Annotated in this window: 48 protein-coding genes (1 of these 48 cut by a window edge); 20 read left to right on the forward strand and 28 right to left on the reverse strand. The window is 60.5% G+C overall.

All coding sequences use genetic code 11. The features are described 5' to 3' along the window. Positions 1-59: 59 nt before the first annotated feature. From AC1P02_RS11660 to AC1P02_RS11695, 8 genes are all read right to left on the reverse strand, one after another. Positions 60-737: a Crp/Fnr family transcriptional regulator gene (locus tag AC1P02_RS11660; protein ID WP_485182266.1), complete on the reverse strand. Its 678-nt coding sequence runs from the start codon at positions 735-737 to the stop codon at positions 60-62. A gap of 150 nt (positions 738-887) precedes the next feature. Further along, the gene (locus AC1P02_RS11665; RefSeq protein ID WP_485182267.1) at positions 888-1,655 is read right to left on the reverse strand and encodes a DODA-type extradiol aromatic ring-opening family dioxygenase; all 768 of its coding nucleotides are present in this window, start codon (positions 1,653-1,655) and stop codon (positions 888-890) included. 254 nt (positions 1,656-1,909) lie between these two features. Next, entirely contained in the window at positions 1,910-2,380 is a 471-nt protein-coding gene (bamJ, locus tag AC1P02_RS11670) for a BamJ family beta-barrel-assembly machinery protein (protein WP_265462176.1), read from the reverse strand. Between the two features lie 139 nt (positions 2,381-2,519). Continuing rightward, positions 2,520-3,674, reverse strand: a complete 1,155-nt coding sequence (locus tag AC1P02_RS11675) for a Na/Pi cotransporter family protein (RefSeq protein WP_485182268.1) — start codon at positions 3,672-3,674, stop codon at positions 2,520-2,522. 190 nt (positions 3,675-3,864) lie between these two features. Further along, on the reverse strand, positions 3,865-5,214 hold the full coding sequence (locus AC1P02_RS11680; RefSeq protein ID WP_058394310.1) for an APC family permease: 1,350 nt from the start codon (positions 5,212-5,214) through the stop codon (positions 3,865-3,867). 448 nt (positions 5,215-5,662) lie between these two features. Next, complete coding sequence (locus AC1P02_RS11685; RefSeq protein WP_265433401.1) at positions 5,663-6,988, reverse strand: APC family permease; 1,326 nt, start codon at positions 6,986-6,988, stop codon at positions 5,663-5,665. 207 nt (positions 6,989-7,195) lie between these two features. Next, positions 7,196-8,500, reverse strand: a complete 1,305-nt coding sequence (gene gabT, locus AC1P02_RS11690; protein WP_485182269.1) for a 4-aminobutyrate--2-oxoglutarate transaminase — start codon at positions 8,498-8,500, stop codon at positions 7,196-7,198. Between the two features lie 209 nt (positions 8,501-8,709). Further along, on the reverse strand, positions 8,710-10,173 hold the full coding sequence (locus AC1P02_RS11695) for an NAD-dependent succinate-semialdehyde dehydrogenase (RefSeq protein ID WP_265421287.1): 1,464 nt from the start codon (positions 10,171-10,173) through the stop codon (positions 8,710-8,712). A 356-nt stretch (positions 10,174-10,529) separates the two neighbouring features. Here AC1P02_RS11695 and puuR point away from each other — a divergent pair, with 356 nt between their 5' ends. Together puuR and AC1P02_RS11705 are read left to right on the forward strand one after the other, a co-directional pair. Further along, positions 10,530-11,129 carry an HTH-type transcriptional regulator PuuR gene (puuR, locus tag AC1P02_RS11700; protein WP_005312499.1) on the forward strand — a complete coding sequence of 200 codons (600 nt, stop codon included), beginning with the start codon at positions 10,530-10,532 and terminating at the stop codon, positions 11,127-11,129. A 51-nt stretch (positions 11,130-11,180) separates the two neighbouring features. Further along, the gene (locus AC1P02_RS11705) at positions 11,181-12,458 is read left to right on the forward strand and encodes an NAD(P)/FAD-dependent oxidoreductase (RefSeq protein ID WP_485182270.1); all 1,278 of its coding nucleotides are present in this window, start codon (positions 11,181-11,183) and stop codon (positions 12,456-12,458) included. 136 nt (positions 12,459-12,594) lie between these two features. Here the strand turns inward: AC1P02_RS11705 and AC1P02_RS11710 are convergent, their stop codons facing one another. Together AC1P02_RS11710 and AC1P02_RS11715 are read right to left on the reverse strand one after the other, a co-directional pair. After that, positions 12,595-12,852, reverse strand: a complete 258-nt coding sequence (locus AC1P02_RS11710) for a DUF3297 family protein (protein WP_005312504.1) — start codon at positions 12,850-12,852, stop codon at positions 12,595-12,597. Between the two features lie 201 nt (positions 12,853-13,053). Next, a complete protein-coding gene (locus AC1P02_RS11715) occupies positions 13,054-14,097 on the reverse strand; it encodes a helix-turn-helix domain-containing protein (protein ID WP_485182271.1) in 1,044 nt (347 codons plus the stop codon). A gap of 187 nt (positions 14,098-14,284) precedes the next feature. On the opposite strand from AC1P02_RS11715, the gene AC1P02_RS11720 reads away from it, so the two are divergent. Together AC1P02_RS11720 and AC1P02_RS11725 are read left to right on the forward strand one after the other, a co-directional pair. Further along, positions 14,285-14,623, forward strand: a complete 339-nt coding sequence (locus AC1P02_RS11720) for a DUF805 domain-containing protein (RefSeq protein ID WP_430643588.1) — start codon at positions 14,285-14,287, stop codon at positions 14,621-14,623. Then, a complete protein-coding gene (locus AC1P02_RS11725) occupies positions 14,623-15,105 on the forward strand; it encodes a hypothetical protein (RefSeq protein ID WP_485182272.1) in 483 nt (160 codons plus the stop codon). Before AC1P02_RS11720 ends, AC1P02_RS11725 begins: the two co-directional genes overlap by 1 nt. Before the next feature lie 47 nt (positions 15,106-15,152). Here the strand turns inward: AC1P02_RS11725 and AC1P02_RS11730 are convergent, their stop codons facing one another. Further along, a complete protein-coding gene (locus AC1P02_RS11730; RefSeq protein WP_021138069.1) occupies positions 15,153-15,653 on the reverse strand; it encodes an SRPBCC family protein in 501 nt (166 codons plus the stop codon). Between the two features lie 187 nt (positions 15,654-15,840). On the opposite strand from AC1P02_RS11730, the gene AC1P02_RS11735 reads away from it, so the two are divergent. Beyond that, positions 15,841-16,263, forward strand: coding sequence for a GNAT family N-acetyltransferase (locus AC1P02_RS11735; protein ID WP_021138068.1), 423 nt, complete (start codon positions 15,841-15,843; stop codon positions 16,261-16,263). A 400-nt stretch (positions 16,264-16,663) separates the two neighbouring features. Continuing rightward, positions 16,664-17,074: an H-NS family histone-like protein gene (locus AC1P02_RS11740; protein WP_005312526.1), complete on the forward strand. Its 411-nt coding sequence runs from the start codon at positions 16,664-16,666 to the stop codon at positions 17,072-17,074. Between the two features lie 611 nt (positions 17,075-17,685). Here the strand turns inward: AC1P02_RS11740 and AC1P02_RS11745 are convergent. The 9 genes from AC1P02_RS11745 to nadK all read right to left on the reverse strand — a co-directional run bounded on the left by AC1P02_RS11745 (position 17,686) and on the right by nadK (position 29,695). Continuing rightward, positions 17,686-18,792: a 3-deoxy-7-phosphoheptulonate synthase gene (locus AC1P02_RS11745; protein WP_017411906.1), complete on the reverse strand. Its 1,107-nt coding sequence runs from the start codon at positions 18,790-18,792 to the stop codon at positions 17,686-17,688. A gap of 264 nt (positions 18,793-19,056) precedes the next feature. Beyond that, complete coding sequence (locus AC1P02_RS11750) at positions 19,057-19,863, reverse strand: siderophore-interacting protein (protein ID WP_485182273.1); 807 nt, start codon at positions 19,861-19,863, stop codon at positions 19,057-19,059. Positions 19,864-20,015: 152 nt separating this feature from the next. Continuing rightward, positions 20,016-21,389, reverse strand: coding sequence for an efflux transporter outer membrane subunit (locus AC1P02_RS11755; protein WP_429180299.1), 1,374 nt, complete (start codon positions 21,387-21,389; stop codon positions 20,016-20,018). Continuing rightward, complete coding sequence (locus AC1P02_RS11760; RefSeq protein ID WP_429181032.1) at positions 21,386-23,326, reverse strand: MacB family efflux pump subunit; 1,941 nt, start codon at positions 23,324-23,326, stop codon at positions 21,386-21,388. The genes AC1P02_RS11755 and AC1P02_RS11760 overlap by 4 nt, the downstream gene beginning before the upstream one ends. Continuing rightward, positions 23,323-24,486: an efflux RND transporter periplasmic adaptor subunit gene (locus AC1P02_RS11765; RefSeq protein WP_485182274.1), complete on the reverse strand. Its 1,164-nt coding sequence runs from the start codon at positions 24,484-24,486 to the stop codon at positions 23,323-23,325. The genes AC1P02_RS11760 and AC1P02_RS11765 overlap by 4 nt, the downstream gene beginning before the upstream one ends. Before the next feature lie 252 nt (positions 24,487-24,738). Continuing rightward, positions 24,739-25,179, reverse strand: coding sequence for a universal stress protein (locus AC1P02_RS11770; RefSeq protein WP_058394299.1), 441 nt, complete (start codon positions 25,177-25,179; stop codon positions 24,739-24,741). A 469-nt stretch (positions 25,180-25,648) separates the two neighbouring features. Next, positions 25,649-26,542, reverse strand: a complete 894-nt coding sequence (locus AC1P02_RS11775) for a DHHA2 domain-containing protein (RefSeq protein WP_408136991.1) — start codon at positions 26,540-26,542, stop codon at positions 25,649-25,651. A gap of 491 nt (positions 26,543-27,033) precedes the next feature. Continuing rightward, a complete protein-coding gene (recN, locus tag AC1P02_RS11780; protein WP_485182275.1) occupies positions 27,034-28,698 on the reverse strand; it encodes a DNA repair protein RecN in 1,665 nt (554 codons plus the stop codon). 112 nt (positions 28,699-28,810) lie between these two features. Next, positions 28,811-29,695, reverse strand: a complete 885-nt coding sequence (gene nadK, locus AC1P02_RS11785) for an NAD(+) kinase (RefSeq protein ID WP_005312583.1) — start codon at positions 29,693-29,695, stop codon at positions 28,811-28,813. Positions 29,696-29,962: 267 nt separating this feature from the next. Between nadK and grpE the strand changes: the two genes are divergently transcribed. The 8 genes from grpE to AC1P02_RS11825 all read left to right on the forward strand — a co-directional run bounded on the left by grpE (position 29,963) and on the right by AC1P02_RS11825 (position 40,742). Next, positions 29,963-30,538: a nucleotide exchange factor GrpE gene (gene grpE / locus AC1P02_RS11790; RefSeq protein WP_005312586.1), complete on the forward strand. Its 576-nt coding sequence runs from the start codon at positions 29,963-29,965 to the stop codon at positions 30,536-30,538. A 297-nt stretch (positions 30,539-30,835) separates the two neighbouring features. Next, positions 30,836-32,758, forward strand: a complete 1,923-nt coding sequence (gene dnaK, locus AC1P02_RS11795; RefSeq protein ID WP_125606494.1) for a molecular chaperone DnaK — start codon at positions 30,836-30,838, stop codon at positions 32,756-32,758. A 113-nt stretch (positions 32,759-32,871) separates the two neighbouring features. Then, positions 32,872-34,014, forward strand: coding sequence for a molecular chaperone DnaJ (dnaJ, locus tag AC1P02_RS11800; protein ID WP_005312592.1), 1,143 nt, complete (start codon positions 32,872-32,874; stop codon positions 34,012-34,014). A gap of 262 nt (positions 34,015-34,276) precedes the next feature. Continuing rightward, positions 34,277-35,767: a carbohydrate porin gene (locus tag AC1P02_RS11805; RefSeq protein WP_485182276.1), complete on the forward strand. Its 1,491-nt coding sequence runs from the start codon at positions 34,277-34,279 to the stop codon at positions 35,765-35,767. A gap of 159 nt (positions 35,768-35,926) precedes the next feature. Beyond that, positions 35,927-36,841, forward strand: coding sequence for an aminoimidazole riboside kinase (locus AC1P02_RS11810; RefSeq protein ID WP_485185449.1), 915 nt, complete (start codon positions 35,927-35,929; stop codon positions 36,839-36,841). Between the two features lie 83 nt (positions 36,842-36,924). After that, positions 36,925-38,289, forward strand: a complete 1,365-nt coding sequence (locus AC1P02_RS11815) for a sucrose-specific PTS transporter subunit IIBC (protein ID WP_125606500.1) — start codon at positions 36,925-36,927, stop codon at positions 38,287-38,289. After that, positions 38,289-39,704 (forward strand): glycoside hydrolase family 32 protein, encoded by a 1,416-nt coding sequence (locus tag AC1P02_RS11820; RefSeq protein WP_485182277.1) that lies wholly within the window; start codon positions 38,289-38,291, stop codon positions 39,702-39,704. Before AC1P02_RS11815 ends, AC1P02_RS11820 begins: the two co-directional genes overlap by 1 nt. A gap of 27 nt (positions 39,705-39,731) precedes the next feature. Beyond that, positions 39,732-40,742 (forward strand): substrate-binding domain-containing protein, encoded by a 1,011-nt coding sequence (locus tag AC1P02_RS11825; protein WP_058394293.1) that lies wholly within the window; start codon positions 39,732-39,734, stop codon positions 40,740-40,742. Positions 40,743-40,825: 83 nt separating this feature from the next. On the opposite strand, the gene AC1P02_RS11830 is transcribed toward AC1P02_RS11825, so the two are convergent. From AC1P02_RS11830 to AC1P02_RS11840, 3 genes are all read right to left on the reverse strand, one after another. Next, the gene (locus AC1P02_RS11830; protein WP_011898955.1) at positions 40,826-41,554 is read right to left on the reverse strand and encodes an MgtC/SapB family protein; all 729 of its coding nucleotides are present in this window, start codon (positions 41,552-41,554) and stop codon (positions 40,826-40,828) included. A 230-nt stretch (positions 41,555-41,784) separates the two neighbouring features. Continuing rightward, the gene (locus tag AC1P02_RS11835) at positions 41,785-42,159 is read right to left on the reverse strand and encodes a hypothetical protein (RefSeq protein ID WP_005312618.1); all 375 of its coding nucleotides are present in this window, start codon (positions 42,157-42,159) and stop codon (positions 41,785-41,787) included. A gap of 343 nt (positions 42,160-42,502) precedes the next feature. Beyond that, entirely contained in the window at positions 42,503-42,688 is a 186-nt protein-coding gene (locus AC1P02_RS11840; RefSeq protein ID WP_021138049.1) for a YgaP family membrane protein, read from the reverse strand. A gap of 115 nt (positions 42,689-42,803) precedes the next feature. Between AC1P02_RS11840 and AC1P02_RS11845 the strand changes: the two genes are divergently transcribed. The 5 genes from AC1P02_RS11845 to AC1P02_RS11865 are packed head-to-tail and all read left to right on the forward strand — an operon-like array spanning position 42,804 to position 48,232. Further along, positions 42,804-43,121, forward strand: coding sequence for an ArsR/SmtB family transcription factor (locus AC1P02_RS11845; RefSeq protein ID WP_034523348.1), 318 nt, complete (start codon positions 42,804-42,806; stop codon positions 43,119-43,121). After that, positions 43,121-43,534 (forward strand): YeeE/YedE family protein, encoded by a 414-nt coding sequence (locus tag AC1P02_RS11850; protein WP_021138047.1) that lies wholly within the window; start codon positions 43,121-43,123, stop codon positions 43,532-43,534. The genes AC1P02_RS11845 and AC1P02_RS11850 overlap by 1 nt, the downstream gene beginning before the upstream one ends. A 12-nt stretch (positions 43,535-43,546) precedes the next feature. After that, positions 43,547-43,993, forward strand: coding sequence for a YeeE/YedE family protein (locus AC1P02_RS11855; protein ID WP_021138046.1), 447 nt, complete (start codon positions 43,547-43,549; stop codon positions 43,991-43,993). Between the two features lie 56 nt (positions 43,994-44,049). Beyond that, positions 44,050-45,075 carry an efflux RND transporter periplasmic adaptor subunit gene (locus AC1P02_RS11860; RefSeq protein WP_099994003.1) on the forward strand — a complete coding sequence of 342 codons (1,026 nt, stop codon included), beginning with the start codon at positions 44,050-44,052 and terminating at the stop codon, positions 45,073-45,075. Further along, positions 45,068-48,232, forward strand: coding sequence for an efflux RND transporter permease subunit (locus AC1P02_RS11865; RefSeq protein WP_485182278.1), 3,165 nt, complete (start codon positions 45,068-45,070; stop codon positions 48,230-48,232). Before AC1P02_RS11860 ends, AC1P02_RS11865 begins: the two co-directional genes overlap by 8 nt. 42 nt (positions 48,233-48,274) lie before the next feature. On the opposite strand, the gene AC1P02_RS11870 is transcribed toward AC1P02_RS11865, so the two are convergent. After that, positions 48,275-50,767: a diguanylate cyclase domain-containing protein gene (locus AC1P02_RS11870; protein ID WP_485182279.1), complete on the reverse strand. Its 2,493-nt coding sequence runs from the start codon at positions 50,765-50,767 to the stop codon at positions 48,275-48,277. Positions 50,768-51,058: 291 nt separating this feature from the next. Here AC1P02_RS11870 and lplA point away from each other — a divergent pair, with 291 nt between their 5' ends. Beyond that, the gene (lplA, locus tag AC1P02_RS11875; RefSeq protein WP_485182280.1) at positions 51,059-52,075 is read left to right on the forward strand and encodes a lipoate--protein ligase; all 1,017 of its coding nucleotides are present in this window, start codon (positions 51,059-51,061) and stop codon (positions 52,073-52,075) included. A 99-nt stretch (positions 52,076-52,174) separates the two neighbouring features. Here lplA and AC1P02_RS11880 read toward each other — a convergent pair whose 3' ends face one another. From AC1P02_RS11880 to AC1P02_RS11895, 4 genes are all read right to left on the reverse strand, one after another. Then, positions 52,175-52,531, reverse strand: a complete 357-nt coding sequence (locus AC1P02_RS11880; protein WP_125597812.1) for a copper-binding protein — start codon at positions 52,529-52,531, stop codon at positions 52,175-52,177. A gap of 48 nt (positions 52,532-52,579) precedes the next feature. Then, positions 52,580-55,708 (reverse strand): efflux RND transporter permease subunit, encoded by a 3,129-nt coding sequence (locus AC1P02_RS11885; RefSeq protein WP_485182281.1) that lies wholly within the window; start codon positions 55,706-55,708, stop codon positions 52,580-52,582. Then, positions 55,705-57,234 (reverse strand): efflux RND transporter periplasmic adaptor subunit, encoded by a 1,530-nt coding sequence (locus tag AC1P02_RS11890; protein WP_485182282.1) that lies wholly within the window; start codon positions 57,232-57,234, stop codon positions 55,705-55,707. The genes AC1P02_RS11885 and AC1P02_RS11890 overlap by 4 nt, the downstream gene beginning before the upstream one ends. Before the next feature lie 323 nt (positions 57,235-57,557). Beyond that, positions 57,558-57,671 carry the end of a hypothetical protein gene (locus AC1P02_RS11895; RefSeq protein ID WP_485182283.1) on the reverse strand. It continues 342 nt past the right edge of the window, so 114 of the gene's 456 nt are visible here — the last part of the coding sequence; the start codon falls outside the window, past its right edge; it ends in the stop codon at positions 57,558-57,560.

Here is a 57,671-nt window from a genome sequence, read left to right on the forward strand (position 1 = left end):
TTGTGTTGGGCTGGGTGGTTATGGCTGTGCTCTTTTGCCCAAGGCTGCGCCTGCTTTGCTTACGGTTGTTCGAGAAACCCCTTGAGCCCCGCCAGATCCCGGATCTGCAACCCTTGCTCGCCGCGCGCCACCAGCCCCTTGTCCATCAGCTCTTTCACCGCCCGCCGGTAGACGCGGTCCGTGGTGCCGAAGCGCTCCGCTTCCTGATACCCCTTGCTGAAACCACTCACCGGATTGTCATGGCTGTGGCTGTGATAGAGGTCGAGGGCAATGTTGTAGCTGATGGGGTAGAGCATGCGGCAGGTGAAGATATCCACCGTGTCCTGATAGTCGATGGCAATCGCAGTGGCGAAGAAGAGCGCCACCTTGGGATGGGCGACCAGCGCCTGCTCCAGCCGTTCGCCGTCGATGCGAGCTACTTCGAGCGGCTCCTCGGCCATGATGTCGAGCTGGCAGCGATAGCCGGTAAAGAACTCCATCTCGCCAAACAGCTGGTTGTCGCACTCCAGGGTGCCGAGCTGAAAGCGGCGGCCGTTCATGGCGGTGTGGCCCATGGCAATGCGGCCGTTTGGCACCAGCACCAGATCCCGCAACGGCTCCCCCTGACGCATCAGGGGCTCCCCCTCGGAAATAAGGCGCCGCTCCGTGATGCAGGATTCGACCACCTGTTTGATCAGATCGTGGCTGGCCTGCCAGTGGGGCTGAAAGCGGCCCTTGAGAAGGGGTTTGAGTTGCATGAAGTGCGCGCGCCTGCTGAAAACAAGCGGCTATTACACACGCTTGTGCCCTGATACTCCAGCCCTTGATGCCACTGCACTTGCGTGCTGAGCTCCCACGCTGTCGAGCTTGCATTCGATGCTGCGTTTAGCCAACGGCTTAGGTGCAGCTCAACCGAACCGGTAGGAGCCCATGTAGAGGCTGCCGCCATCCCAGCTGTCGTGCAGCTTGTGGGGCTTGTCCTTGCCGGCGGCCCCCAGCGCCACAAACAGCGGGCGCAGGTGATCGTCATGGGGGTGTGCTTCCACCGCTCCCGGGGCTCGCGTTCTGTACTCTTCCAGCGCCGGTCGATCGGCGTTAGCCATGGTCTGCTCCAGCCAGTTCACAAAATCGCTGGCCCAGCCGGGGACGGGCGAGTTGTCCGGCCCGAGAGCCCGCAGGTTGTGGGTAATGGCGCCGGAGGCCAGTATGCCTATCCCCTGTTCGCGCAGGCTCTGCAGTGCTTCCCCCAGTTGCCAGAGCTGGGCCGGGCTGAAACTGGCCGGAATGGAGATCTGCACCAGGGGGATCTCGCTGGCCGGATCCATCAGGGAGAGCGGCGACCAGACGCCGTGATCCAGCTCGCGGCGCACCTGTGTGGCCGGCAAGCCCGCCAGCATCAGCTGATCGCCCACCGCCTCCTGCAACCACAGCGGACTCGTTGCCGGCCAGCGAATATGGTAGAGCGGCTCCGGAAAACCGTAGAAGTCATACATGAGCGCCGGATTGGGCTCGACGTTGATCTGCAGGTCCGTGCGGCTGAACCAGTGTGCCGAGATCAGCACCAGTCCATTTATATCGCCAAGGCGCAATGTTTTCAGGAAGTCGGTGGCCGGCTGGTCGCGCAGAACCAGATCCGGAGCGCCGTGAGAGATAAACCAGACGGGGGCGATAGACATGACAAGACTCCATATAAGCTGTGTCGGTACGCATTGCGTACCCGAAACTGGGGTCAGTGCGTCGGGCCACTGACGATGGGGTCATTATCTGCCTGGGATGCAAGGTTAACAATCTAGCATCATGTATAAGCACTGTTCACTATTGGTTGATAGTAACAGTGGTTAGCGTGACAGGGCAGGGCTGCAGATAAGCAGAAACAACAAGGCCAGCGCAGTGCGCTGGCCTTGTCATAAGGCGCTGTCGAGGGACGGACTTACTGGATGCCCAGCAGCTCAACGTCAAAGATCAGCACGGATCCTGGCGGTATTTTGCCAGCGGCACGGTCGCCATAGGCCAGACTGGCAGGGATGTAGAAGCGGGTCTTCTCACCTTCCACCATCAGCTGTACCCCTTCGGTCCAGCCAGCTATCACCTGATTGAGGCCAAATTCGATGGGCTCGCCGCGGGCGACCGAGCTGTCGAAGACGGTGCCGTCCAGCAGCTTGCCCTCGTAGTGCACCTTCACTTTGCTGGTAGCTGTGGGGTGAACCGTGCCAGTGCCCGGGGTCAGTACCTCGTATTGCAGACCGGAGGCCGTGGTGGTCACCAGAGGTTTGTCTTTGTTGCTGGCGAGGAACTCGGCGCCCTTGCGCACATTTTCCACCGCTTGTTTTTTGTTGTTGCTGCTGGAGTAGAAGTAGTAGGCGACACCGGCAATCAGCAGCGCGATCAGAATGAATTTCATCAGTTTTTCCTTAAAGGCAATGAAGGCGGCATCTTATCCCAGTCGGGGAGGGAGGGCGAGCCGGGACGCAGGAGGATGTGATGGGGCAGACAGACGACGAGGGGGCCAAGATCCAGCCCCCTCGCCTCATCAGGGCGGATTACTTAGCCGCCACCATCATGAGGGCGGGCAGGGCGAAGAAGAGCCCGGCCACATAACCCAGTGCCAGCAGCTTGTTCTCGCTACCGACCCGGGCCAGCCCCTCGGCCGCCTTGATGGGCAATTCCCGCAGGAAGGGCACGCCATAGATGAGCGCCACGGCAAACAGGTTGAACAGCACATGCACCAGGGCTATGGTCAGCGCCAGCTTGGCACCGGCACCACTGATGGCGGTGGCCGCCAGCAGGGCCGTGATGGTGGTGCCGATATTTGCCCCCAGGGTGAAGGGGTAGAGCTGGCGGGTGGTGAACAGGCCGCTGCCAGCCAGGGGTATCATCAGGCTGGTGGTGGTGGAGGAGGACTGCACCATGACGGTGACCATGGTACCGGAGGCGATGCCGGTCAGCGGACCACGACCCAGCGCCTTGTGTAGCAGATCCCTGGCACGCCCTACCAGCACTCGTTGCAGTACCTTGCCGAGCCAGGTGACGCAGCCGAGGATCAGCAGTATGCCGATGACGATGGTGGCGATGGCGGCGCCCTTGCCCGGCAAGAAGGCGACCGCGCTGTCGATAAGGTTGAGGGCAGGGGAGATAAGGGGCTTCATAAAGTCCATCCCCTGCATCGACATGTCAGCGGAGCCTACCAGCAGCGTGGCCAGCCACTCGGCGCTCTTTTGCAGCAGGCCAAACATCAGCTCCAGTGGCATGAAGATAAACACAGCCAGCAGGTTGAAGAAGTCGTGCACGGTGGCGGCGGCAAAGGCACGGCGAAACTCGGCCCTGTCCCTGATATGGCCCATGGAGACTATGGTGTTGGTGATGGTGGTGCCGAGGTTGGCCCCCATCACCATGGGGATGGCCATGCCGATGGGCAGGCCGCCCGCCACCAGACCGACGATCACCGAGGTGACAGTGCTGGAGGATTGCACCAGGGCCGTCGCCAGTATGCCGAGCAGCAGGGCGACAAAGGGATTGTTTGCGAAGGCGAAGATCTGGGCTGCGCCCTCGGCGCCGCCGGAGAAGCCCTTGAAGCCGTGGGAAACGGCGCCAACGGCAACCAGAATGATGTAGACCAGTGCGATAACCGTGACCCAGTTGAACAGCGATCTGAAGTGGGATGCTCGCTGTTGTGGCAAGGATTGCGTCTGTTGCATGTAGCCTCTTGAGGACGGTGATACCGTTCGGGGTTGAAGTAGACCCGCGCATTTAATCAAGGCTCTATGACAGAAATATTACAAAGTGACACTTTTATGATGGTTTGATGACAGGACTGCGCAGAGGGCCGGATAGCAAGAAGGGGAGCCATGGCTCCCCTTCTGCTTTTTTGCTGTGTGGCGCGCTCCCTTATTGGGAGTCGGCAGTCTCTTCGTACTGACGGAAGGGAATGCGGAACACCGCCAGACGCAGGAACAGATAGGTGACCCCGAGACCCGCCCAGATCAGGCCCAGCTCCAGGGAACTCTGTTCCAGGTTGATCCAGAGCGCACCGATAGTGGCGGCGCCGAGCAGCGGCAGCAGCAGGTAGAGCAGGTGATCCTTGATGCTCTTGTTGCGCTTCTCGCGTACCCAGAACTGGCCTATGACCGACAGGTTGACGAAGGTGAAGGCCACCAGGGCACCGAAGTTCACCAGCGCCAGCGCTGTGTCGAGATCAAACGACACGGCGGAGAGAGCGAGACAGCCCACCATCAGCACGTTGATGGCCGGCGTCCGGTATTTTGGATGGATGTAGCCAAATACCCGCTCCGGGATCATGCGATCGCGCCCCATGACGTAGAGGATGCGGGACACGCCTGCGTGCGCCGCCATGCCGGAGGCCAGTACCGCCACTGTGGTGCACACCAGCACCACGCTCTGGAAGAAGGCGCCGCCGACGTAGAGGGCGATCTCGGGCAACACGGCATCGGGCTCCTTGAAGCGGGCCAGATCCGGGAAGTAGAGCTGCAGGCAGTAGGAGACCACCACGAAGATGACGCCGCCAATGAGGGCTGTCAGCACTATGGCACGCGGTATCACCTTGCCGGCGTTCGGGGTCTCTTCACTGAGCGAACTCAGGCCGTCGAAGCCGAGGAAGGAGAAGCAGAGGATGGTCGCACCGGTAAAGAGCGGCACCACGCTGGCGGATTCGAAGTGGAACGGCCGGCTGCTTATCAGGGTCGCTGCGCCCTCACCCTGGTAGATGCCCCAGCCCATCAGACCGATGAAGAGGGTGATGATGGCCAGCTGGATCACCACTATCAGGCCATTGAAGTTGGCTACCAGGTTGATGCCGCGCAGGTTGAGGAAGGTCATCACAGTCACCAGACCGAAGATGAAAATCCAGGGATCAACTCCGGGGAACATGGCGGTCAGGTAGATCTTGGCCAGCAGGATATTGATCATCGGCATGAACATATAGTCGAGCAGGGAAGACCAGCCCACCATGAAACCGATGTAGGGGTTGAACACCTTCTGGGCATAGGTATAGGCAGAGCCCGCAGAGGGGAACTTGCGCACCAGATGGCCGTAGCTGAACGCGGTCAGCAGTATGCCGCCCAGCGCCAGCAGATAGGCAGTGGCGACCCGACCTTCGGTAATGTCACCGACGATGGCGAAGGTATCGAACACGGCCATGGGGGTCAGATAGGCGAGGCCCATCACCACCACCTGCCACATGCTGAGGGTTTTTTTCAGACGAACGGGTTGCTGGCTCATTCAGGCTTCCTCCTTGCACGGGTGGCAGGAAGTGGAATGGCTTGAGGCCATGGGACCGGGTTCTCGCGTACTCACAACATCGGTATGCAAACCACAGACGTTGGTCGCGCGGCGACCAAAGCAGGTTCCGGTGGCGACCGGAGACAAAGCAAACAAGAGCCCCATGTTTTTCCTCATTGCGGCATTAGGTTCATCTGAACCTTGATATCATTTCCGGAAGTTGTCCGGCCTCGAGTGGTAATAAAATTTTTCAAAATGAAAAATAACCGATGTGGGATCACATCGGTTATGAAAGCGGCGGGATTTTGCCCCAGATGGGGGGGGAAGACAAGCCACTAAAGGCATTCCGGGCAAGAGAATTATCAATGACCTGTTTTATATCAATAAATGGCGTCGTCACCCGTTCGGGGGAGAGCGGCGCCAGCCCAGTGTTGGCAAGGCTTGCAGCTCAATAGGTTGGCAAGGATACGCGCCAGAAGGTGGTACGCAAAAACAGATAAATTCCCCCTATGGCAGCCCAGATAATGCCGAGGATAAGGGAGGTTAGTTCGAGATTGAGCCAGAGAATCGCGACAGTCCCTGCCCCGCACAGGGGCAGCACCAGATATTGCAGGTGATCCTTAAGGGTTTTGTTGCGCCCCTGACGCACGTAATAGCAGGCGATCACTGACAGATTGACCACGGTAAAGGCCACCAGGGCACCGAAGTTGATCAGGGCCAGGGCGATTTCCAGATCGAAGCTGATGGCCGACAGCGCCAGTATGCCCACCAGCAGGATATTGAACACGGGTGTCTGCCACTTGGGGTGGATATAGCCGAAGGTGCGCTGGGGCAGCACCTTGTCCCGCCCCATCACGTAGAGGATGCGGGAGACACCAGCGTGGGAGGAGAGTCCCGACGCCAGCACGGCCACGCAGGCACAGACCAGCACCACGCTCTGGAACAGCTTGCCGCCCACATAGAGGGCAATCTCGGGCAGCACGGCATCCGGCTCCTTGAAGCGGGAGGCATCCGGGAAGTAGAGCTGCAGGGCATAGGCCACCACCACGAAGATGAGGCCGCCCAGCAAGGCCGTCAGGAAGATGGCCTTGGGGATCACCTTGCCGGCGTTGGGGGTCTCTTCACTGAGGGCGCTCAGGCTGTCAAATCCCAGAAAGGAGAAACAGAGGATGGTGGCGCCGGTCAGCAGTGGCAACACTTCTGTGTTGACGCTGTAGATGGGCTGCAGGCTGACGGTGCCGACCCCTTCACCCTGGGCGATGCCGTATCCGATCAGGGCCAGAAACACCACCATGATGGCGATCTGGATCAAGATGATGACGCCGTTGAGGTTGGCCACCAGATCGATGCCGCGCAGGTTGATGAGGGTCATCAGCGCCGTCATGGCGCAGATGAAGATCCAGGGTTCGATGCCGGGAAACAGGGCGGTCAGGTAGATCTTGGCCAGCAGCATGTTGATCATCGGCAGGAACATGTAGTCGAGCAGGGATGACCAGCCCACCATGAAGCCCACCACGGGGGAGAACTCCTTCTGGGCATAGGTATAGGCGGAGCCGGCAACCGGATAGTGGCGCACCATCTGGCTATAGCTGGTGGCTGTGAACAGCACGCCCACCAGGGCCAGCAGGTAGGCGGTAGTCACATGGCCCTGAGTGATGTCGGTGACGATGCCAAAGGTATCGAACACCACCATGGGGGTCATATAGGCCAATCCCATCACTACCACTTGCCACAGGGTCAGGGTTTGCTTCAATCGAGCCGGGCGTTGAGCCATTGGCCTCTCTCCTCGAATTTGGGGCGTATGTCCCGCGCCGCAGGCAGGCGAAGGACGCGTGACAGTGTGGCTGGCCTTGGAGGGAGCCCAGCGCGCCTGTCATCATTTTTGGGGCGGGGATAATACCGTATGAGCAGGCCGTCCGCGATGGGCGGCCTGCGGTTATCTCACGGTATTTTTCGCCATGACCGATGAAACCGGGTGGATCTAGCTCTGACTAGCGGCGGTGAGCGCCTGTTCCAGCAGAGCCAGCCCTTCCTCGATCAAAGCCGGAGTGGCGGTAAGGGGCGCCAGGAAGCGGATGACGTTGGCCCGCACGCCGCAGGAGAGCAGCACAAGCCCGCGTTTGCCGGCCTCGGCCACCAGCCGTTTGGTGAGGTCCGGGTCAGGCTGGCTGGCATCCCGACCCTTGACCAGCTCCATGGCCACCATGGCGCCGGGGCCGCGAATGTCGCCGATGCAGTCAAAACCCTCGGCCAGCTGATGCAGGCGAGCCTTGATCTGCGCCCCCTGAGCCAGGGCTTTCTGGTTGAGTTGCTCCTCTTCGATCACCTCCAGCACCGCCAGGGCGGCGGCGCAGGCGATGGGGGAACCCGCATAAGTGCCCCCCAGACCGCCCGGCTTGGCAGCGTTCATGATGGCCGCCTTGCCCACCACGGCCGAGAGAGGGAAGCCACCGGCCAGACTCTTGGCGAGTGTCATTATGTCTGGTTCTATGCCGCTGTATTCAGTGGCAAAGGTTTTGCCGGTGCGACAGAAACCGCTCTGGATCTCGTCACAGATGAGCACTATGCCGTGCTGATCGCACAGCTTGCGCAGGCTCTGCATAAAGCTGGGAGAAGCGGAGTAGAAACCCCCTTCACCCTGCACGGGTTCAAGAATGATGGCTGCCACCCGGGCCGGTTCTATATCCGAGCTGAAGCAGAGATCCAGTGCGGCAAGGGCATCGGCCTCGCTCACCCCCAGGTAATCGCTCGGGAAGGGCAGGTGATAGACCTCTCCCGGGAAGGGGCCGAAACCCGTTTTGTAGGGCACTACCTTGCCGGTGAGTGCCATCCCCATCATGGTGCGACCGTGGAAGCCCCCCTTGAAGGCGATGGTGCCGCTGCGGCCCGTGTGGGCGCGGGCTATCTTGATGGCGTTCTCCACCGCCTCGGCGCCGGTGGAGAGAAACAGGGTGCGCTTTGGCGTAGAGCCGGGCACCAGGGCGTTGAGCTTCTCGGCAAGCTCGATATAGCCGGGGTAGGGGGTGACCTGAAAGCAGGTGTGGCTGAATTTTTCGAGCTGTTCACGCACTGCCGCCACCACTTTGGGGTGGTTGTGGCCCGTGTTGAGCACGGCGATGCCGGAGGCAAAGTCGATGTAGCGGTTGCCCTCCACATCCCACAGCTCGGCGTTCTTCGCCCGCTCAATAAACACCGGCAGCAGGGTGCCGACGCCGTTGACCACGGCCGCTTCACGGCGGGCCTGCCAGGCCTGGTTGTTGTCTGCATGGCTATCTGAATGACTCATCTTTCCTCCCTGAGAGGCCTTGGCCCCTGTCTCAATGTGGCGAGCCTCCCAACCGGGAGCGCTCACTTGGTCCTTTTCATGACGGTATGCCTGCAAAGGCACGCTGCAGCTTGATAGCCGGACCCCATCCCGCCCCTCCCTTGGCAGGTCGGGCAGTTTGCTCCTCCTTCTTGAGAAGGGAGAAGCCGGGGTCTGGTATAAATCCGCTCCTAGCGAATGCCCCCAAAGCAGAGATATTTGGTTTCCAGATACTCTTCCAGCCCCTCTGCCGCCCCTTCGCGGCCCAGACCCGACTCCTTGATGCCGCCAAAGGGGGCCAGCTCGGTGGAGATGATCCCCTCGTTGATGCCCACCATGCCGTATTCGAGCTGCTCGGCTACCCGCCACACCCGGGCTATGTCGCGGCCATAGAAGTAGGCGGCCAGCCCGTAGGGGGTGTCGTTGGCGATGGCGATTGCCTCGGCTTCGGTGTCGAAACGTACCAGCGGAGCGACCGGGCCGAAGATCTCCTCCTGCAAAATGGGGTTGGTTTTATCGACATTGCCCAAAATGGTGGGCTGGTAGAACAGCGGGCCGGCGGGATGCGGCTCGCCGCCCACCAGCACCTTGGCGCCGGCGGCTTCGGCCTGCTTGACCAGCTCGGCCACCTTGCTGGCCGCGGCGGGGTTGATCAGCGGGCCTATCTGGGTGCCCTCGCTCATGCCATCCCCCACCTTGAAGCCCTGCACGGCGGCAGTCAGCCTCTCGGCGAAGGCATCGTAGACACCGGCCTGCACCAGGATACGGTTGGCACAGACGCAAGTCTGGCCCGCGTTGCGGTACTTGGAAGCGAGCGCCCCGGCGATGGCGGCGTCGAGATCGGCATCGTCAAACACGATGAAGGGGGCGTTGCCACCCAGCTCCAGCGACAGCTTCTTCATGGTGTCGGCGCACTGGCGCATCAGCAGCTTGCCGATGCGGGTCGAGCCGGTGAAGGAGAGCTTGCGCACAGCCTTGTTGTTGCACAGCTCGTTGCCCACCGCTGACGAGTGATGGGTAGTAACGATATTGATAACGCCAGCCGGAATGCCGGCCGCTTCCGCCAGCGCAGCCAGCGCCAGCGCGCACAGCGGAGTCTCGGCGGCAGGTTTGATGACGATGGTGCAACCGGCTGCCAGTGCCGGTCCCGCCTTGCGGGTGATCATGGCGATGGGGAAGTTCCATGGCGTGATGGCGGCGACCACCCCCACCGGCTGCTTGATGGTGGCCAGACGCCTGTCGCTGGAAAAACCCGGAATGGTGCGGCCATAGGCGCGCTTGCCCTCTTCTGCGAACCACTGGATAAAGCTGGCGCCGTAAGCCACTTCCCCCTTGGCCTCGGCCAGCGGCTTGCCCTGCTCGCAGGTCATGATGCGAGCCAGCTCGTCCTGATTGGCCATGATGAGTTCAAACCAGGCGTAGAGTTTGTTGCTGCGCTCCTTGGCCGTGAGGGCGGCCCAGGGCGCTTGCGCCGCACTGGCGGCCTCGATGGCGCGGCGGGTGTCCACCTCGTCCATGTCGGGTACCTGGGTGATGATCTGGCCATTGGCCGGATTGAGTACCTCGAAGTGGCGTCCGCTATGCGCCTCGCACCAGCGACCATCTATATAGGCAAGGGACTTGATCAAGGAGAGAGCGGGTTGTGATGCTGACATAGAAGGAAGCCTCGATTGTGGGTCAGGGTGGCCAAGGGATCCTGTGCTGCCACCGTATAGAATAATAAGCACAGAAAGACCATAAATTGAGCTTAAATGTTTTTCAAGTGTTAAATATATTTGAGTAAACGGGGCGCTGCATGCTAGAAATGGAGCTGTTAGGGCGATTTTACCGGTTTTTGTGGGATTGAGTGTGCAAAATAATGAACGGCACGTGCCGTGCAGGATAACGAACAGGTCCGGCAATGTGACTCGCTATTTTAACCGGTTGCGCCCTCGAACCGATCCGCAAGCACACTCGACAGGCACACAAGCAGATAAATACGCAAGTCGGCAGGCACACAAGGAGGTGGGCGATGCAGCAACCACAAGCAGAGGCAAAGCGGCAGACCATGACAGCTAACCCGCTGATGGACAAGAGTATGGGGGAGCGCCTCGCCGCCACACGCCGCCGTCTCGGGCTCTCCCAGCGACGGGTCGCCGAGCTGAGCGGGCTGACCCACGGCGCCATCTGCATGATAGAGCAGGACAAGGTGAGCCCGTCGGTGGCCTCCTTGCAGAAGCTGCTTAACGTCTATGAGTTGCCGCTGTCGCGTTTCTTTGCCGAGGAGGAGGGGCGTGCGCCAAGCGTAGTGATCAAGGCCGAGCAGCTGATCGAGCTGGGCAGTCAGGGGGTTTCCATGAAGCTGGTGCACAACGGCAATAATCGTCGCCAGCTTGGCTTCATGCTGGAGACCTATGCCCCCGGCACCGACACTGGCGGTCAGGTCAAGCATCTGGGGGAGGAGGTCGGTACCGTGCTGGAAGGGTCTGTGATCCTGACGGTGGCCGGGCAGACCTATCCACTCAGCGCCGGGGACAGCTATGTGATCGACACAGGCGAGCCCCACAGTTTCAGCAATCCGTCGGGGCAGACTTGTCGCATCGTCAGCGCCCATACCCCGGCCAACTTCTAGTGTCGAGACTACGTCTCGTTTGGGAAAAGAACCGGTAAGGAAACAGGGATCATGACCGAGCATGTAAACAGTTACTACGCAGCCAGTGCCAATCAACACGCATCCTATCCGACATTGACCGAGCAGCTTGAGTGCGATGTCTGCATCATAGGGGCAGGTTACACCGGCCTTTCCAGTGCGCTGCATCTGGTAGAAAAGGGCTATTCGGTGGTGGTGCTGGAGGCGGCCCGGGTAGGCTTTGGCGCCAGCGGTCGCAACGGCGGCCAGATCGTCAACTCCTACAGCCGCGATATCGACACCATAGAAGCGAACTGCCCGCCGGATCAGGCAAAGCTGCTCGGCTCCATGTTGTTTGAAGGGGGGCAGATCATCCGCGAGCGGATCAAACGCTACAACATTCAGTGCGACCTGCAGGAGGGGGGCGTCTTTGCCGCCGAGACGGAGCGCCAGCTCCATGAGCTCAAGGCCCAGCAGGCCCGTTGGCAGAAGTGGGGCAACGACAAGCTGGAGCTGCTCGACGGGGACGGGATCCGCGAGGTGGTAGCGAGTGATCGCTACGTCGGCGGCCTGCTCGACAAGAGCGGCGGCCATATTCACCCCCTCAACCTGGCGCTGGGGGAGGCCGAAGCCATCCGCATGCAGGGGGGGCGGATTTTTGAGCAATCCGCCGTCACCAGCATTACCCCGGGCCAACCGGCACTGGTGAAGACCGCCAAGGGGGTGGTGAAGGCGCGCTTCGTGGTAGTGGCCGGCAACGCCTATCTCGGCAACCTGGTGCCCGAGCTCGCTGGCAAGAGTATGCCCTGCGGTACCCAGGTGATCGCCACCGAGGTACTGGGGGAGGAGCGGGCTCGTTCCCTGTTGCCGCAAAATTACTGCCTGGAAGATTGTAACTACCTGCTCGACTACTACCGCACCTCCGGCGATCACCGTCTGCTCTACGGCGGTGGCGTTGTGTATGGCGCGCGGGATCCGGCGGATATCGAACGGCTGATCATCCCCAAGATGCTCAAGACCTTCCCGCAGCTGGCTGGCGTCAAGGTGGAGTACACCTGGACCGGCAACTTCCTGCTGACCCTGTCGCGCCTGCCGCAGTTTGGCCGCATCGGCCCCAACATCTATTACATGCAGGGTTACAGCGGCCATGGTGTCACCTGTACCCATCTGGCGGGCAAGCTGCTCTCCGAGGTATTGAGCGGTCAGGCTGAACGCTTCGATGCCTTCGCCAAGCTGCCGCACTATCCCTTCCCCGGTGGCCGCCTGTTCCGTATCCCCTTTACCGCCGCCGGCGCGGCCTGGTATACCCTGCGCGACCGTTTGGGGGTGTAAGCGCCGCTGATTCTGCCCGCAAGTCGTTCACCTTGGCAGATGCCAGAAACAACAAGGCCACCGTTATGGTGGCCTTGTTGTTGACTGCAGTGACAGACCCGCTGGCCAGGTAAGCCGAAGAGGCAGGCCGCAGCAGTTAAACGGACTCGATATAGTAGGCCTCAACGGTGCCTTTCAGGGTGATCAGGATCGGCTGACCGCGACGATCCAGCGCCTTGGGGGAGGGGATCTTCACCCAGCCTTCACTGATGCAATACTCCTCGACATCGGTGCGCTCTTTACCATTGAGTCGAATACCGATCGGGTGTTCGAAACAGGCTGCGACATGGTGCGGGCTGCGCGGGTTGCCCGCAAGGTGATCCGGCAGTGCCGGTTTGGTGTTGGTATCGCTCATCAATATGACCTGAAATGGGTAAAAAGTGCGTCATTGTAGAGAATGCCGTCATGGCATTCAAGGTGGTCATAAAGCCCATAAGCAGCACCCGCCGCCAATTTTTGGGGCTGCATTATCGCTCGTTGGTGTTCAGGATGCTTATTGGCTTTTTCGGTCAGTGTCGGGCTTGGCTGACCGTTTGACATGACGGTGCGCAACATATTAACAGGACTGCGTTTCGCTTTGTTTTCTGAATGCACTGGGTGTCAGGCCCGTTAGGCGAGAAAATTCGCGATTAAAGTTGGATTTGGTCTGGAAGCCCGCATTCATCAATATCTGGGTGACGGTTTCATCTGTCGTCAGTAGCGCTTTTTTTGCATGCTCGATACGATATTCATTGATCACTCTGGATATGCTTTTTTTATGTACCTGATTGACCGCCGTCGAGATCTGTTTGGCGGGAATGCCCAGCTTGCGCGACAGCATTGCCAATGTCAGATCCGGATCTAGATAGCTTGCTTTTTCTTGCATCAGCTTATCCAGCATGACGGTAATCTCGCTGGCACGCTCTTCTGTCAGCAATGGTTCCGCGCTTGGCACCTTGGATATATGCGGTTTCTCTGGTTTACCAACCTCATCAAATGATGGCGTATTGACACCCACCATGATTACGGCAAGTGCCAGTGCTGGCAGCAGTATCAAGTGACCTAGCGTTAGAATATAAAGGGAAAACTTGCCCTGATTAACTGCAAAGTCGATGGATATGGCGGTATCGATCACCGCAGAGAATAATAGCATCCAACCCGCTGCGTTTTCGGCCCTTTTTACTCCTTCCCAATGACTTAACGAGACATGGATGAGGAGCGGCTCCTTCGCAGAATAACGTACCAGAGCAATACCATAAAACAGATAAATTGCAGTGAGGATCTCATCCAGAGGTAGTGCAAAAAAGGAGTGAGTAAAGAGGCTGACTGCCACCAATATAGGCCCGATGGCATGTTTATAAGCAATTCTGCCTGTGTCGGTGCTGGTACGGGTAAAGATGTGCCAGGCCGCGACCGGGATGAGTGATGCAAGTATTGGCTGGGCAAAACTGAAGAGAGCAATATCGAAAGTCCAGCGAAGCCCTACAAGTCCGGTGGTAGCCGCACAGAGCGCCAAAAACAGGCAAGCCGTTTTTGCTTGTTCGGCCAATCGCACATACAGGGTCACTGCCAGCAAGGCCAGCATTAGAGAGACAACGAAGGGTACGGGAATTGCGAGCATAACTGATCCTGATCCCAGCCATGGTAGTGAAAAGATAACGTCATGCCAGCATAACGGTTCGCATCCACGTAAAGAAGAATGTCACGGACAAAGACAGGTTTTAGCACGTCCTCAAACCGGTTTCAGGACGTCTCACGCCGCGTTCGCCACCAAGATGGGTGACCAAATAACGCTGGAGATATCCTGAATGTTCTCTTTTTATTTACTTGCGTGGCGCCGTTACTTTGATTTTTCCGGTTTCTCCTCCAGAAAGGAGTTCTGGATGTTCATGTGGGTGCATTTGTTGGTCACTCTTATGTGTATCGCACTGGATGTACGTCTGGATGATATGACCTGGCTGGATATGGGCTATGGCGTGGCAAGTGCCATTCCCGTGGTTGCACTTGTCGTCCGCCGTCTGCACGATATTGATCGTTCGGGATGGTGGGGCTGTGTCTTTTTTGTCCCTGTCATCGGCCCCTTTGTGTTGATCTATTTTCTCTCGCAGCCTGGCGATTCATACGCTCAATCAGCGAGGAGGACATAATGAAACATTATCTATGGTTGCTCATGCTGGCGTGTCCGGTCCTGCTCGCCGAGACTGTTGATATTCATGATTTCCCCAAGGGGGCGCTGGGTATATTGTCGGTAGAGCGTTTGACTCAGGGAAGTCTTTTATGGATGCAGGGGCGAGTTGGTGAAGGGAGCTATACCACAGCTGATAGCGAAGGTCGCCACTGTACAGTCAAGGTACCGGTTGTGGTTGGGCGGGTAGTAAATACCGGGCTGGGAATAGATTCAGTGACGGGACTGTCGATCATTGTGATGAATCAACAGCTAAGTGACGCCTTGATGAAGGGCGAGCGTATTAATAGTAACGAATGGCATTTTGCCGGGGTGGCAGAACAGTTGTCAGCAGATGGCTACATAGTAAAAGGCATTGAGGCAGATGAAGGGTTTGTTCTAAATTCAAAACGGCGCTGGATTTCCTGGCTGCTGGATGACAAACCCGCGTTGAACTGCCGCTAATTGAATATAAAAAACACCGCCAGCTGGCGGTGTTTTGATATGTCGGCTTATTGGGCCAGTGATTTCAGTTGCTGCTTGTCCGGCGGGTTATTCCAGTCGATGGGGCCGTGGGTGAAGCGATACTGCAGGCGGGGCAGGCTGGTTTCCAGCCACTCTTCCCGAAAATAGGCGTAGCCCTGATCCCAGTCGGGATCGTTTGCCCAGCCGCTTTGCAGGAAGTAGAGGCGAGTACCCTGACCTTCAGGCACAAAACGCAGGCTGACCTGAGTTTTTTGCAGACGAATATGGGGCAGGGAGGGCGGAAAGTTCCAGCTGAAGCTGAGCAGGTCGTGGGGCATGACAGCCATCACCCGACAGCCTTCGCTACCACGTTCACCCAGCGGGGCATCGGGCCTGAAATAGATCTCGAAGGGACCATTCGGTTCGGGCACCATCAGGCATTCCGGCGCCAGGAAGCTGCGCAGGCCGCTCTCGGTTGTCCAGGCACGCCAGACATCGTCGATATGGGCCGGAACAAAGATGTTACCTTCTATCTGCTTGTTATCCATAAATCAGCGAGCCTCAAACCATCCATACATGGGACTCAGGCAGTATAGTCCCATGGGCGATAAAATGGACAGAGGTGTGTCACACCCGTGCCATCGGTCGGCCGTTATCCTAACCATGATATTTGACACTGTGTGGCGATCCATCCGACAGTGTTGCCAAGTGATAATAGTGACGAAGGAAGGCCTGATGATCAGAGTCATGCGAGAGACGGATATTCCCCAATTGGCGCAGCTGTACCTGAAGGGGCGGCGTCAGACCTTTCACTGGGTCGACCCTTCCCACTTTCGGCTGGAGGATTTCGACGAGCATACCCGGGGCGAGCAGCTCTGGGTGGCTGAACAGGGTGGCACCCCTTGCGGGTTTGTTTCCATCTGGGGAGATGAGAGCTTCGTGCATCATCTCTACGTGTCGGCCGACTGGCATGGTCAGGGGCTGGGGCGGGCACTGCTGACCCAGGGGTTGGCGGCTTGTCGGAAGCCGGCCTCACTCAAGGTGGCGACCCACAATACCTCTGCTCTGGCCTTTTATCATCGCCTCGGCTGGCAGAATACGGAGGAAACGGGTCACTGCGAGATCACAGGCCCCTGGCGTCGCTTGATCCTCAAATAACATGATGTGAAGCGCGAGGGTGAGAATATAGGGATGGCAGGCATGGGGCGCTATGGGGCAGTAATATATAGCGCCATTCGTCTACCTTGAGCCTCGTCTGAGTGGTACAGGTTTTAACCACAATGGCCAATTGTGAAAATAGCTGACATAAGTGTGATGAGAAATATGCCAGGGTGTGTCCGTCTATTTGTCAGGCACGCCGGGGAGAATTGTGTGGTGAGCGATCACGGCGGTTACGACAATGAGCAACGAGTGAATAAAGTCGCTGGCATATTCAGCCAATCGTTTTTGTTAAGAAAGTGACAGGAACTATAAAAACAGTATGTTGTTATCAAACAGGCATGCTATTCTCAAGCTGTGTTATCCCTGTGACAAACAAAAATAATTTTGTGAGGAAGTAATGAACGAATTTCTGAAAGTTCTGCTGAACATTCGCAGCCTGCGTGCTGCCATCCGTGAATTGCCGTTTGAACAGCTGCAAGAAGCGAAAGAAAAGTTTGAGCTGGTATATAACGAGCGTGCCGAGTCTGTCGAGCAAGAGCGTGCCGAGCAGGAAGAGCGTCAGCGCAAGCTGAGCGAGTTCACCGAAATGCTGCAGCAAGCCGGTATTGATCCCCGTGAGCTGATCAACAGTGCCGCTGCCCCAGCCGCCACTGCTGGCGCCGCCAAGAGCAAGCGCGCACCACGTCCTGCCAAGTACAAGTATCAGGAAGATGGCCAGGAGAAGACCTGGACCGGCCAGGGCCGTATGCCGAAAGCCATTGCCGAGCAAGTTGCGCTGGGCAAGGATCTGAATGATTTCCTGATCTGATCCACCGGATCGATCATGAATGATGCCGCCCGCGAGGCGGCATTATTATTTGTATTCACCGAAGTATTCTCCTGTCAATTCCCTCCTCACTTTGTGCCGTCCCTGTTTGTCGCAGTGCGACAGCATACTGTCAGCCGTGATGCTTGCCTCCCTTATTGGACGATTAATTGTCATGTGTGCATCGGCTTGTGGTTTCCCCATCTTGTATTGCCAGCAGTTCACCGACGACCAATAGAAACGAGTCACTGGACTCATACAGCCCATTGTATATTCGCCTCTACCATTCCCCAGAAAATTAGGGGGCATTAAGCTGCCCGCAAGCAAGCTACGATTCTTTTTACTCATCGAAGGGCTTTTTCCATTAACTGGCATGTTTTTCAGTTTTATCTGACATGGTGTAAAGGGGAGCCTGTATGCCGGTTGCTGGTCATCGAGTGAAGAAAGAAGAGAGGTAGCTCGGATATTTTCTTTATCCCATCCAAAGCCCGCACCCTATGGTCTTTATCCTGAACGGATAAGTCTGGGCCATTTTATTTGGCGACCTGGCGGACTAAATGGTAATGACGGGACTTGCAGATAATAAGGCTCCCGCTGGGGGAGCCTTCTCTTGTTCAGCTGGCCAATTGGGCATCCCAGTGTACCGTTCCGGGCTGGCGTCGGGTCCGGCTCTGGCGACGTAACTCGACAGCCTCGGCCAGCATGGCGAGCAGGGTCTGGGTATCGTCCCAGCACAGGCAGGCGTCGGTGACCGACTGGCCATAGGCGAGTTCGTTCAATGGCGCAGGCTTCTGGCTGCCCCCTTGCAAGAAGCTCTCGACCATGACGGCGGCGATGGCGTCGCTGCCTTCCCCCAGCTGACGGCAGAGCTCACCTGCCACCCGGATCTGGTTTTTGTGCAGTTTCTGGCTGTTGCCGTGGCTGCAATCCACCATCAGGCGGTGGCTGAGCCCCTGCCGCGTCAGGCGTTCGGCGGCATCCTCCACGTCGCTCTGGTGATAATTGGGGCGGGTGCCGCCACGCAATATGATGTGGCCTGCGGGATTGCCTTCGCTCTTGATCACCACAATGCCGCCCTGACTGCCCGGTGCGGTGAACAGATGAGAGGCTTCACTGGCCTGGATGGCATCGATGGCGACCCGGATATTGCCGTCCGTGCCGTTCTTGAAGCCGACAGGGCAGGGCAGCGCCGAGGCCAGCTGACGGTGCACCTGGGATTCGGTGGTGCGGGCGCCGATGGCTCCCCAGCTGATGAGGTCGGCAAGATAGAGGAAGCTGGTGGTATCGAGAAACTCGGTGGCGGTGGCCAGCCCCAGCCGGTTGATGTCGAGCAGCAACTGACGTGCCAGCCGCAGGCCGTGACCTATGTCGTTGCTGCCATCCAGATGGGGGTCGAATACCAGCCCCTTCCAGCCCACTGTGGTGCGTGGCTTCTCGAAATAGGTGCGCATCACTATCTGCAACCTGTCTTGATAGGCGTCGGCCAGCCGTACCAGCCGCTGTGCGTAATCGAGGGCGGCGAGGGGATCGTGGATGGAGCAGGGACCTATCACCACCAGCAGGCGATCGTCTTCTCCTGTCAGGATCTGGCGAACCTGCTGGCGATGGTGATCGATCTGCGCTGCAACCTCGCTGGGACAGGGATGAAGTGCCAACAGGTCGGCAGGAGTGGGAAGAGCCTCCACCGCGAAGGCGCGCATTACTGAGTTCAAAACTGCCATCTGGATTACCTTGCTGTGCAAACGGGAGTGAATGACGTGCGCTCCACATCCAAACCCAGGGCATGGAGAGAGGCTGCAATGGGGCGTCATCACTGTTTATTGTTGAGAGTGATTATCATTATCTGGTTGTTTGCATCAAATCAAGCACAACCGCTCGGATCACCACAATGGGGGGCAAGGAGCAAATCAGGGGAGTGCACATAGCAATCAAGCCCATGACAGGCAGGCCATGAGCTTGATATTCAAAGGAAAAAAATGGGCAGATCAGCTGTCCATCACATCGTGACGGGCGTGGTGATAGGCCTCTTCATCCTTGCCGTGGCGCCAGTAGGGGACTGCGTAGACCCGAGTGCGATCCACTTCCAGGGTGCGCCTGACGTGACGGCGCAATGGCACCACCAGCCCCTCTTCACCGCCGAACCAGAAGTAGCTCGCCTGCTCCTGCATCGGCAGGGCGGTGAAATACGCCACCAATGGCTCAGTCTGCTCGGGGGTGCCGATAAACCAGCGCAAGGTCACGCCCGCGGGTAGCGACAGATCCTGCACATCTTCCTGATAGGGTACCAGCAGGGCGATATGGCCCTGGGCGTCGGCGGGCATTACCTCGGCCATGGCACTGATGGCGGGCAGGGAGGTGAGGTCACCCACCATGTAGTAGTGCCTGGCGGGCTGCAGCATGGGATCCGGGCCACCCAGGCCCGAGATAGCAAGCAGATCGCCGGGTTTGACCTGCATGGCAAAGCGGCTGGCGGGGCCGGCATCGTCGTGCAGCGCGAAGTCGATGTCCAGCTCCAGTGCCTCGCGACGAAATGCCCGTATGGTGAAGGTGCGCATGATGGGGCGCTGGCTCGGGTCTTCCCAGCGCGGCCCCTGCGGGGTGGGCGTGGGCAGTACGGCGTGGGTCTGGCCCGGCTGTGGCAGCATGATCTTGATATGGGCGCCGCCGCAGGTGAAGGGGTAGTCAGCGAGTTCCGGGCTGGTCAGGCAGACTCGGCGCAGGTGCGGGCTCACATCCCGGACGTGTTTGACCGTGAGCAGACGAGGGCGATTGACCGGGGTGGGCTGAGACATATGAATACTCCTGACTGACAATGGCGCCCATTTTTCATGAAATGAAAACTATTATCAATTGCTTTGTGTGACAGGCAATCAGGAAGGGGACATCAAGAGGGGAAAAAGCACCGCCTCTCATGGCATGAGAGGCGGTGTTGAGCGGCGCTGGCTTAGCTGTGATCACTGCCCCCCAGCGCCTTGTAGATCCTGGCCATGGTATTGAGCTGCTCCTTTTGCTGGCTGAGCAAGGAAAGCTCGGCCTCCCACAGGCGGTTCTGCTCATCCAGCCAGGGTTGTACCCCGGTGGCACCGGCCTGGAAGCGAGCCCGAGCAAGCCGTTCCGCCTCTTTGGCAAACGTCAGCTGCTCGGCCAGATAATTCAGGCGCTGCTCGCCGTGATGGCGGGCGGCCAGGCCGTCTTCCACCTCGACCAGGGCGGTATAAAGCTGCTTGCGAAATTCGGTTTCGGCAATCTGGTAATCAAGCTCTGAGCTCGCAATGGAGATCCGGGTCTTGTTGTATTCGAGGAAAGGCAGCGCCAGGCTGGCACCCAGAGTACCCACCGGATTTTGCAATACCTGTGTCAGGGTGTCCGAGGTGCTGCTGGCACCGCCGGTGAGACTCAATGAGGGATAGAAACCGGTGCGGATCTCATCCCCTTTTGCCAGTGTTTTGCGCAGGCGCAACTCGGCGGCGCGCACGTCGGGGCGCCGTGCCAGCACATCCGCTGGAATGCCGACCGCCAGTGATGGCACCGGGGTCGTCGTCAGCGCGGTTGGGGCAAATTCCAGCGGTCCGCTGCTGCGCCCAAGCAAGAGGCGCAGCCCGTTGCGGGCCTGTTCCTGCTGCATCAAGAGCGAAGTGAGTTCAGCTTGTTTGTTGGCCTTCTGCTGGCTGGCCTGCACCAGATCGAGCCGGGTAATGGCGCCGGCCTGGTACTTGGCCTGGGTCAGCTGTTCGGCGCGGGTGTAATTTGCCAGTTGCCGCTCGCCCAGTGTGATGGCCGAGCCGAGATAGGCCAGCTGCCAGTACTGCTCCAGCGCCTTGCCGATCAGCATCAGGCGGGTGGCCGCCAGATCCTGGGCGGAAGCCTGGGCTTCCCAGCTCGCCTGATCCCGCGCCGAGGCGAGCCGACCCCAGAGATCCACCTCATAACTGAGGGTGAGAGAGGGGCCCATGCTGCTGCTGGCACTGCCATCTTTCAGATTTTTGGTGCCGTTGGCCCCCAGGCTGGCACTGACCGAGGGGGTCTGGTTGGTATCGGCATAATCTGCGCCCAGCAGTGCGCTTCTGAGCCTCAGTCCGGCGACCTGCATGTCCGGGTTGGCGGCCAGCACGGCTTCCACCAGTTGATCCAGCGCCGGATCATGGAACCCTTGCCACCAGAAGCCGGCCTGCTGCCGGGTGAGACCGTCATCCGGCTGTTGCCAGCTCGGAGCCAGTGCCAGAGCTTGTCTGTGATAGGTGCTCTGCTGGCTGCAGGCGCTCACGCCAGTAGCAAGGGCCAGGCAGAGCGCCAGTTTGGATAAGTTGTACATCGTCATTCCCTCGCCAGCGCCTCGACCGGATCGAGCCGGGCGGCATTGCGGGCGGGTAGGTAACCAAACAGGATCCCGATGAGCGAGGAGCAACCAAACGCCATCAGGATGGAAAAGAGCGAGAACTGCATCTGAATGCTCTCCACGAACAGGGAGAAGAGCAGGCCTATGAACAGGGAGACGCCGACCCCGAGCATGCCCCCGAGCAGGCTGACCATCACCGCCTCGATCAGAAACTGCTGCAAAATGTCGGACTGGCGAGCGCCGACCGCGATGCGGATCCCGATTTCGCGGGTACGCTCCACCACCGAGACCAGCATGATGTTCATCACCCCGACCCCGCCGACGATGAGGGATATCACCGCGATGGCGGAGACCAGCAGCGTCATGGTGGCTGTGGTTTTCTCCACTGATTTTATGATGCTGTCGCTGCTGAAGGTGAAGAAGTCCTTCACCCCGTGGCGCTGGGTCAGCAGCTCGATGGCAGCCTGTTCGGCAAGGGCGGGTTGCACCCCGTCCTTGACCCGAATGGTGAGCTGGCTGAAGTGGTTCTGGGAGATGAGGCGGCTCATCACGGCGCTGTAGGGCAGCCAGACGTTCACTGACTGGCTGCTGCGGCCAAACCCCGTCTCCTCTTCCACCACACCAATGATGCGCACCGGCAGGGTGCCGACCAGTACCACCTGACCGACCGGATCTTCCTTGCCAAGCAGGCTCTCTATGGTTTTGCCATCCACCACTGCCACCGCGGCCCGGTTCTGGATGTCGCGCTCGTCAAACAGGCGGCCACTGGTGAGCTTCATCCCCTTGACCCGGAAGAAGTCGCTGCCGACTCCCACTATGCTGCCACTGCTGGTTTTGTTGCGATAACGCAGCTGACCCGACGAGGCAATCTGGGGGCTGGCCCCTTCCAGATAAGGTTGGCCGAGCAGCGCATCGAGATCCCGCTTGTTGAGGGTCTGGATACTGGCAGCCTTCTCGTCTCCCCAATCCTTGCCCGGGAAGATGTCGATGGTGTTGGTGCCCATGGCGTTGATCTGGTCGACCACCTTGGCACGGGCCCCCTGACCGAGCGCGACCACGCTCACCACGGCGGCTATGCCTATGATGATGCCGAGCATGGTGAGGAAGGTGCGCATCCGGTGTGCCAGCATGGCGTGCAGCGCCATGCGTCCCGCCTCGCGATAGCGATCCCAGTCGTTGCCGCTCGCTCTGGCGGCGGGGGAGGCGGCCGGGAGGCGGGCTGTGGTCGTAGCCGGTTTGCCGCTGTCTTCCAGCACCCGGCCATCGCGCAGCGTGATGATGCGATCCGCATGGCTGGCCACTGCCATGTCGTGGGTCACCAGAATAATGGTGTGGCCCTGGACGTGCAGCTCCTTGAGGATGGCCATCACTTCCTTGCCGCTCTGGCTGTCGAGGGCACCCGTGGGTTCGTCCGCCAGGATCACTTCGCCGCCATTGGCCAGCGCCCGGGCAATGCTGACCCTCTGCTGCTGGCCGCCGGAGAGCTGACCCGGAGTGTGATGGCTGCGATCACTCAAGCCCAGCCGTGCCAGCAGGGCTTGGGAGCGTGCCTGCCGATCGGGGCGGGAGGTGCCGGCATAGACGGCCGGGATCTCCACGTTGGCGGCGGCGTTGAGGTGTGGCAGCAGATGGTAGCGTTGAAAGATGAAGCCAAAGTGGTGACAGCGCAACCGGGCCAGGGAGAGGGCATCCAGGGTAGCGGTGTCCTGCCCCCTAAACAGATACTGGCCCGCGCTTGGGCGATCCAGGCAGCCAAGCAGGTTCATCAGGGTGGATTTGCCGGAGCCGGAGGCGCCGACGATGGCGATCATCTCACCCGCTTCAATGGTCAGATCCAGCGGATGCAGGACGGTAACCTCCTGCTCTCCGCTTTGGTAGCGTCGCTCTATCCCTTTGAGCTGGATCAGTGGCTCACTCACAACATCATCTCCACATCGGGGCCGTTGACGGGAGCACTTTGACCCAGCTTGACCTTGTCCTGCTCGGTGAGGCCGCTGACTACCTCGACCTTGATGTCATCTTTCATGCCGGTCTTGATGCGGCGTGTCTCTTTCTGATCGTCATCCTTGATCAGGGTGACTTCGTACTCGTTCTCCCCCAGCTTCTTGCCAAGTGCCGTCTGCGGAATGGTCAGCACCTGCTTGCGCTCGCCGAGCACTATGGTGACTTGTGTGGTCATGGCGACTCGCAGGGTGTGATCCGGATTGGGTACGTCGAACAGGGCGTAGTAATAGACGGCGGCATTGCTGGTGGCCGTGGTGCTGGTGGCCTGCTCGTTGATGTTGGTGGGGGCCAGTTCGACCGTGCGCAGGGTGCCGTGATAACGGGTATCCGCATCGCCCATCAGGGTGAAATAGACCGGCATGCCGGCCTTGACCCGGGTGACATCCGCCTCAGAGATCTGTGCTTTGACCGTCATTGTCTCCAGATTGGCGAGCTTGAGCAGGGTGGGCACAGTCTGGCTGGCGGCCAGGGTCTGGCCCTGGCGGGTCACTATGCTGACGACTGTGCCATCCATGGGGGCCAAAATGCGGTTATAGCCCAGCTCCGTCTTGGTGCGATCCACCTTGATCAGTGCATTCTCGATCTCGGCCTTGGCGCTCTGCAGCTCGGCCCGGGTGACCGCGAGCTGGGCTTCGGCGCTCTCCAGATCGGCGCGGGAGCTGGCTTCCTGCTTGAACATCTGTTGCTGACGGCGCCAGGCCAGCTCGTTTTGCTTGAGCTGTGCCTGTTTGATCTTGAGCTGGGCACGGCGGCTGGCAAGATCCGCCTCGGCGGTCTTGAGGTTGTTCTGGGCGATCAGGGGATCTATCTCGGCCAGCAGGTCACCCTGCTTGACGCTCTGTCCCGCCTCGACGGCCAGATAGGTCACCTGACCCGAGACTTGGGCACCCACATCCACCTGCTCTATGGCCTGCAAGACGCCGCTGGCCAGCACCGTCTGCTCCACATCCTGGCGGGTCACTGGCGCGCTCAGCACCGGGTCCGGGGTCGTATTCGGCCAGGCCAGCCAGGTGATGGCGGCCAGGGGGATGAGTACGAGCAGGGCAAATTTTCTCTGCTTGGGAGTTATGTTCATTTATCACCTGAATGAAACGTGCGAAGGCATGCAAGGGCAATATCCTGCAGCAAACGAGGCTTAAAAAACAGCGATGAATATGTAAGGAAACATGTAGACAGGCTTGTCAATAGTGAGGCTGCCAGCGGGCTGGGCAGAGGTGGTGGCAATGAGGGAGTCGCGTGGCGAACGGGGAAAAGTGCGGGTGTTGACGGCAACAAGAGGGGACGAGGGGAGATGAGGCGCCCACCACTTGAGCGGGCGCCTGTCAGGTTAGCTGACGGCTTTGAGCTGCTCTACGTAGGGTTCGTGGCAGATCTGGATATCGATCGGCAGCTTGTAAATAAGCAGACGGGCCAGGGATCCTTCCATCCAGTGATGGCGGCTGCCCACCAGCAGCAGATCCGTCGGGTGTGAAGCCAGCCAGTGCTTCAGGTCCGACACAACGTCATCGACCACCAGGCACTGATAATCCACTGGATGCTGCAAGGTGGTGATGAGTTCACTGATGATGGCCTTGGCATCCAATGTGCCCTGGGCACTGCGCTCTTCTTCGGACAGCGACAGGCTTTCGCGGCGCACCTTGCTGCTATGAGTCAGGTGCAGCAGGGTCAGCTCAGTGCCCATGCTCTGTGCCAACCGGCTTGCTTTGGCCAGCGTCTCCTGCTCGTAATCCTTGCCTTCCAGCAAGAGCACAATATGGGTTGAGGTCATAAGCAGTTCTCCTTGGCATGACGCGGGTCACCAGAGACACCAGGTGTGTCTCTTACCACTGTGTTCCCGCTATATATATGGTATGGCGCTAACATGTCCTGGTCGTCTGGCGTCACCCTCTGTCGGTGATGCATAGTAAAACCATGTTCATTTACATCAGCATAACAGACCGAGTTGAATGGAGAATGAAGGGATCCCGGATATTTGATGGTTAGCGGGGGAATTGCGGATAAAAATGGTATTTTTTTAGCATGTTTGCATGGTCAGCAAGCGCTGCATATCTGAATCATGCTGCCTGGTCTCTATCTGAGTATCGCGTGACGCAGTGAGCACGCACAAGCAGGATGAGGGAAGTTGACGACAGGGCGTACAGAAGAAGTCGCATGCCGACCGAGGTGGCGTGTCAAAGCCATGGGGTAGAAAGAGAGGGCAGGGAACCCGGCGTGTACCGCTGCCTTGCCACTTGGCATCACACCGGGTCTGTTGACAGATAGTGGGCCAGCCAGGGCAGACCCTCCTTCTTGCGGCTGACGGCACCGGTCAGATGGATGGGGTGCTCGGGCAAGATGCCGTTGCTGGCGAAATAGAGCAGGCTGTTCCCCTTGGCGAGATCGGTCAGCATCAACACATAGGCATCCAGCTTGTCCTGTTCCTGCCGGGCCTGCATAGCCTGAGCCAGCTCTGCTTGCCGTGACTGAAGCTGTGCCGGATCCATCACGCATATCTGGCTGACAGACAGTGTGTAACCGGCAATCTGGTATGCCTTCTCATCGGCGATGAGCAGCTCGGCCAGGGGAGCATCACCTAACTGGGTGCGGCGTTCCAGCAGGGTCTGTGCGAAGGGTTCCAGCGCCAGATCGGCCAGGGGCAGCAGCGCATTGACGGCTGCGCGATCACGGGGCGTGGTCGTCGGCGAGGTGAGGCTGAAGGTGTCGCTGATGATGGCGCCCAGCAGCAGGCGAGCCTGGGAACGGGAGAGGTTGTCATAGCCCATCAGCTCCAGCAGCACAGTTGCACTGCAACCCACAGCACGGATCCAGGCATCGAGGGGGCCCCGAGTCACAAGAGTGCCGATCCTGTGGTGATCGATCAGCCCCTGCACGTCCGCCTCGGCAAGGCCCTCTGGCCCTTGCTCCAGCTCGCTGAAATCGACCAGAAACACAGATTTGTTGGCCACGCTCCCCTGCAGCAGGGGCGGGGCATCGACCCCGGCGGTTTCCAGAATGAAGCGGGTCTCGGCGATGGGGTCACCCAGTGCATAGGCCTGGGCCGGTCTGCCCTGGCCATTGAGCCAGTCGGCGGTGACCAAAGCGGTGCAGATGCTGTCGCTATCGGGGTTCTTGTGACCAAACACGTGGAGCATAAAGGCATTCCTGAAGTTGGAGGCTCCTGGTCGACCGCGCAAGGACGCTGGCCGGACAAGGGGGCAGATAAAACAGGTGAAGGTGCACGGGTTTTTGCTCCCGACCTGGTCTCACTCTATGCGTCGGTGCTGGTCATGGCAACCTGGATGACTCGCACCGTCCTGATGGTCACACCGTCACCTAGCTGGTTGCGTCGGCTTGTCCTAGCACCTTCTTACGGAGCCAGACCCGGCACTCGGAGCCGGGTCTTGTTGCTGTGCGGTACTATGAGGTTTAGCCAGGTTTAGCTCCCGTACTCTGGTCTGGCTCCCACACTCGATCCAGGCCAGAGAGTCCCCTGGATGTCGGCTAACCAAGCGGCTGGTGTGTGGGGGAGAAAATAGAAGAGAGGATAGGGCGATCGCAACGTCAAATAGCCATATAAAGAAGGGGAGCCTCACACCCGCAGGTTTGAGGCTCCCCTTTTACTGGCCGTGTTGGGCGTCCCTTCTCAGGAGGCAAGCAGCTCGCGGGCGTTGGCCAGGGTATTGTCGGTGATCTGATCGCCGCCCAGCAGACGAGCCAGCTCCTTGAGGCGAGCGCCCTGATCCAGTGCCTGCATCTGGGTTTCCGTTGTCTTGCCGTCGGTGTGCTTGCTCACCACCATGTGCTGGTGGCCCTTGCCTGCTACCTGGGGCAGGTGAGTGACCACCATGACCTGAGTGGATTCACCGAGCTGGCGCAGCAAACGACCCACCACGGCGGCGGTGGGGCCGCTGATCCCCACGTCCACCTCATCGAAAATCAGGGTCGGGGTCGAGACCTTGCGGGCGCTGATCACGACGATGGCGAGGCTGATCCGCGACAGTTCACCGCCCGAGGCCACCTTGCCCAGCGGCTGGATTGGTTGCCCCGGGTTGGTGGTGACCATAAATTCCACCCGATCAATGCCGAGCGGCGACAGGCTGCTCTGGGCATCCGGCCGCACCTCGATGGCGAAGCGGCCGTCCGGCATCGCCAGCTCGTGCATGCTGGCGGTCACCTTGGTGCTGAGTTCCTCGGCGTAACGCTGACGGCTCTGGCTCAGTGCCTCGGCGGCTTGCACGAAGGCGAGGCGGGCCTCGGCCAGTTCATCTTCCATGCCCTCGAGGCGCTCTTCATCAGAGTTGAGGCGGGCGAGATCACTGGCCAGATCCTGATGATGCAGGGCCAGCTCGGCTGGTTTGACATGGTGCTTGCGGGCCAGATTGATGGCTTTGGAGAGGCGGGCTTCCAGCTCGGTGAAGCGCTCCGGGTCCAGCTCAAGCCGATCCAGATAGCTGCGCAGCTCGCTGTGGCTCTCCTGCACGCCTATCATCGCCTCGTTAAGCATCTCCAGCACAGGGCTGAGGCGGCTGTCCATGCCCACCAGACTCTCGGCTTTGTCGACGGCGACCTGCAACAGGCCGGCGATGGTGGTCTCTTCGTTGTCATAGAGCAGATCGAGACAGGCGCCGCACTCCTGCATCAGTTCGGTGCCGTTGGCCAACCGCTGATGCTCCTCTTCGATCGCCTCGAACTCCCCCGGTTGCAGGGCAAATTCGTCCAGTTCCTGCACCTGATATTCGATGAGCTGACGGCGGGCTTCTCGCTGTTGCTGTTCGGCCTTGAGGCGATTGAGCTCGTTTTGCAGCTGACGCCAGAGCTGATAGTGCTGGCGCACTTCTTCCAGCAGCAGGTGATGGCCGGCATAGCCATCCAGCAAGCTGAGCTGGTAGTCGGGTTTGAGCAGGAGCTGGTGGGCGTGCTGGCCGTGGACGTTGACCAGCAGTTGACCGAGATTTTTAAGCTGGGTCAGGGGGACGGGCACGCCGTTGATGTAGCTGCGTGAGCGCCCTTCGGCAGAGAGTACCCGCCGCACTATGCATTCGCCTTCGTTGTCCAGCTCGTTGGCGGCGAGCCAGGCGCGGGCGGCCGGGTTGCCGTCCAGCAGGAAACGGGCGCTGACCTCTGTCTTGTCGCTATCGGGGCGCACCATACTGGCCTCGGCCCGCTCGCCGAGGCAGAGGCCGAGCGCGTCTATGGCGATGGATTTACCGGCACCCGTCTCACCCGTGATGCAGGTCATGCCGGGTTGCAGATCGAGTTCGAGAAACTTGACGATGGCGAAGTTGTTGACGGTCAGCTGGGTCAGCATGGTCTCATCCTGTATGGGCCAACATTACTGTGTATGCATCCAGTATATACTGGTTTTACATACAGTAAAGAGTCGGCCCGCAACAGGATGGACAAGAGCGTTGAAAAGCGCCTTAAAACAACTTGCTGCCCCAGCCGAGCTTGTTGCGCAGCACGTGGAAGTAGCTGTAATCGAGCGGATGCACCAGGTGCAGCTTGTGCTTGCTCTTCTTGATGAGGATCTCGTCCCCCGGGTGAACCGCCAGTGTCACCTGACCGTCGCAGCTCACCTGCATGGCATCATCCTGATTATCCGGCGAGACCAGCAGGCGCACTTCGCTGTCCGCATCCAGCACTATGGGGCGGCTGCTCAGGGTGTGCGGGAACATGGGCACCAGCGTGATGGCGTTGAGCTTGGGAGTGAGGATGGCGCCGCCCGCCGATAGCGAATAGGCGGTGGAGCCGGTCGGGGTGGCGACTATGATGCCGTCCGAGCGCTGGCTGTACATGAAGCTGCCATCGATATAGACCTCGAACTCGATCATGTGGGCTATCTTGCCCGGGTGCAGCACGGCTTCGTTCACCGCCAGGTTGCTCGATTTGCGCTCCCCGTGACGATAGACGGCGGCTTCCAGCAAGAAGCGGTGTTCACTCTTGTAGTGGCCGGAAAGCACCTGTTCCAGCGGCAGCAGATAATCCTGCGGCGACAGGTCGGTCAAAAAGCCGAGATTGCCCCGGTTGACCCCGATCACCGCCACATCGAACCGTGACAGCACCCGGGCCGCGCCCAGCATGTTACCGTCCCCGCCGACGACGATGGCCAAGTCCGCCTGCTCACCGAGCTGGACCAGATCCATCACGTTTTCATCCATGATGCCGAGGGTGTGGGCGACCCGGCTTTCGACCAGCACCTTGAAACCACGGGTAGTGAGATACTGATGCAAGCCGGTCAGGGTCTGGTTGGCCCCTTCGTGGTGGGGTTTGCCAATCAGGGCAATGGTTTTGAACGGAGAATCCATAGTCTGTCGGGTCTGGGATGAGTATTGGGGGCAGTATACCCCGCTTTGTGGGGGATTTGTCTGCTGCCAGCGTTCTGCTCGCGCCATCGTACCGGGAAAAGTGGCAATTTGCCTGTCGGTGCGGCTCATTGGCGACGATAGCGCCTTTTTCCCCTTGAAAGCCGAGGCTGCGTCCCCATAATAGCGCCATTACAGGGTCTGTTGCCGACTTGTCTCGCACCCGAACGTCAGCAGACCCTCATAAGCAACCCTGAAATTGGAGATGTCATGAACCACGAAGAACAAAAGGTTGAAACGATGGAGCAAGTGGAAGCCCAGCCAGTCGAGCCGACCGATGTAGACAGTGAAGTGACAGCCGAGCAGGCCCGCATTGCCGAGCTGGAGGCCCAACTGGAAGCCGCCCAGCTGGCGTCCAATGAAGAGCGTGAGCGTGCCATTCGTGCCGTCGCCGAAATGGAAAACCTGCGTCGCCGAGCCGCCCAGGATGTGGAGAAGGCCCACAAGTTTGCGCTGGAGAAATTCGCCGCCGAACTGTTGCCGGTACTGGACAACCTGGAGCGCGCCATCGAGCTGGCCGACAAGGAGAGCGAAGAGCTCAAGCCGATGATCGAAGGGGTCGAGCTGACCCTGAAATCGATGCAAAGCGGCGTGGCCAAGTTTGGTCTGAATCCGCTTGATCCGCTCAATCAGCCGTTTGATCCCAATGCCCATCAGGCGATGAGCATGATCGAAAATGGCGAGCTGGCACCGAACACTGTCATCGCCGTGATGCAGAAGGGCTACGAGCTCAATGGTCGGGTGATCCGTCCGGCCATGGTGATGGTCTCCAAGGCGCCAGCCTGATTGCCATCGCTGTGCTGAGCCCGCCGCTCGGCGGGCTTTTTATTGGTTGCGGCGCCAACTGCTTATTTTTGGCGTCATTTGGCAAGCATTCTTCCGTAAACAAGGCAAGAATGTGCGGTTTTTTGAGGGCAGGGCTTGAAGCGTCAACTTGAGACCCCATATAGGTTCCAAGGCCACGGCGGCACAAAAAATTTGATGCCGGGAGCTTGAAAGCCACACTGGCAGCCCCCACCTAGCCGTTAACGCATTAAGGCGAGTTCCTCGCCAGTTTATTCAAAGTATTTGGAGATTCGTCAAATGGGTAAAATCATCGGTATTGACCTGGGTACTACCAACTCCTGCGTCGCTATTCTGGATGGCGACACTGCTCGCGTGATCGAGAACGCAGAAGGCGATCGTACTACTCCGTCCATCATTGCCTATGCCGATGATGGCGAGATCCTGGTTGGTCAGCCGGCCAAGCGTCAGGCCATCACCAACCCGAAGAACACACTGTTCGCCATCAAGCGTCTGATCGGTCGCCGTTTCGAAGATGAAGAAGTGCAGCGTGACCTGAAGATCATGCCGTACGCCATCGCCAAGGCTGACAACGGTGATGCCTGGGTGGAAGTGAAGGGCAAGAAAATGGCACCGCCGCAGATCTCTGCTGAAGTGCTGAAGAAGATGAAGAAGACCGCCGAAGATTATCTGGGTGAGCCGGTGACCGAAGCCGTTATCACAGTGCCGGCCTACTTCAACGACGCCCAGCGTCAGGCTACCAAGGATGCCGGTCGCATCGCCGGTCTGGATGTAAAACGCATCATCAACGAACCGACTGCTGCTGCTTTCGCTTATGGCGTGAACAAGGTCAAGGGCGAGCGCAAGGTTGCCGTGTATGACCTGGGTGGCGGTACTTTCGATATCTCCATCATCGAGATCGACGAAGTCGAAGGGGAAACCACCTTCGAAGTACTGGCGACCAACGGCAACACCCACCTGGGTGGTGAAGACTTCGACAACCGTGTCATCAACTATCTGGTTGACGAGTTCAAGCGTGAGCAGGGCATCGATCTGCGCAACGACCAGCTGGCCCTGCAGCGTCTGAAAGATGCCGCCGAGAAAGCCAAGATCGAGCTCTCTTCTGCCCAGCAGACCGACGTGAACCTGCCGTACATCACTGCAGATGCCACAGGTCCCAAGCATATGAACATCAAGGTGACCCGCGCCAAGCTGGAATCCCTGGTGGAAGATATGGTGAAAGACTCGCTCGAACCAGTTCGCACTGCCCTGAAAGACTCTGGTCTGGCCGTTGGCGAGATCGACGACGTCATCCTGGTGGGCGGTCAGACCCGTATGCCGATGGTGCAGAAGACAGTTGCCGAGTTCTTTGGCAAAGAGCCGCGTAAAGACGTCAACCCGGACGAAGCCGTGGCCATGGGTGCTGCCATCCAGGGCGCCGTACTGTCCGGTGAGAAGACCGACGTACTGCTGCTGGACGTGACCCCGCTCTCTCTGGGGATCGAAACCATGGGCAGCGTCATGACTGCGCTGATCGAGAAGAATACCACTATCCCGACCAAGAAGTCCCAGGTGTTCTCCACTGCCGAAGACAACCAGTCTGCCGTGACCATTCACGTGCTGCAGGGTGAGCGCAAGCGCGCCAGCGACAACAAGTCCCTGGGCCAGTTCAACCTGGAAGGCATTCGTCCGGCTCAGCGCGGCCTGCCGCAGATCGAAGTGACCTTCGACATCGATGCCAACGGTATCCTGCACGTCTCTGCCAAAGACAAGGAGACCAACAAGGAGCAGAAGATCACCATCCAGGCTTCCTCCGGTCTGTCTGATGAAGAGATCGAACGCATGGTACGCGAGGCAGAAGCCAACGCGGCCGAAGACAAGAAGTTTGAAGAGCTGGTGCAGACTCGCAACCAGGCTGACGGTCTGGTCCACTCTGTACGCAAGCAGATCACCGAAGCCGGTGACGCCCTGCCTGCCGACGACAAGACCAAGATCGAGACTGCATTGAGCGAGCTGGAAGCCGTCATCAAGGGTGACGACAAGGCTGTCATCGAAGCCAAACAGCAGGCTCTGCTGGAAGCGTCCCAGAAGCTGATGGAGATTGCCCAGCAGCAATCCCAGGCTCAGGGTGCTGGCGCCGATGCCAACCAGTCCTCTTCTTCCAAGGCTGACGACGACGTGGTCGATGCCGAGTTCGAAGAAGTGAAAGACGACAAGAAATAAGCCACACCCAGATGGGTAGAGCCCGCTCTACCCATCGGCTTGATCGATGAATTTACGGGCGTTGGGTGACCAACGCCCGTCTGCATAACTGTTTACGTAGCAACAGGATCAGTATGTCAAAGCGCGATTTCTATGAAGTGCTCGGGGTATCGAAAGGTGCCGATGAGCGCGAGATCAAGAAGGCGTACAAGCGTCTGGCGATGAAGTTTCACCCGGACCGCAATCAGGGTGATGCCGCATCCGAAGAGAAGTTCAAAGAGGTCAAGGAAGCCTATGAGATCCTGACCGACGAGAATCTGCGGGCTCGCTATGACCAGTATGGTCATGCCGGCGTGGATCAGAGCCAGGGTGGCGGTGGCCACGGTGGCTTTGGCGGCGGTGCCGATTTCGGTGATGCGTTCGGCGATATCTTTGGCGACATCTTCGGTGGTCGCAACGGCGGCGGTCGTCGTGGTCCGGCCCGGGGTTCAGACCTGCGCTACACCATGGAGCTGACCCTGGAAGAGGCGGTGCGCGGTGTCTCCAAAGAGATCAAGGTGCCGTCCCTGGTCCACTGCGAGGTCTGCAACGGCTCCGGTGCCCACACCGGCAGCACAGCCCAGACTTGCCCGACCTGCCACGGTGCCGGTCAGGTGCAGATGCGTCAGGGCTTCTTCGCGGTGCAGCAGGCCTGTCCGCACTGTCACGGTCGCGGCAAGATCATCAAGGATCCGTGCCGCAAGTGCCATGGCGAAGGTCGTTACCAGAAGACCAAGACGCTGTCGGTCAAGATCCCGGCGGGCGTCGATACCGGCGACCGTATCCGTCTCTCCGGCGAAGGGGAAGCGGGGGAAGCGGGCGCTCCGGCCGGGGATCTCTATGTACAGGTGCACGTCAAGGAGCACGAGATCTTTGTGCGTGACGGCAACAACCTCTACTGCGAAGTGCCCATCAGCTTCACCGCAGCCGCCCTGGGTGGCGAGATCGAAGTGCCGACCCTGGATGGCCGCGTCAAGCTCAAGGTCACTCCCGAGACCCAGACCGGCAAGATGTTCCGCATGCGGGGCAAGGGCGTCAAGTCAGTGCGCTCCGGCCAGGTGGGGGATCTGATGTGCAAGGTGGTGATCGAGACTCCGGTCAAGCTGACCGAGTCCCAGAAAGAGCTGTTGCGCCAGCTGGACGAATCGTTCAGCGGTGCCGCCGCCAAGACCCACAAGCCGAGATCGGAAGGTTTCTTCGAAGGGGTGAAACGCTTCTTCGACGACCTGACCCGCTGATCTCAGCGCATCCCAGCAAAGCCGGCCTCTGTGCCGGCTTTCTTTTTGCCTGCCATTCGGCCCGTCTCTTCGTTATTGAGTGGATCCTGATGAGGGATCCACCTCACAACTCCCGCCAATTCATTCTGTACAAATGTTATCCCGCTCACAGAGTAGCTGAAACGGTTTAGCTGGCATCTTGAGTTGGCTAAAGCGGTTTAGCTATGCTCTCTTCGCCGATAAAAACAGAGCCCGACCGGGCAACACACGACAGGTGAGGAAGATGACCATGTTCAAGAGCAAATTGGCGTTGGCAGTGGCGCTGGGATTGGGGATGAGCAGCCCGCTGTGGGCGGCGGAGGGCGGTATCGAAGCCAGGCTGGCGGCGCTGGAGGCGCGGGTACAGGCAGCTGAAGCGAGAGCTGATGCGGCAGAGAGCCGTGCCAGTCAGGCCGAGGTGAAGGCGAGTGCGGCCAGTGAGCAGGCCCAGGTCGCCAACAGCCGCAGCCAGAAGGTGGATGAGAAGACGGCGGGGGCACAGGGTTTCGAGTTTCACGGCTACGCCCGCTCTGGCCTCCTGGTCAACGGCAATGGCAACGGTGGGCGGGGCGGCCCTTACATCACGCCGGCAGGGTCAGTGGGGGGCGCAGTGGGCCGGCTTGGCAACGAAGACGACACCTACATGGAAGCGAATCTGCTCAAGACCCAGACGTTTGATGACGGCAGCTGGGCACGCTACAAGCTGATGCTGGCAGATGGCGTGGAGACCAGCAACGACTGGACCGCCAGCGACTCGAGCCTCAATACCCGCCAGGTGTTTGCCGAAATAGGCAATCTGGCGAGCTTCGATGGCGCTTTCAAGAATGCGGTGCTGTGGGCGGGCAAGCGCTTTGATCGGGACAACTTCGACATCCACTGGCTCGACTCGGACGTGGTCTTCCTGGCCGGTACCGGTGGCGGTGTCTATGACGTGCAACTGGCCGACAGCTGGAAGGCGAACTTCTCCCTCTATGGCCGCGACTATGGCGACATCAGTGCCAGCGGTCTGTCGGACATAGAGAGCTACATCCTCACCATGAACAACCGCTTCGGCAACTGGCAGTGGATGGTGAACGGCCTCTCGGCCAATGACAACGAACAGCGCATCAACGACGGTGGCAAGGGAAGCGAGGCGGCGGACAAGGGAGCCCATACCCTGGTGGCTTATCACGCCGACAGCTTCTTTGGCATCAACCCCGGCTTCTCCAAGGCGGCGATCCTCTACGGTCATGGTCTGGGTGCCGAGCTCAAGGGCTTGGGTTCCGACAGCGAACTGCTGCCCGATGCAGATGCGGTGCGGGTTGCCGTGTTTGGCGCCACCGACCTCAACCCGCGCTGGCGTTTCGCGCCGGCTCTGCTGGCGGAGCAGAGCCAGGATCGCTACGTGAAGGGGGACGAGTATCAGTGGCTGACCCTCAATACCCGGGTAGCCCAGGTGCTGAGCCAGAACGTCGAGCTGGTCTATGAGGCGGCATGGCAGTACATGGATCTGGATCCCAAGGGCTACAAGGGTCGTCAGGCGGTGAACGGCAACTTCACCAAGCTCACCTTCGCCCCCACCTTCAAGGCGCAGACCGCCGGCTTCTTCGAGCGTCCGGAGCTGCGGGTGTTCGCCACCTGGATGGACTGGTCATCCGAGCTCGACAGCTACGCCAGCGACGATGCCATGGGCCAGAGCAACTTCACCGCCGGTGGCGAGTGGAACTTTGGCGTGCAGATGGAAACCTGGTTCTAGTTCGTTATCCCGATCACAAAAATGGTAGCCGGTGCCAGGATCTGTTGGTTAGCTAAACCGGTTTAGCTGATAATAAAAGCCAAGAGAGATGAGGGCCAGGCCCCGTCAGTGAATCCTGTGCAGCAGTGGAGTAGCAAGGTGACGAATCGTGTGTGGGTAATGGGGGATGCGGTGGTGGACTTGATCCCGGAAGGGGAGCTGCACTACCTCAAGTGCCCGGGCGGCGCACCCGCCAATGTGGCGGTCGGGGTGGCGCGACTCGGCGGCGAGTCAGCCTTTATCGGCCGGGTCGGCGCCGATCCCTTCGGTCGCTTTATGGCCGATACCCTGGCAAGGGAAGGGGTGGATACCGCTTGTCTGCGGGCGGATCCTGATCATCGAACCTCCACAGTGTTGGTGGCGCTCGATGAAGAGGGGGAGCGCAGCTTCACCTTTATGGTGCGCCCCAGTGCGGATCAGTTTCTGACCCCGGATGAGTTGCCCGGCTTCCAGGCCAGCCAGTGGTTGCTCACCTGCTCCATCGCGCTCGCCAACGAACCGGTACGCGGCAGTTGCCTGCAGGCCATGGCCGCCATCAAGGACGCGGGGGGACGGGTCTGTTTCGACCCCAACCTGAGGCCCGAGGTGTGGGGCAACCCCGCCGAGATGCTGCCAGTGGTGCGCCAGGCAATCGCCCTGGCGGATGTGGTCAAGCTCTCGATTGACGAGCTGCAGCTGCTGAGCGGCGAGGATGAGCTGGTCGCGGGGCTCGCCACCATATCAGGCCCGGCGCTGGTGCTGGTGACCCGGGGGGCGGCCGGAGTGGTGGCCCGCCTCGAGGGCGAGCTGCTGGAGTGGGTGGGGCCGAAAGTGACCCCGCTTGACACCACGGGGGCGGGGGATGCCTTCGTCGCCGGTCTCCTGGCGGCGCTGGCACAGGGCGAGCGGTTGCCCACGCTGGCCGAGCTGGCCGCCATCCTGGCTCAGGCTCACGGCTGCGGGGCGCTCGCCACCACCGCCAAGGGGGCCATAACGGCACTGCCGACCCGCACAGAACTGGATGCCTTTTTGCGATCAGCCTCAAGCGGCTGTTGAGCTGCGGCTAGAACCGCAGCTCAACAGACCCTACTCTCATGTGACAAGGGCCTGCCAGCGTGGCGGGTCATAAGAGGAATAATATGAATATCAGTGCGATAGCCAAGGATTTGGTGCCCCTGCTCGGGGGCAAGGAGAATATCGTCAGCGCTGCCCACTGCGCCACCCGATTGCGGCTGGTGCTGGCCGATGACAGCAAGGTGAACAAGGCCGCTATCGACAAGCTGGAGGGGGTCAAGGGATGTTTCAGCAACGCGGGCCAGATCCAGGTGATCTTCGGCACCGGTCTGGTCAACAAGGTCTATGCGGAGTTCATCGCCCTGACCGGGACAGGGACGGCCAGCAAGGCGGAGCTGACCGACATGGCGACGGCCAAGCTCAACGTGGCCCAGCGGCTGGCGCGGACGCTGTCCAACATCTTTGTGCCCATCATTCCGGCCATCGTCGCGTCCGGTCTGCTGATGGGGCTGCTCGGCATGGTGCGCACCTATGGCTGGGTCAATGCCGACAGTGCCCTCTTCGTCATGCTCGACATGTTCAGCTCGGCGGCCTTTATCATACTGCCCATCCTGATCGGGTTCACGGCGGCGCGTGAGTTTGGCGGCAACCCCTATCTGGGGGCCACCATGGGGGGGATCCTCACCCACCCGGCCTTGACCAACGCCTGGGGTGTGGCCGGTGGCTTCAAGACCATGGATTTCTTCGGTCTCGATGTCGCCATGATCGGCTATCAGGGCACCGTCTTCCCTGTGCTGCTGGCGGTCTGGTTCATGTCCCATCTGGAGAAGCAGCTGCGCAAGCGCATTCCGGACGCACTGGATCTGATCCTCACGCCGTTTCTCACCGTCATCATCACCGGCTTCGTGGCCCTGCTGTTTATCGGTCCGGCCGGACGGGTGCTGGGAGATGGCATCTCCTTCGGCCTGAGCGCCCTCTATGAGCAGGCAGGCTGGCTGGCGGGGCTGGTGTTTGGCGGGACTTATTCGCTTATCGTCATCACCGGTATCCATCACAGCTTCCATGCCATAGAGGCGGGGTTGCTCACCAATCCGGCCATAGGTGTCAACTTCCTGCTGCCCATCTGGGCCATGGCCAACGTGGCGCAGGGCGGTGCCTGTCTGGCGGTCTACTTCAAGACCCGGGATCCGAAAATCAAGGCCATTACAGTGCCGGCGGCCATGTCCTGCCTGCTCGGCATCACGGAAGCGGCGATCTTCGGGGTCAACCTGCGCTACATCAAGCCTTTCTTGGCCGGCCTGCTCGGCGGTGCCCTGGGTGGCGCCTACGTGGTGGCGGCCAAGGTAGGGATGACGGCGGTGGGCCTGACCGGTATTCCGGGCATGGCCATAGTCCAGCCCATGAATCTGATCCACTATGTCATCGGCTTGGTCATCGCCTTTGGCGCCGCCTTCGCTGCCTCCTGGCTGCTCAAGTACAAGGTGGAGTGATGAAGGAAGTCGATTTTTTCCAACAGATAGTCCGGTCCTTGTTGACCGGACAGCTCAAGGCGGCGGCCGATCCCCATCGGCCCCGCTGGCATCTGGCAGCCCCAGTGGGGCTGCTCAATGACCCCAACGGCTTTATCGAGCACGGCGGCCGGTATCACCTTTTTTACCAGTGGAACCCGCTGGGCTGCACGCACAGCAACAAGGGGTGGGGGCACGTCAGCTCCACCGATCTGCTGCACTGGCAGCACGAGCCCATCGCCCTGCTTCCTACAGAAGCGTATGAGAGCCACGGCTGTTATTCTGGCTCGGCGGTGAGCGACGAGCAGGGGCGCCTAATCCTCATCTACACAGGCAATGTCAAATACCCGGATGGCAGCCGCACCGCCTTCCAGTGTCTGGCTCGCGCCGACGGTGAGGGTGGTTTTGCCAAGCTGGGGCCTGTGCTCGATTTACCTGAAGGCTACAGCGGCCATGTGCGCGACCCCAAGGTGTGGCACGACGGCCAGCAGTGGCTGATGGTGCTGGGAGCCCGTACCCTGGACGACAAGGGGGAGGTGCTGCTCTATCGCGGCCAGACGCTGGACAAGTGGCAGCTGATTGGCCCCATCGCCGGCAGTGGGCGCGGCGGCCTCGGTGAGTTTGGCTATATGTGGGAGTGCCCTGATCTTTTCCCGCTGGCCGATCGCCATGTGTTGATAAGTTGCCCGCAGGGGATTGCCCCGCAAGGGGAGGATTATCGCAACCTCTACCAGTGTGGCTGGCTGGCGGGGCAGTTCGATGGCGAGCACTTCGAACATGGGGCTTTTCACGAGCTGGATCGCGGCTTCGAATTCTATGCGCCGCAGACCACCCTGGATAGCCAGGGCCGTCGCCTGCTGTTTGGCTGGCTGGGGCTGCCGGAGGAGAACGAGATGAGCCAGCCGACCATTCCCTATGGTTGGATCCACCAGATGAGCTGTCCACGGGAGCTGTTCTGGCAGCATGAGCGGCTCTGCCAGCGGCCGGTGGCTGAACTTGCCGCCCTCAAGGGGGAGCTGACTCGTTTCGAGGGGGTCGTCAGCGAGTTTCCGGGGATGACCATCGACTCGGCCTGGCTGGATCTGACGCTGACCGGCGCGGGCAGTCTCTGGCTCGGCACAGTGGCCGAGCTGGTGTGGCAGAAAGGGCGCATTGGATTGCGTCGCCAGAACTGGCAGAGCGGGGAGTGGGAAGAGAGGTCAGCTCCCTGGCTGGGTGGCCCGCTGACACTCTTGTGCGATCGGTCCAGCCTCGAGTGTTTCGTGGATGATGGGCGTCAGACGCTGTCAGCCCGTTACTTCCCCGGTGAAAAGCCGCAACTATCGGCAGGGGATGCAGGCGAGGGCGGCAAAATTTGCCTCAATCACTGGCCGCTGTCGGCGTGCCTAGTACAATAGCCCGGTTCTAGTCAGCCGGGAGGCCAGGTGGAGAAGAAGAAACGGATCACGATTGCCCAGATAGCCGAATTGGCAGGGGTGTCCAAGGCGACCGCCAGTCTGGTGCTCAACGGCAAGAGTGCGGAGTACCGGATTGCCGACCAGACCCGCAAGCGGATCCAGGCGGTGGCGGACGAGTGCCACTACCAGCCGAGCTTTCATGCCCGTGCCCTGCGCGAGACCCGCAGTTACACCTGGGGGCTGGTGATCCCCGATCTCACCAACTTCGGTTTTGCCAGTATCGCCCGGGCCCTCGAGGCCCACTGTCGCGAGGCCGGGATCCAGCTGCTGATCGCCTGCTCCGAAGATGATCCCACCCTGGAGCAGAAGGTGGTGGACAACCTCATCAGTCGTCAGGTGGATGGCATTATCGTCGCCTCCAGCGGCCACAGCGATGACACCTATGCCCGAATTCACGACCGCCTGCCCGTGGTGCAGCTGGATCGCCACATCGGCGAGTCGCGCCTGCCCATGGTGATCTCCGATGCCTGCAAGGCCACCGCCGAGCTGGTGCGGGACATGGCTGGCGAGTGCGGGGCGGAGATCTACTACTTCGGCGGCCTGCTGGATCTCTCCCCCAGTCGCCACCGGCTGGCGGGTTATGAGCTGGGTCTGCATCGAGCCGGGCTTGAGGCCCAGCCTGCCCGGGTGCGCCATCGCGACTATCAGCCGAGCTCCGGTTATCAGCTGATGGCCGAGCTGGTCGCCGAGCTGGGGGCGCCCCCCAGGGGGCTCTTTACCGCTTCCTTTACCCTGCTGGAAGGGGTGCTGCGCTACCTCAACGAGGCGGGGCTGATGGAGACGGGGATGCGCCTGTGTACCTTCGATGATCACGACCTGCTCGACTGCATTCCTATGCGCATCGACTCTGTGGCGCAAGATTGTCCGGCGCTGGCCCGCGCCGCCTTCGAGCTGATGCAGCAGCTGATTGCAGGGAATGTTCCCGGCCAGACCGCTCAGGTCATAGCCCCCAGAGTGCGCTGGCGCAGTCGCCGCTAGTCGCGCTCCCATCAAAAAGCCCCGCCAATGTTGGCGGGGCTTTTTGTTTATCGGGAGAGGACGCAAAGATATTCCCCGTGCGTTCAATCCGTGGTGCTGGCGCGCCAGAACACCTGCTTGATATGGGGATGAATGGCCAGCTTGACCATAAGGGCATCCAGCTCGTCGCCGTCGATGGAGGTGGCCAGCAGCACGGCGGAGATCTCCAGATCCTGCTCACCGAACGGCTCTATGTCCAGCTCGCTCAAGGGGTAGTTGGCCTGCTCCATCATCTCTTCCAGCCAGTGCAACACCTCCTTCTGATACTCGCGCTGGGCGAGAGCCGTGACTCTGTAGGTCACCTCGGTATCGGTATTGTCCACCGGGCGGCGGTTGATCTGGTTGACCAGGGGGCGCAGCAGGGTGTTGGCGGCCAGCACGAAGAGGGCGCCGAGCACCGCCTCCATGGCGAGCCCGGCCCCGCTGGCCGCGCCCACGGCGGCTACGCCCCACAAGGTAGCAGCCGTGTTGATGCCGCGGATATTGCCCGACTCGCGCATGATGACACCGGCGCCGAGAAAACCGATGCCGGAGACGATATAAGCCACCACATGGACCACGTTGTAGTTGCCACCGTGCAGGTCATAGATGCGCTGGGCCAGGCTGACGAACAGGGCGGCCCCCACGGCGACCAGCACGTTGGTGCGCAGGCCGGCGGTACGCTGGCGGTACTGGCGCTCCAGCCCCACCAGGCTGCCCAGCACGAAGGCCAGCAACAGGCTGGCCAGGGTGTCGAGCAGGGAAATCATGTCTAGTTGCTGCCACATTCTCATGGCGTACTCCTTCTGATAACTGATGGCCTTCGGGATGCATGATGGCGTGCCAATGGGCACTCCTGATGAATCGCAAGGCTGCATGCGGTAAAGACCACCATGGAAAATGAAAACGGACGCCCGGGTCGCACAGACCCGGATGCTCAGGCGCTCAATGGGAGGCGACGGGCAAGGTGCCGGATCAATGGAGAGGGGCCAGCATGGCTGGCCCCGGATTCACCTGATAGATGTCAGTTGAGCACTGGCTCGGCATCACGCCGGGGGCGCAGCTCCCAGCGTACCGGGTGGGCTACCCCGACCTGATGCACGAACTGTACCAGATACCGGCGCTGGGGTGGGGTGCAGTGCAGGTTGAGCACCAGCTCCCGACCACCACTGCGCCCTGGTCTCAGGGACTGCATGGGATGCAGCCCGGCTGGTTGCAGTGTGTGGCTCACCATGTCGAGTACCTGCTCCATGTCGGCGCGATCCTGGCAGCGGATCTGCAACCGGTAGTGGTGCTGACTCGGCTTGGTGCGCAGCCAGAGTGGCAGCAGGCCACGGCCCAGTTTGCTCAGCAGGGGGTGAGCCTGGGTGGACCCAGATTTGGTTGAAATAAAACGCATAGCAGCCTCCTTGTGGGAAGCAGAAACTATGCAGGCAAGGTGTCCTGGGCCATTGGCCACGAGTCACCTGACGTCAAGTGTAAAAACAGAGAAGAGGGGAGTGGATTTCCGCTTCTCGCAGGGTTGCGAGAACGCGGCAGAGGAAGACCTGCGGCTATCTCGCGACCTGGGTGCCGACGATAAGGGTCGGCCTACAACTGTCACTTGATGAATTGCCCACTGATGGTCTCCGCTGTTGATGAACGGCCAGATGGTACTCATCCAGAACGATGAGGTAAAGCCCTATCCTCCTTCAGCAACATTTAGATACAAGTTTGTCAATAATGTGAGCCAGTTGGCTACATCAGCGACAACCCAGCCTCCGCAGTACCATGGCGGCAGGGCAGAAACCGGTGAAAGCGCTCTGGATCAGGTTGACCCCGACAAAGACACTCAGCCAGAAAAAGCCCGGATGGACCCATTGGGTCAACGCCAGTGACAACAACAGCATGCTTCCCGCCACGATTCTCACTCCGTTATCAACAGTCATATCTTGCTCCTTGGTTGTTTATCCGGCTGGTTGCCAACGCCTAAAATTAGGTGTTGCTAATTTAGGTTTTATTTATAGAATAAAACCAAATATAAGCAACTACTAATTTATGCCTATGGCCCCTTTCGATGAGATGACACGCCACGCAAGCGAGGCGGCTGCCCTGCTCAAGGCGCTGGCCCATCCAGAGCGATTGATGGTGCTCTGTCAGCTGGTTGATGGGGAGAAGGGGGTCGGCGCGTTGCTGGCCCACAGCAAGTTGGGGCAGTCAGCCTTTTCCCAGCAACTGGCGGTGCTCAGGCGTAGCGGCCTGATCCGATCGCGCAAGGTTGCCCAGCAGATCTACTACTCGCTGGCAAACGAGGCGGCGGCGGATGTGCTGGCCGTGTTGCAAACCCATTTTTGTCACTCCCAAGAGGATGAGGTGTCTTGATGTTTGAAACCCAATGGTTGCTTGCCCTGTCCGGGGGCATGCTGGTGGGGCTCTCCGCCCTGATGTTGATGCTGTTCAATGGTCGTGTGGCCGGGATCAGCGGCATTCTGGCGGGAGCCTTGCAGCACAGGCATGCCTGGCGCTGGCTGTTTTTGTTGGGACTGGGGGCAGGCGCCTGGTTGGCGTTCAGCCTGGGCTGGGCCCGGATGCCGAGCTTCAGCGCTCTGCCGACCTGGCCACTGGTCGCGCTGGCGGGTCTGCTGGTGGGTATGGGCACCCGTCTTGGCAATGGCTGCACCAGTGGTCACGGTATCTGCGGCATGGGGCGGCTCTCGGTGCGCTCCCTCTTTGCCACCCTCACCTTTATGGCGGCCGGTTTCATGACGGTGTTTGTCACCCTGCATCTGTTGTAACGAGGTAATGAGATGAAACTGTTTATCAGTCTGCTCGCAGGTCTCTTGTTCGGGCTCGGTCTGGCCATCTCCGGCATGGTGGATCCGGCCCGTGTCATCGGTTTTCTCGACCTGGCGGGGGCCTGGGATCCCAGCCTGGCCTTCGTGATGGGGGGCGCCTTGCTGGTGTTTATGCCGGGCTACCAGCTGTTGGTCAAACCGAGCAGCCGCAGCCTGCTCGATGAGCCATACCAGTTCGGCCAGCTCCGGCAAGTGGATCGCCGCCTCATCGCAGGGTCGGCCCTGTTTGGTATCGGCTGGGGGCTGGTTGGCATCTGCCCTGGGCCAGCCTTGAGTCTCATTTCCAGCGGTCAGCCCATGATATTGTTGTTTGTGGCAAGCATGGTGGCCGGGATCTTGCTGGTTGATAAGGGATTGAATCGGGTATGGGTGAAGGTGCGGCCATCTCCCATCGCCTGATCCTGTGGCGTGAACCGCTGGCGTACTGAACCGCAGCACCAAGGAGGGGGGTTATCATGAAGCATTTCCGGTTGCCGGGGGCCACCTTGCTGGTCATGACATCCACCCTGGCGCTAGCCGGGGAGGCAGAAACCCTGACCTCGTTTACCCTGTCGCCGCAGCCGGTGACCGACTGGCTCACCCTGGATGGCACCGTCAGTGCCATCAATCAGGGGACTGTGGCGGCCCAGACCAGCGGCCGGGTCTCCCGCATGCTGGTGGATGTGAACGATCAGGTGCAGGCGGGGCAACCTCTGCTGGAGATCAGCGGCAAGGAGCAGTTTGCCGCCGTCACGGGTGCGCAGGCGCGACTGGCCCGGGCGCAGGCTCAGCAGGTGGAGGCGCAGCGCCAGCTCGCCCGCTTTCAGGCGCTGATTGCCAAGGGGGTGATCACCCGCGCCCAGCTCGATAACGCCGAGGCCTCCGATCGCGCCGCCCGCGCCGAGGTCAATGCTGCCGATGCGGCCCTCACCCAGGCCCGCGAGGCTTACGGTTATACCCGCATTCTGGCTCCTTACGCCGGTGTGGTGACCAAACGGCTGGTGGAGCTGGGGGAGACGGTGGCCCCCGGTACCCCACTGCTCTCCGGCTTCTCCCTCGACACCTTACGGGTGGAGGTGGAGTTGCCCCAATCCGCCCTGACGCTTGCTCGTGAGCCTGCGGATGTGCAGGTGCTGCTGCCGGATGGCAAGCCTGTAACCCCCGTCAAACTGACCCGCTTCAACTATGCCGACAGCCAGAGCCACGCCTTCAGGTTGCGCCTCGACTTGCCGCCGCAAACGGCCGGGGTATTGCCCGGCATGTGGCTCAAGGTGCAGCTCAAACAGGGTGAACGTCAGGTGCTGCAGGTGCCGGATCGCGCCCTGCTGCGGCAAGGGGAGTTCAACGGCGTCTATCTGCAGCAGCCCGCTGGCTGGGCCCTGACGCCGGTGCGGGTCGGTCACTGCTTGGCGGGGCAGTGCGAGATCCTGGCCGGTCTGCAAGCCGGTGACAAGCTGGCTCCCGATGCCTGGGCGCAGCAGCAGGCGGTGGCACATGAGTAGCGAGCTGAACGGCAACAAGGAGAGGCTGGGGCCTGCGGGTCGGCTGGCTGCGTTGTTTCAGGGCTCGGCCATCACCCCGCTGCTGGCGCTGGTGGGGCTGCTGCTCGGCCTGTTTGCGGTGCTGGTGACCCCCAAGGAGGAGGAGCCGCAGATCGATGTCACCTTCGCCGATGTCTATATCCCCTTCCCGGGAGCCAGCCCGGCGCAGGTGGAATCCCTCGTCACCACCCCTGCCGAGCAGGTGGTTTCCCAGATAAAGGGAATTGATACCCTCTACTCCTTCTCCCAACCCGATGGCGCCCTGCTGGTGGTGGTGTTCAAGGTGGGGGTGAGCCGCGAGCAGGCCATCGTCGATCTCAACAACCAGCTCGACTCCCACCGCGACTGGTTGCCACAGGGGATCGGAGTCGGTCAGCCGCTGGTGAAACCCCGGGGGATCGATGATGTCCCCATCGTCAGTTTGACCTTATGGAGCAAAGAGGGGAGCAAGCAACTGGGGGCACCCGAGCTGACCCGGGTCGCCCATGAGCTGGAGACCGAACTCAAGCGTATTCCCGGTACCCGCGATATTTACACGCTGGGCAGCCAGAGCGCCGTGCTGCGGGTGATGCCGGATCCGGCCGCACTCAGCGCCCATGGCATCAGCTGGGGCGAGCTGAGTCAGCGACTTGCCGCCGCCAATCAGGTAGGAACGACACAGGCCATCGAGCAGGACAATAGTGAGATCAAGGTGCAGGTGGGGCAGTTCCTGCAAAGCGAGCAGGAGGCTAGGGAACTGGTGGTGGGCCTGCACGACGGCCGGCCTGTCTATCTGGGGGATGTGGCCAAGGTCTCTCTGGGTCAGGAGACCCCGACCAGGCGCAGCTGGATGGGGCAGGGGCAAGCCAGTTATCCGGCGGTGACCCTGGCCATTGGCAAGCAGCCGGGTCAGAACGCGGTCGATGTGGCCAAGCGGGTGGAGGCGCGGGTCGAGAGTCTCAAGAATCGGCTTATTCCTGCCGGGGTCGAGGTGACGGTGACCCGGGACTACGGCGTCACCGCCGAGACCAAATCCAACACCCTGATCGGCAAGCTGATTTTTGCCACCACGGCGGTGGTGCTGCTGGTGCTGGTGAGCATGGGCTGGCGCGAGGCGCTGGTGGTGGGCGTTGCCATCGTTATCACCCTGGCACTGACCCTGTTTGCCAGCTGGGCCTGGGGCTTTACCCTCAACCGGGTGTCGCTGTTTGCGCTGATCTTCTCCATCGGCATTCTGGTGGATGACGCTATCGTGGTGGTGGAGAACATCCACCGCCATCGCGGTTTGGGCAAGGGGGGGCTCAAGGATCTGATACCGGGGGCGGTGGACGAGGTGGGGGGGCCGACCATACTGGCGACCCTGACCGTCATCGCGGCCCTGCTGCCGATGGCCTTTGTCAGTGGCCTGATGGGCCCTTACATGAGCCCCATCCCCATCAATGCCAGCATGGGGATGCTTATCTCCCTGCTGGTGGCCTTTATCTTCTCTCCCTGGCTGGCGAGCCATTTGCTCAAGGGGGAGGTGCACGGTGCCCACGGCGAGGCCAAGGCGGGTCTCTTTCATAGGCTGATGACCCCTTTCCTGATCGGTGATGGCGCCAAGCGCGCCAGACGCAAACTCTGGCTGGCGGTGTTGCTGCTGGTCGGGGTGGCCACCGCCATGCCGGTGGTGCAGTGGGTGGTGCTCAAAATGCTCCCCTTTGACAACAAGTCGGAATTTCAGCTGGTGCTCGATATGCCGGAGGGGGCGACCCTGGAGCAGACCGAGCGCACCCTGCTGGCGGTCGGACGAGAGCTTGCCAAGGTGCCTGAGGTTAAGGATTACCAGATCTACGCCGGCACCGCCGCCCCCATCAATTTCAACGGGCTGGTGCGCCACTACTTTATCCGCAGTGGCGCCAACGTGGGGGATATTCAGGTCAATCTGGTGGACAAGCATGAACGGGATCGCAGCAGTCACCAGATTGCCCAGTCGGTTCGGGAGCCGCTGCAGGCCATCGCCAGTGCGGCAGGGGGCAACCTGAAAGTCGTTGAGGTGCCGCCCGGCCCGCCGGTCTGGTCCCCCATCGTTGCCGAGGTCTATGGCCCGACTCAGGCCGCCCGCGAAGCGGCCGCTCGCGCCGTACAGGCCCGTTTTGTGGCCACGGCGGATCTGGTGGATGTGGATATCTATCTGACCGACCCGCAGCCCAAGTGGCGGCTGGTGGTGGATCGCAGCAAGGCGGCCCTGCTCGGGGTCGATCTCGGGGATCTGGTGAGCACCCTCAATGGTGGGGTGGGTTATCAGGATGCCAGCTGGCTGCAGGGGCACGGTGCCAAGTATCCGGTGCCGATCCGCATCGAACTGGCTCCCGGTGACAAACGGGATCTGGCGGGTGTGCTGGCCCTCAAGGTGCGCAGCCAAAGCGGCCAGCTGGTGCGGGTCTCCGAGCTGGTGAATCGCCGTGATGAGGTGGCCCCCAGCTATATCATGCACAAGAACATGCAGCCCATGGTGATGGTGGTGGCCGACATGGGTGGACATACCGACAGCCCGCTCTACGGCATGTTTGCCGCCGGTGCCGACATCGACCTGCCCCAATATTACGTGCAGCAGCCCGATAAATTGGGAGAGGTGGCGCTGTTGTGGGACGGGGAGTGGAAGATCACCTACGAGACCTTCCGCGACATGGGTATCGCCTACGGGGTGGGGATGATCCTCATCTATCTGCTGGTGGTGGCCCAGTTCCGCTCCTATCTGGTGCCACTCATCATCATGGCTCCCATTCCGCTCACCATCATAGGGGTGATGCCGGGCCACGCCCTGTTGGGGGCCCAGTTTACCGCCACCTCGATGATCGGGATGATTGCGCTGGCCGGGATCATAGTGCGCAACAGCATACTGCTGGTGGACTTTATCGAGCAGCAGCGAAGAGCCGGAATAGCGTTTGAGCAGGCGGTGATCGAAGCGGCGCAGGTGCGGGCCAAACCCATCATGCTGACGGCGCTGGCCGCGATGATCGGGGCCCTGTTCATCCTCGATGATCCCATCTTCAACGGACTGGCCATCAGTCTCATCTTTGGCATTCTAGTCTCCACCCTGCTTACCCTGATGGTGATACCGCTGCTCTACTACAGCCTGATGGCGCGGCGTGTTTGACGGGAGCAGGGCGCGGCCAGTGCTGGCGTGAGACAGCAAGGTTCAGTGTTTCACCAGACCGGGCGGGGGAGAGGCGAGGGGGCCATCGGGCGAGAGGAGGGCCTCTTCCTGCATGCTGGCCTTCAGCAGCGGGAAATAGCGTTTGTCCTGCTTGACCATGTGACCCAGCACCAGGTCCTGCAGAACAAAATCCAGTAGTGCAAGATTGGTGAGCTCGCCAGTGCGGGCCGCCTGATAGAGGCTGTCGGCCCGACGGAGCAGCTTTTGATGCTCCTGACGGTGAGTGTCCAGCTCGGCGTACTCCAGCTTGGCCAGAATGGCCTCTTCATTGTTGAAGTGGCGGGTGGCCAGGGCCAGCAGGGCCTCGAAGTTTTGATGAAACTGGTCTGTATCCTCTTCCATGGTCAGCACGCCGTTGAGCAGCTGGTTGGCCAGGGCAAACAGCTGGCGATGGTCATCATCGATCTGCGGGTGGCCGCAGTCGTGGCTCTGTTTCCAGCCCAGCTGCATCTGGTTGGCTGCCTCTCGCGTGATCCCGCCCGCCATCTGGGGCGTGAACAGCTGGATGCGGTTGCGCCCCGCCTCCTTGGCCTGATACATGGCCTGATCGCCGTGATTCATCAACTGCTTCTGGGTGGTGCCGTGCTGCGGATAGAGGGCCACACCGATGCAGCTGGAGATATGGAAATGGAGCGCATCCGTCATGGCAAAGGTCTGGTTGAGACTCTGGTGGATGGCCTCGGCGATGGCGATGGCCCCCGCCTCTCCCGTTATCTCGGGCAGCAGCACCATGAATTCATCCCCGCCGATCCGGGCGACCGTGTCCCCCTCCCGTACACAGTGCAGCATGCGCTTGGCGACGGTGGCCAGCAGCCAGTCGCCTGCCTCGTGCCCATGCTGATCGTTGACCGGTTTGAAGTGATCGAGATCGATGAACAGCAGGGCAAGCGGCTTTCCGTCCGCCTGTTGCAGTGAGTGTTGCAGCCTGTCTTGGAGCAGACGACGGTTGGGCAGGTGAGTGAGGGGATCATAAAAAGCGAGCTGGCGCATCATCTCCTCGCTGGCTTTGCGATCGCTGATGTCCCGGGTTACGCCGAGCACAGAGACGGGGTTGCCATCTTTGTCGGCATGCAGCGTGGTCACCACTTCTGTGTGGATGAGGCGCCCATCCTTGTGAGGCTGATCCACCAGGGTGACTCGCTTGGTATTGATGTGATCCCCCGCCGCCCAGGTTGCCAGCGACTCCTTCATCTGGCGGGCGATGCGGTCGGCAGATTCAGCCGTCATCAGCTCCTCGCCCGTCTGGGCCAGCACCTCCTCGACGGTGAAACCACGCAGGTGCTGTACCGACGGGCTCAGGTAGGTGAAGCGACCACTCTGGATATCCATGGTCCAGATGACGTCGGCACTGTTCTCCGTGATGAAGCGGAAGTGGCGCTCGTTGTCGGCTATCTCCTGGCTTAGCTGATGGCGTGCCTTGCTCTCTTCCCGCAGACGGCGGTTGAGACGAAGGAAGATCATAAGCAATATCAATAGGAAGGCGGTGACCAGCAGGCCGATGGCGATGCCCTGATAGATCATCAACTGCTGTTGATGTGCTCTCTCTTCCTGCTGGCTGTAGAGGAAACTATCCAGATCCGGCATGGCAGTGAGCAGGCCGAGGTCCATATAGGTTTGCGCTATGTGTTGCCAGCGGCCGGGATACATGTAGCCCATCTCCACCAGATCGGCGCGGATCAGCGGCTGCATCTGCTTGGCTTCAAACAGCAGCTTGTTGCGGTCCAGGGCCGGATTATTGGTCGCCGGATATTGGGTGAGGATCCAGGCCACCACCTCTTCCGGATGCAGCATGGCGTAACGCCACCCCTTGAGGCTGGCTTCGCGAAAGGCTCTGACTCTCGCCCCGTGGTCGCGCAATTCACGCTCGGAGGTAAACAGATTGTCGCCGTAGAAATCGATACCGGCGCTGCGGGGAGTAAAGGTCTGATAGGGCACACCGCTGCGCTGCAATGTGTAAGTTTCATCCGTGTTGTAGGCGCTCATGGCGTCCACTTCGCCCCGAATTAGCGCATCTGCACTCAGGGTATGGGGCTGGCGGTGGAGCAACCCAAGCGCAACCCCTTCGTGTTGCAGGTAGGCGATCAGCTCTTCGGAGTGATATTCCAGCATCAGACGGCGGCCAACGAGATCATGCACGTTGTCGATATCGGCGCGGGCCAGCAGCACCAGAGGGGAGTGTTGAAACGGGGTGGCCAGGACCACGACAGGTTGGCCGCGCTGGCGATCCAGCAGCAAATCACTGCTGCCGACTCCATAATGGGCGCGCCCCGAGACAACTTCGTCGACCACATCCGTGCCCGGGCCGGCCTCTCTGAGCCTGACATCGAGCCCTGCATCCCGGTAATAGCCCTGGGCGATGGCCGCATAGTAGCCGGCAAACTGGAACTGATGATGCCACTTCAACTGTAAAACAATCGGATCCTGTGCCGCGACTCTGGCCGGCAGACAGGCCAGTATGATCAGCAGCAACGGCATGAGCAAAGGGCCAATATGCCGGCCCGAGCAATGGAAAAATGCAGGGGGTAAGCTCAAGTAAGGCCGCCTGGTGATGTATCTATGGCTAGCGTCGGGCAATTTCTCTCATGCTGCAAGTGTCAATCCCTCGGTCAGGGGGGATTTTTGCACGGTTGTGACCGTATCGGTGCTTTTGGCGTCATTCTTGTCAATTTTTGATGGTCTATGGCCACAACCTGGCCTGGTTGAAGACTGCAGGTGAGAAAGAAAGTGGTAATATCGGCACGCTATTGACTCGATAAAGGCCTGCCCATGACTGCTCTGCGTCTGCTAGTTTCCGACTCTCACGATCCCCTGTTCAACCTGGCGGTGGAGGAGTGCATCTTCCGGCAGATGGACCCGAACCAGCGGGTACTGTTTCTGTGGCGCAACGCCAATACAGTGGTGATTGGCCGTGCCCAGAACCCGTGGAAGGAGTGCAACACCCGCCGCATGGAAGAGGATGGCGTGACTCTGGCCAGGCGCAGCAGCGGAGGTGGCGCCGTGTTTCACGACCTTGGCAACAGCTGCTTCACCTTCATGGCGGGCAAGCCGGGCTATGACAAGAGCATCTCCACCGCCATAGTGCTCGATGCGCTCAAGCTGCTCGGGGTGAGTGCCTTTGCTTCCGGACGCAACGACCTGCTGGTGGCCACCCAGGACGGGGATCGCAAGGTGTCTGGCTCGGCCTATCGGGAGACCCATGATCGCGGTTTCCATCACGGTACCCTGCTGCTCGATGCAGACTTGAGCCGCCTCGCCAATTACCTCAATCCCGACCCCAAAAAGCTGGCAGCCAAGGGGATCAGCTCGGTACGCAGTCGGGTAGCCAACCTGTGCGAGCTGCTGCCCGGGATCGAACATCAGCAGGTGAGTCATTCGCTCATTGAGGCCTTCTTCGCCCACTACGGTGCGCGCGTCTCCCCCGAGCATATCTCCCCGACCCAATTGCCGGACTTGCCCGGCTTTGCCGACACTTTCGCCCGCCAGCGCAGCTGGGAGTGGAATTTTGGTCATGCGCCTGCGTTCACCCATCAGCTGGACGAGCGCTTCGACTGGGGCGGGGTGGAGCTGCATTTCGATGTGGAGAAGGGGGTGATAGGGCGGGCGCAGATCTTCAGCGACAGCCTGGATCCGGCCCCATTGGATGCATTGGCCCAGCGGCTGGTGGGCGTGACCTATCGCAGCGACGCCATCGCCGCGCTGCTCGGGCAACTGAAGACCGATTTCCCGGCTCGGCAAGCCGAGCTGGATGCGCTTGCTGGCTGGTTGCAGGCGGCACTGCGTTGACCGCAATGTCCAGACAGCAAGCTCACTAACGAGGTGCCCAAACGCACCTCAAGATAAACGGCGGGATGGAGAGCCCCGCCGTTTATCTTGTCCGTCAATTCACTGTTTTTGCAGCTGGGTGACTGTCAGCTTGCCAGCCGGGTTCTCGGCGTGAAAGCGCACCGCATCTCCGACCTTGAGCCCCTTGATCAGGGCCGGATCGGCCAGCAGGAACACCATTGTCATGGGGGGCATCTTGAGGTTGTCGATGGCCTCGTGTTTGATCCCCACCTTGCCGCTGGCCTCGTCGATACGGCTGATGATCCCCTTGGTCATCGCGTTCTCTCCCGTCGCCTGCATATCCATCCCCTCCATCTGGGACATATCGTGCCCCTCGTGGCTCATGGTCATTTCGGCCCGGGCCTGGAGAGAGGCAAGGCCGAGCAGCAATGTCATTGCAAATGTCTTGTAGTTCATGGTCTTTTCCTCGTGATTGATTCAAACACTTCGTTGATTGCAAAAGGGTTAGTCGGCTTGTTGGTCTGCCTGCTTGCCAAGGCTTTGGCTGCGCCACAGGTAGTAGGCGGCGGGCAACACCAAGAGGGTCAGCACCAGGGCGCTCACCATGCCGCCGATCATCGGCGCGGCGATGCGCTGCATCACTTCCGAGCCTGTGCCCTGGCTCCACATGATGGGCAAGAGGCCGGCGATGATGGTGACTACCGTCATCATCTTGGGGCGCAGACGCAGGGCTGCGCCGTGGATCACGGCTTGATGCAGGCCCGCCTTGTCCGGCTTGCCGCTCGCCACCAGCTCATCCCAGGCGTGGTTGAGGTAGACCAGCATCAGCACACCTGTCTCCACCGCCACCCCGGCCAGGGCGATAAAGCCCACCCCCACCGCCACCGAGAGGTTGAAGTCCAGCAGCCAGAGGGTCCAGATCCCGCCCACCACGGCGAGCGGCAGCGTGGTGAGGATGAGCAACACCTCCTGCATGCGGCGAAACGCCAGATAGAGCAGCAGCACGATAATGGCGATGGTTAACGGCACTACGTAGGCGAGGCGCGCCTTGGCCCGTTCCATGTATTCATACTGACCCGACCAGGTGAGGGCGTAGCCCGCCGGCAGGATCAGCTGCTTGCCTACCTCTGCCCTGGCCTCATCGACAAAGGTGCCGATGTCGCGGCCGCGAATATCCACGTAGACCCAGCCGTTCAGCCGCGCATTCTCGCTGCGCAGCATGGGGGCCTCGTCACTGATGTAAACCTTGGCCACGTCCGCCAGCGCGATCCGCTCCCCCTTGGGGGTGATCAGCGGCAGCAGTTCGAGGCTTGCCACCGAGTCGCGATAGCTCTGGGGATAGCGCAGGTTGATGGGGTAGCGCTCGCGCCCCTCTATGGTCTGGCCCACGTCCATGCCGCCCACTGCGGTGGCGAGCACCGCCTGCACGTCGGCGATGTTGAGGCCATAACGGGCGGCATTGAGCCGGTCGATATCCACCTTGACGTAGCGACCACCAGCCACCCGTTCGGCGTAGACGGAGGCCGCTCCCGCCACCTTGCCGACGATCTGCTCAAGCTGCTGGCCGACTTGCTGGATCACCTTGAGGTCGGGCCCCGCTATCTTGATGCCGACCGGGGTCTTGATGCCGGTGGCCAGCATGTCGATGCGGGTCTTGATGGGGGGCACCCAGGCGTTGGTGAGGCCGGGGAAGCGAATGAGGGAGTCGAGCTCTTCTTTCAGCTTCTCCGGCGTCATGCCGGGGCGCCACTGATCGCGCGGCTTGAGCTGTATGCTGGTCTCCATCATCACCAGGTCGGCAGGGTCTGTGGCCGAATCGGCGCGGCCCGCCTTGCCGAACACGTTCTGCACCTCGGGCACGGTGCGAATGAGCTTGTCGGTCTGCTGCAAAATCTCCCGCGCCTTGCCCACCGAGATATTGGCCGCCGTGGTGGGCATATACATGATGTCCCCCTCATCGAGCGGCGGTATGAACTCGGAGCCCAGATACTGGAGTGGCCAGAAGCCCGCCACCGTCACCAGCAGTGCGGCGGCCAGCGTGGTCTTGGGGCGCGCCAGTACGGCCTTGAGCAGCGGTATATAAGCCTGGCTCAAGCCACGGTTGAGAGGGTTGGCCTGCTCAGCCAGCACCTTGCCGCGAATAAAATAGCCCATCATGACTGGAACGAGCGTGATGGCGAGCGCCGCAGCCGCTGCCATGGCGTAGGTTTTGGTGTAGGCGAGCGGATGGAACATGCGTCCCTCCTGCGCCTCCAGTGCAAACACCGGCAGGAAGCTCATGGTGATGATGAGCAGGGAGAAGAAGATGGCGGGCCCCACTTCGATGCTCGCCTCCGTGATGATGCGCCAGCGGTTCTTGTCGGTGAGCGCCTCCCGCTCCATGTGCTTGTGCACGTTCTCTATCATCACGATTGCGCCGTCTACCATGGCGCCGATGGCGATGGCGATACCGCCGAGGGACATGATGTTGGCGTTGATCCCCTGCAGGTGCATCACGATAAAGGCCACCAGAATGGCGATGGGCAAGGTGATGACCACCACCAGGGACGAGCGCAGGTGGAACAGGAAGGCCAGACAGACCAGCACCACCACGGTGAACTCCTCCAGCAGCTTGCCGGAGAGGTTGTCGATGGCGCGCTGGATAAGATCGGATCGGTCGTAGACAGTGACCACTTCTACCCCTTCCGGCAGGCTGCTTTTCAGCTCGGCCAGCCGCGCCTTGACCCCGTCTATGGTGTGCTGGGCATTCTCGCCATAGCGCATGACTATGATGCCGCCCACCACTTCCCCTTCGCCGTTGAGTTCGGCGATGCCGCGCCGGCTCTGGGGGCCAGTGACCACATCCGCAACGTCACCGAGCAGCAGCGGAGCGCCCCTGACCTGGGTGCCGAGCGGGATCTGCTTGAGGTCTTCGACGCTTTTCAGATAGCCGTTGGATCGCACCATGTATTCCGCTTCCGCCATCTCGATGACGGAGGCGCCTGTCTCCTGGTTGCCCTGCTCGATGGCGGTCTGGATAAGTGAGAGGGGAATGCCGTAGGCGCGCAGCTTGTCCGGATCGACCCGCACCTGATACTGGCGCACCATGCCGCCCACGGTGGCCACTTCGGAGACGCCGTTGACTGTCTGCAGCTCGTACTTGAGGAACCAGTTCTGCAACGAGGTGAGCTGGCTGAGATCGTGCTTGCCGGTCCTGTCAACCAGAGCGTACTGATAGACCCAGCCCACCCCGGTGGCATCGGGGCCAAGCTGGGGTTTCGCCTCGGCCGGCAGATTGGGGGCGACCTGGCTCAAATACTCCAGCACCCGTGCGCGGGCCCAGTAGAGATCCGTGTTGTCGTCAAACAGCACATAGACGAAGGAGTCGCCGAAGAAGGAGTAGCCGCGCACCGTGGTGGAGCCCGGCACCGCCAGCATGGCGGTAGTGAGCGGGTAGGTCACCTGATCCTCCACCACCTGGGGCGCCTGGCCCGGGTAGGAGGTCTTGATGATCACCTGCACGTCGGAGAGGTCCGGCAGCGCGTCCACCGGGGTCTGTTTTACCGACCAGAGTCCCCAGGCGGTGAGCATGACGGTCAACAGCAGCACCAGAAAGCGGTTGCCCACGGACCAGCGAATAATGGCAGGGATCATGGCTTGGCTCCCATATCGTGCTGGCTATGGTCCATACCTTCCATCTTGTCCATCTCATCCGCCGCAGGCTTGGTAGCGTTGCCGGTTGCCGGCGCTTTCTCCTGATGGATGGTGGTGATACGGTACTCATCCCCCTCCTGCATCACCTGCAGATGGAGGGTTTGCCCTGCGGCGAGCTGGGAAATGTCCACGTCATCCGCCACGGTAAATTCCATCTCCATGGCGGGCCACTGCCACTCGGGGATGGGTTGGTGGGCCACCATCAGGGTGCGGCTGGTCAGATCGATGCTCTGTACCGTCCCTTGGGTCCATACCTGCGCCGGGCGTACCGCCGTCATGCGCTGGAAGTCCGAGTCTATGGCCGATTCGGAGTCGAGCAGGAACTGGGCCGAGCTGACTATGCTGTCACCCGCTTCCACCCCCGCCTTGATGGCGACCTTGTCACCAAACTGGGGGCCGAGGGTGACGGCTACCGACTTGAAGTTGCCATCCCCCAGCGCCAGCACCAGCCTGTCCTGGCTGCCGGTGCGGATCACCGCTTCGCTCGGTACCACCAGCCGGGGTTCCCCCTGGCCAGTGCGAATGGCCACCTTGGCAAACATATTGGGTTTCAAAAACTCGTCCGGGTTGTCAAAGCGCAGCCGCACCTTGAGGGTGCGAGTGGCGGCATCCAGGGTCGGGTAGAGGTAATCCACCCGGCCCTGCCAGCTGCGACCGGGGGCGTAGTCGAGGGTCATGGTGACAGGATCCCCCACTTTCAACTGGGCGGCCTGGCGCTCGAACACCTCGGCACTGACCCACACCTGCTGCAGGGTGCTGATGTTGAACAGGGCGGCGGCGGGCTCCACATACTGCCCTTCGCGCACCTTGAGCTCCGAGACATAGCCGCTGCTGGGGGCGTAAATGCCAATGGTTTCGCGCACCTGCCGGCTGCGTTTGAGGGCGGCTATCTGATCCGCCGGCACCTGCAGGGACTTGAGCTTGCCATCGGCGGCGCGCAGCAGCAGCGGGTTGGTTGTGTTGAGGGCCAGCAGGTATTCGTGCTGGGCATTGACCAGATCCGGGGCGTAGATCTCGTAGAGCAGGGAGCCTTTGGCCACCTTCTGCCCCTCACTCTTGATGGCAAGGGTGCGGATCCAGCCCGCCATGCGGGCGTTGATCGCCTCCAGCCGATCCTCGTCATACCCGACATAGCCCACCGTCTCGATCTGCTGGTGGATGGGCAGCTTCTCCACCTTGGCCAGCCGAACTCCCAGGTTCTGCTGGATCTCGGGGCTGATGGTGACTGTGCCCGGCGATCCGTTTTTTTGCTCCTCATAGACGGGGATAAAGTCCATCCCCATGTTGTCCTTGGCGGGGCCGTTGCGCTTGTCGCGGGGATCCATGGGGTTGACCCAGTAAAGGGGCGTCTTCTCTTTGGCGGTTGCACCGTCGCCAGTCTGTTTGGCGGCCCAGTAGCCGCCACCGGCCCCGAGGGCCAGCAGCAGGGCTGAGACAAGCAGCTTTTGGCTTGATTTATGGCTCATAGGGAACCTCCGACCGGCATCAGGCGGGCGCTAATGGTGCAAGGGTGAGCGGCAACTGGCTCGGTCAATCGGGCAGATGACATGTGCATCTTCTCTTCTGTCAGGCCGCCGGCTTGTGATGGTGACAGACGCATAACGAGCGTCTGGTTGCTGCATCTATCGCAGCAGATCACACAGGCTGGGCGGCAAACGGGGCGTTGCTGACGTGTCAGCGGACGCACGGCTCCCTGCTATTGCTGGCGGTGCCAGCCGTCACAGGGTCAGGCAAGGACGTGCAGTGTCGGGCAAGGTCAGCCTTGTCCCATGCACGGGAGAAGATCCTTCTAGTGGCGCAGTACCGACAGCATCAGATGTCGGCGGGGCCAGGAGGGGGGATGAGTACCGCGGCTACGCAGGAAGGGATCCCGCAGCCAGTGATCGAACAGATGGCTGGCGAC

The organism is Aeromonas sp. TS_SC_11 (genome assembly GCF_057318915.1).

Coding starts and splice junctions, on each gene's coding strand:
- AC1P02_RS11805 (WP_485182276.1), top strand. CDS start 34,277: ATGACCATGTTCAAGAGCAAATTGGCGTTGGCAGTGGCGCTGGGATTG.
- AC1P02_RS11755 (WP_429180299.1), bottom strand. CDS start 21,389: ATGACGATGTACAACTTATCCAAACTGGCGCTCTGCCTGGCCCTTGCT.
- AC1P02_RS11735 (WP_021138068.1), top strand. CDS start 15,841: ATGATCAGAGTCATGCGAGAGACGGATATTCCCCAATTGGCGCAGCTG.
- AC1P02_RS11665 (WP_485182267.1), bottom strand. CDS start 1,655: ATGTCTATCGCCCCCGTCTGGTTTATCTCTCACGGCGCTCCGGATCTG.
- AC1P02_RS11705 (WP_485182270.1), top strand. CDS start 11,181: ATGACCGAGCATGTAAACAGTTACTACGCAGCCAGTGCCAATCAACAC.
- dnaJ (WP_005312592.1), top strand. CDS start 32,872: ATGTCAAAGCGCGATTTCTATGAAGTGCTCGGGGTATCGAAAGGTGCC.
- AC1P02_RS11835 (WP_005312618.1), bottom strand. CDS start 42,159: ATGCGTTTTATTTCAACCAAATCTGGGTCCACCCAGGCTCACCCCCTG.
- grpE (WP_005312586.1), top strand. CDS start 29,963: ATGAACCACGAAGAACAAAAGGTTGAAACGATGGAGCAAGTGGAAGCC.
- AC1P02_RS11675 (WP_485182268.1), bottom strand. CDS start 3,674: ATGCAACAGACGCAATCCTTGCCACAACAGCGAGCATCCCACTTCAGA.
- AC1P02_RS11885 (WP_485182281.1), bottom strand. CDS start 55,708: ATGATCCCTGCCATTATTCGCTGGTCCGTGGGCAACCGCTTTCTGGTG.
- AC1P02_RS11660 (WP_485182266.1), bottom strand. CDS start 737: ATGCAACTCAAACCCCTTCTCAAGGGCCGCTTTCAGCCCCACTGGCAG.
- AC1P02_RS11815 (WP_125606500.1), top strand. CDS start 36,925: ATGAATATCAGTGCGATAGCCAAGGATTTGGTGCCCCTGCTCGGGGGC.
- AC1P02_RS11730 (WP_021138069.1), bottom strand. CDS start 15,653: ATGGATAACAAGCAGATAGAAGGTAACATCTTTGTTCCGGCCCATATC.
- puuR (WP_005312499.1), top strand. CDS start 10,530: ATGCAGCAACCACAAGCAGAGGCAAAGCGGCAGACCATGACAGCTAAC.
- AC1P02_RS11850 (WP_021138047.1), top strand. CDS start 43,121: ATGTTTGAAACCCAATGGTTGCTTGCCCTGTCCGGGGGCATGCTGGTG.
- AC1P02_RS11765 (WP_485182274.1), bottom strand. CDS start 24,486: ATGAACATAACTCCCAAGCAGAGAAAATTTGCCCTGCTCGTACTCATC.
- AC1P02_RS11860 (WP_099994003.1), top strand. CDS start 44,050: ATGAAGCATTTCCGGTTGCCGGGGGCCACCTTGCTGGTCATGACATCC.
- AC1P02_RS11810 (WP_485185449.1), top strand. CDS start 35,927: ATGGGGGATGCGGTGGTGGACTTGATCCCGGAAGGGGAGCTGCACTAC.
- AC1P02_RS11745 (WP_017411906.1), bottom strand. CDS start 18,792: ATGGCAGTTTTGAACTCAGTAATGCGCGCCTTCGCGGTGGAGGCTCTT.
- bamJ (WP_265462176.1), bottom strand. CDS start 2,380: ATGAAATTCATTCTGATCGCGCTGCTGATTGCCGGTGTCGCCTACTAC.
- AC1P02_RS11855 (WP_021138046.1), top strand. CDS start 43,547: ATGAAACTGTTTATCAGTCTGCTCGCAGGTCTCTTGTTCGGGCTCGGT.
- AC1P02_RS11720 (WP_430643588.1), top strand. CDS start 14,285: ATGTTCTCTTTTTATTTACTTGCGTGGCGCCGTTACTTTGATTTTTCC.
- AC1P02_RS11840 (WP_021138049.1), bottom strand. CDS start 42,688: ATGACTGTTGATAACGGAGTGAGAATCGTGGCGGGAAGCATGCTGTTG.
- AC1P02_RS11845 (WP_034523348.1), top strand. CDS start 42,804: ATGGCCCCTTTCGATGAGATGACACGCCACGCAAGCGAGGCGGCTGCC.
- AC1P02_RS11890 (WP_485182282.1), bottom strand. CDS start 57,234: ATGAGCCATAAATCAAGCCAAAAGCTGCTTGTCTCAGCCCTGCTGCTG.
- AC1P02_RS11865 (WP_485182278.1), top strand. CDS start 45,068: ATGAGTAGCGAGCTGAACGGCAACAAGGAGAGGCTGGGGCCTGCGGGT.
- AC1P02_RS11695 (WP_265421287.1), bottom strand. CDS start 10,173: ATGTCAGCATCACAACCCGCTCTCTCCTTGATCAAGTCCCTTGCCTAT.
- AC1P02_RS11715 (WP_485182271.1), bottom strand. CDS start 14,097: ATGCTCGCAATTCCCGTACCCTTCGTTGTCTCTCTAATGCTGGCCTTG.
- dnaK (WP_125606494.1), top strand. CDS start 30,836: ATGGGTAAAATCATCGGTATTGACCTGGGTACTACCAACTCCTGCGTC.
- AC1P02_RS11685 (WP_265433401.1), bottom strand. CDS start 6,988: ATGGCTCAACGCCCGGCTCGATTGAAGCAAACCCTGACCCTGTGGCAA.
- AC1P02_RS11710 (WP_005312504.1), bottom strand. CDS start 12,852: ATGAGCGATACCAACACCAAACCGGCACTGCCGGATCACCTTGCGGGC.
- AC1P02_RS11830 (WP_011898955.1), bottom strand. CDS start 41,554: ATGAGAATGTGGCAGCAACTAGACATGATTTCCCTGCTCGACACCCTG.
- AC1P02_RS11680 (WP_058394310.1), bottom strand. CDS start 5,214: ATGAGCCAGCAACCCGTTCGTCTGAAAAAAACCCTCAGCATGTGGCAG.
- AC1P02_RS11750 (WP_485182273.1), bottom strand. CDS start 19,863: ATGTCTCAGCCCACCCCGGTCAATCGCCCTCGTCTGCTCACGGTCAAA.
- gabT (WP_485182269.1), bottom strand. CDS start 8,500: ATGAGTCATTCAGATAGCCATGCAGACAACAACCAGGCCTGGCAGGCC.
- lplA (WP_485182280.1), top strand. CDS start 51,059: ATGACTGCTCTGCGTCTGCTAGTTTCCGACTCTCACGATCCCCTGTTC.
- nadK (WP_005312583.1), bottom strand. CDS start 29,695: ATGGATTCTCCGTTCAAAACCATTGCCCTGATTGGCAAACCCCACCAC.
- AC1P02_RS11820 (WP_485182277.1), top strand. CDS start 38,289: ATGAAGGAAGTCGATTTTTTCCAACAGATAGTCCGGTCCTTGTTGACC.
- AC1P02_RS11725 (WP_485182272.1), top strand. CDS start 14,623: ATGAAACATTATCTATGGTTGCTCATGCTGGCGTGTCCGGTCCTGCTC.
- AC1P02_RS11880 (WP_125597812.1), bottom strand. CDS start 52,531: ATGAACTACAAGACATTTGCAATGACATTGCTGCTCGGCCTTGCCTCT.
- AC1P02_RS11770 (WP_058394299.1), bottom strand. CDS start 25,179: ATGACCTCAACCCATATTGTGCTCTTGCTGGAAGGCAAGGATTACGAG.
- AC1P02_RS11870 (WP_485182279.1), bottom strand. CDS start 50,767: ATGCCGTTGCTGCTGATCATACTGGCCTGTCTGCCGGCCAGAGTCGCG.
- AC1P02_RS11775 (WP_408136991.1), bottom strand. CDS start 26,542: ATGCTCCACGTGTTTGGTCACAAGAACCCCGATAGCGACAGCATCTGC.
- recN (WP_485182275.1), bottom strand. CDS start 28,698: ATGCTGACCCAGCTGACCGTCAACAACTTCGCCATCGTCAAGTTTCTC.
- AC1P02_RS11740 (WP_005312526.1), top strand. CDS start 16,664: ATGAACGAATTTCTGAAAGTTCTGCTGAACATTCGCAGCCTGCGTGCT.